This window comes from Nocardioides pymetrozini, assembly GCF_046058985.1.
Classification (GTDB): Bacteria; Actinomycetota; Actinomycetes; order Propionibacteriales; family Nocardioidaceae; genus Nocardioides.
The window spans coordinates 669,860-723,455 of sequence record NZ_CP175556.1 but is presented as its reverse complement, the minus strand read 5'-3'; the positions used below and the strand labels follow the sequence as shown (position 1 = coordinate 723,455).

The following is a 53,596-nucleotide window of genomic DNA, read 5'->3' as shown; positions in this document are numbered from 1 at the left end:
GATGGCCGGGACGATCGTGGTCGGAGTCGACGGCAACGAGCGCGCCGAGCGCGCCGCGGAGACGGCAGCGCGCCTGGCTGCCGCGACCGGCGCGGCGCTGCACGTGGTGTGCGCCTACAGTCGCGAGCAGTCGGCCGAGGTGGAGGCCGGCGGCGAGCGCCTGACCGTGTCCGTCTCCGAGGAGAGCGCCGACATCGCCGCGCGCACCGCCGCGAGGCTCGCCGGCCTCGTCGGCGGCACCGTCACCTCCGCCGCCGTGCACGCGCGCCCTGCCGATGCTCTCCTCGCCGAGGCCGAGCGGCTCGACGCCACCCTCGTCGTCGTGGGCAACAAGCGCATGCAGGGCATCGCCCGGGTCCTCGGCAGCGTCCCGGCAGCCGTCGCCCACCACGCCTCCTGCGACGTCTACATCGTCAACACCGGCTGACGCGGGGCGCCCGACCCGCTTGGATGGGCCCGTGCTCCTCGACCTGCAGCTCGACGTCCGTCCCGACCGCGCGCTCGACCGGGCGCGCGCCCTGCGGGAGACCGGGGCGGCCGGGCTCTTCACCTTCGAGGGCCCCCACGACGTGTTCCTCCCGCTCGCGGCCGTGGCCGGCCAGGTCGACGCGGACCTGATGACCAACGTGGCGATCGCCATGCCGCGCTCCCCGATGCATCTCGCGCACACGGCATGGGACCTACAGCTGATGTCCGGCGGCCGGTTCCGGCTGGGGCTGGGCTCGCAGATCCGGCCGCACATCGAGAAGAGGTACGGCGCGCGGTGGTCGCCGCCCGCGGCCCGGATGCGGGAGATCGTGGGCGCGGTGAAGGCGATCCTGCGCTCGTGGCAGGACGGCTCCCGCCTCGACTTCCGCGGTGAGCACACCACGCACACGCTGATGCCACCGACCTTCGTCCCGGGACCCAATCCGTTCGGGGCACCCCCGGTCCTCCTGGGCGCGCTGGGGCCCGTGATGACCCGCACGGCTGCCGAGGTCGCCGACGGTCTCCTGGTCATGCCCTTCCACAGCCACCGGCACTTCCACGAGCGCACGCTGCCCGCTGTCGCGGAGGGCCTGGCCCGTGCCGAGCGCGGGCCCGCCGGCTTCGCGCTCCACCCGCAGGCCATCGTGGCCATGGGCAACACCGACGCCGAGCTCGCCGCCGCCCGGGCTGGCGTGCGCACGCTGCTCGCGTTCTACGGCTCCACGCCGGCCTACCTCCCCGTGCTCGAGGTCGAGGGCCGGGACGCTCTGCAGCCCGAGCTCAACCGGCTCTCGAAGAGCGGTGACGTCGCGGCCATGGCCGCGCTCGTCGACGACGACCTGCTCGACACCATCGCGGTGGCCGGCACGCCCGAGCAGTGCGCGGCCGAGATCGCGCGCCGCTTCGGTCGCGTCCCGGCGGGGCTTCCGGCGGTCGAGCGGGTCTGCTGCTACTTCCCCGGCTACGATCCGCCGCTGGAGCAGGTGGCGGCGCTCGCGGCCGGCCTTCGGGCCCTGTGACCAGCCTGCGTCCCGCGTCCGCTCAGCCTCCGAACGCCGGCTTCTCCTTGGCCAGGAAGGCGCGCACGCCCTCGGCGAAGTCGGGGCCGCCGTAGACCTCGCGCAGCAGCGCCTCCTCGCCCGCGATCGACGCCTCGGCGGGTCGAGCGCGGGTGAGCAGCTGGTGCTTGGTGGTCTCGATCGTCACCCGGGAGGCCTGGGCGATCCCCTCGGCGAGCGCGGCGACCTCGGCGTCCAGCCCCGCCCCGTCCGGTACGACGGCCGTGAGGGCGCCCGCGCCGTAGGCGCGCTCGGCGGTCACCAGCCGCGAGGCCAGCAGCATCTCGCGGGTCAGCGACTCACCGAAGATCGACTGGCACCGGAACAGGACAGTGCCGGACAGGGCGTTGCCGAGGGTGCGAGCGATCGGGTAGCCGAACCGCGACGACGCCGTCGCGACGCGCAGGTCGCAGTGCGTGGCGACAGCGAGCCCGCCGCCCACGCAGACGCCGTCCACGGCCGCGATGGTCACCTGCGGAAGCTCCCAGAGCCGGTCGAACATCTCCCGGATCCAGTTCTCGTAGTCGACCGCGTCGGCCTCGAGGAAGTCGCTGATCTCGTTCCCGGCCGCGAACGCCTTCCCGCCGGCCCCGCGCAGCACGACGACCCGCACGGAACGGTCCTGCGCCGTGCGCTCCCAGAGATCGCGCAGGGCTGCGTACATGTCCCTCGTGAAGGCGTTGCGCCGTTGGGGACGGTTGAAGGTCACCTCGAGGACACCGGGCCCGAGCCGGTCGTTCTCGATCAGCAGGTCGTCAGCGCTCACGCCCGCGAGGGTACGGCGTCCACCAGCAGGTCCCGTGCGCGCGTCCGACTGCTGAGGAGGCCCAGCGCGACGCCAGCGGCGTTGGCGACGGCGTCGCGCCAGTCCATCATCCGGTTCTCGGTGAGCGTGCCCTGGGCGACCTCCAACCCGACGCCGAGCAGCACCAGCGCGAGGGCCGCCGTCGTCAGCGCGCGGCCCGGGCGGAACAGCTGGACCGCGCCCAACGCGAGCACGCCGTACGCCGTGAGGTGCTGCCACTTGTCGCTGGCCGGGACGTCCGGACCGCTCGGCGGCGAGCCGAGGGAGAGCACGACGACCGCGGCGACCAGCAGCAGCCAGAGCCCGGTCCAGAGCCAGGGCAGGCGCAGCGGCTTCATACCGCCCGCTCGCGCACGGCGACGGCGGCGACGACGCCGGCGATCGCGCCGAAGAGGTGTCCCTGCCAGGAGATCCCGTCCTGCCCGGGCAGGACGCCCCAGAGGACGCCGCCGTAGACCAGGAGCACCACCAGGCCGACCGCGATCTCGCCGGGCTTGCGGTCCACGAGGCCCTGCGCGACGAGGTAGGTGAGCCAGCCGAAGATCAGTCCGGAGGCGCCGAGGTGCACCGACCCGCTGCCCGCGAGCAGCCACACCGCGAGCCCGCCGGCCAGCCAGATGACGGCCGTCGCGACGAGGCCGCGGAGCAGGCCCGTCGCGAGGGTGAGGAAGCCGAGCACCAGCGCGGGCACGGTGTTCGCGCCCAGGTGGTCCCAGCCGCCGTGCAGGAGCGGCGCGGCGAGGACACCCAGCAGCCCCTCGGTGGTGCGGGGCCGGATTCCCCATCCGTCGAGGCGGTGGGACGCCGCGACGTCGACGATCTCGACCGCCCACAGCAGCACCACGAAGCCCGCGGTGGCGAGCGCGGCGAGCTGCCAGCCCGGCCGGTTGCGTACGTCCATGTGCACAGTGTGTCCGACGCAGCGCGCGGTCACGGCCAGACCGCGACCCAGTACTGCACGCCGAAGGGCGCGGCGTCGTAGGTGACCTCCGCCGCCGACAGCGGGCGCAGGTCCGCCAGGCAGGCCGTGTCGGCCCACAGCTCGGCCGCGAGCGCCGGGTCGATGTCCGCGAAGGAGCGGCGCAGCGCGGCATCGAACTCCTCGGCCCGCGGGTCGAAGTGCCCGGGCGCCCTCTCGGTCCGCATCGCCGAGCCGTTGCCGACCACCAGCAGGCCCGTCTCCGCGGCCTCGACGACCTGCGCACCGGCCGCCGTCACGAGCGCCGCGCCGACGCGCGCTCCCGAGGGCCCCGACGCCCGCACCCGCACCCGCGGTCCGAGTGCCCCGACCGCCGTCGCGCAGGCCGCGCGCAGGTCCGCGACCGGGTCCTCCAAGGACGCGTACGCCGGCAGCAGCGCCGGGACCCCCGGGACGAGCGCGGTCCTCACTGCAGCCCTCGGATCGCGCGCAGCGGAGGACGTCGCCCGGCGATCGACCAGACCATGTCGACGGTCTGCCGCGTCTCGACGACCTGGTGGACGCGGTAGATGCGCGCGCCGGCCAGGGCGCACACCGACGTGGCCGCGAGGGTGCCGACCAGCCGCTCGCCGACCTCGAGCCCGAGCGTCTCCCCGACGAAGTCCTTGTTCGACAGCGACACCAGCACCGGCCAGCCCGTCGCCACCATCTCCCCCAGGCGACGGGTGATCTCGAGGGAGTGGAAGGTGTTCTTGCCGAAGTCGTGGGCGGGGTCGATCACGATCGACTCGCGCGCGACGCCGGCCGCGAGCGCGCGCTCGGCGTAGGCCACGGTGTCGGCGATCGCCGCGGCGACGACGCCGCCCGGGCCGTCGTACTCGATCCGGTACGGGCGGGTCCGCGGCGTCACGCCTCCGGTGTGGGTGCAGACGAGGGCGGCGTCGTACTCCGCGGCCACGTCGACGAGCTCGGGGTCGGCGCCGCCCCAGGCGTCGTTGAGGACGTCGGCCCCGGCCGCGCACACCGCGGCTCCGACCTCGGCACGCCAGGTGTCCACCGAGATGACCAGGCCGGGGTACGCCGCGCGCACCCGCGCCACGAAGTCGACCACCCGCGCCTTCTCCTCGGCGGGCGAGATCTCCACGCCGGGCGCGGCCTTGATGCCTCCGATGTCCACGATCTCCGCACCCTGCGCGACCACCTCCGCGACGCGCGCGAACGCGGCGTCCTCGGCCCAGGTGGCGCCCTTGTCGAAGAACGAGTCCGGCGTGCGGTTGACGATCGCCATCATCAGCGGCTGGTCGTCCCCGAACGCGTGCCGCCCCAGCCGGAGCCCGGCCTCCATCACAGCCATCCCTTCGCCGCCGGCCGCTCGTAGATCGGTACGACGCGCTCCACCGGCTCGAGCCCGCGCAGGTACTGTCGCAGCACCACCGCCTCCCCGGTGTCGTCGCCGATGGTCGAGCTGCGAGGAGCGCCAGCGACGAGCCCCCCGGTCGTTGAGGTGCGAGGAGCGCCAGCGACGAGCCCCCCGGTCGTTGAGGTGCGAGGAGCGCCAGCGACGAGCCCCCCAGTGGTTGAGGTGCGAGGAGCGCCAGCGACGAGCCTCGAAACCTCCGGGGACGTCCGCGCCAACGCCGCGGCGATGATCTGGGTGGCCATGCCCCCGAGATCGCGGAGCGCCTGGTGCCGGTGGGCGCGCACGCCGAGGTCGACCTGCGCGAGCGCCGCGGGCCCGGCCGCACGCACGGTGTCGACGAGAGCGGCCAGCTCCACGGCGTACCCGGTCGGGACGCAGAGCCCGGCGAACCACGACCGGCGCACCGCCCACTCCCCGGCGAGAGGCTGGACCAGTCCGTCGAGCTCCGGGAAGAGCAGCGCGATGAGGGGGCGCGCGACGAGCTCGGTCACGCGCCCGCCCTCCAACGGGCCGTCGGCACCGGGACGGTCGTAGAAGCCCTTGACCAGCTGGATCTCGGAGTGGTGCAGCAGGGGGCCGAGCAGGCCGGGCACGAAGTGGGTGTCCCAGTCGTGCAGGTCCGCGTCCATGAACACGACCAGCTCGCCAGAGGTGACGAAGAGGGACTTCCACATCGCCTCGCCCTTGCCGGGGTGGCTGCCGAGGTCGGGCCGGATGTCCGCGGCACGGTGCACCCGGGCGCCGGCCGACTCCGCGACGGCATAGGTGTCGTCGACCGAGTCGCTGTCGATCACGACCACCTCGTCGACCAGCGTCACCGTGTCCATCAGCGCCTCGCGGACGCGGGTGACGACGGCACCGACGGTCGCGGCCTCGTTGCGGGCCGGGACGACGAGACTGACCCGCTGGCCGGTGGCCGCCTTCTGCCTCAGCAGTCCCTCGAGGGGCCAGTCGTCCCAGTGGCCCACTCGGATCCCCATACCGGCCAACCTACCCGGCCGCGAACGACCGCGATCACCTCCCCAAGCCCGGCCACCGATGTTAGTGTCGAACCCTCTCGGGAACCGTGGGTGCTCCCTCACCTTGGAGTTCGACATGTCGTTCCGCCGTTTCCGCCGCAAGGTGCGGTGCATGCTCAAGCACGGCCCGCGCGGCTGCCCGCACATCGAGCGCCACAGCCGCCGGCCGAAGCGACGACCATCGGCGGAGAGGGCACCGGAGCCGGCGCGGATGCCGGCACTGCCCTTGGCCGCGCCCCCGGTGGGCCGGCACGCCCGGAGCTGACCACTCCCGCCGCGCCGGCCGCGTGCGGCCTCAGCGCAGGAAGGTCCGGACCGCCGCCGCGAGCGCGCGGGCGTACCGCTGGCGGCCGGCGACGCTCGTCATCGCGGCCGCGTCCGCCGGGGCGCGCATGTTCCCGAGCTCGGCCATCACCGCCGGTATGTCGGAGTGGTTGAGCGTGCCCAGGTCGGAGCGGACGTCGATCCCGTCCTCGCCGCGGTACGTCGACGGCGCGAAGCCGGCGCGCACCAGGGCGTCGCGCACGGCGAGCGCGAGCCGCTCCGAGGGGCCCACGATGTCGTCGGTCCAGCCCTCGTGCCGTCCCGGACGGATCACGTGGAAGCCGTGCGCGGACGGCGAGAGAGCGCCGTCGCCGTGGATGCTCAGCCGCACGTCGGCCGCCGGCCCGGGCTGGCCGGGGTTGCCGATCCGGCCGCGCTCGTCGATGCACGGTCCCCAGTGCTCATGGGAGTTGTCCTCCCGCGTCATCAGCACGCGGGCACCGGCCCGTCGCAGCAGCCGCCGGACCTCGACGGCGACCTCCCAGGCGAAGGTCGCCTCGGGATAGCCGTCGTCGCTCGCCGTCCCCGTCGTGTTGCACGCCTTGACGAGGCCGCCGGCGTCGACCGCGCGGTCCACCCGGGAGCGGAAGCGGGCGTTGCCGAGCTGGTGGCCCGGGTCGAGGACGACCACCCGGCCGGCAAGAGGTCTGCGCGGCACGGTCGCGGACGCGGTGGGCGACGGATCCGCGGAGGCGGCGGGCGGGCGCGGGCCGGCCGAGCCGTCGCCCGGGCCGTCGGCGACCTCGCCGGACGAGCAACCCGCCAGGGTCACGGCGACCGACGCCAGGACCAGCCCGGTCCGGACCACCCGTCAGGAGGCGCTCTCGGTGACGCCGGCGTTGTGGTCGTCCACGAGCTTGCCGGCGATGTCGGCCAGGCGGAGGTTGAGGCGGTTGGACGAAGCGCGCAGGAGCTCGAAGGCGTCGTCGTCGCTGACGTCGTACGTCGCCATCAGCACGCCCAGCGCCTTGCCGATCTCGCGGTTGCTGGCCAGCCCGGTGCGGAGGTTCGCCGCGACGTCGTGCTCGTCCTTGGCCGTCAGCGCGACGGAGGCGAACGCGGCGAGGACCGCCCCGACGTTCGCGGACGTCTCGTCGAACCCGCCCGGGGTGTCGGAGAACAGGTTGAGCGCACCGGCCTTCCGCTCACCCACGAGGACGCGGTAGCCGATCATGCCGCGCACGGGGGTGCTGCGCAGTACCGCTGCCGCGAGCCGCGGCCAGCTGGCCCGGACCGTCAGGTCGGGGTCCCACTCGAAGCGCTGGGACACGATCGCGTCCACGCACGGCCCCTCACCCGTCTCCCACTCGAGCCCGTCGACCTGGCGGGCGATGTCGTCGGTGGCCGCCTCGAGCTGCGGTTGGCCACCGCCCTGCACCGTCGCGATGCAGGCGTGGTCGCAGCCGGGCACGACCCGGACCGCTGCCTGGCAGATCGCGTCGTACACGTCGTCGTAGCTGTCGCGCGCGTACACCAGCTCGGCCAGCTCCAGGAAGGCACCAGCCACCCCGTCGAGAGGCAAGGAGGTCGTCACGAACGCATTCTCTCACGGCGAGCGGGGCGCGGCCGGCGAAGGCCGAGACCGTCCGCCGCGGTTGGGATCAGCGGTGCGGGCCCGGGATGTGCGATGATGCCCGTGGCTCAAGAAGTGCGGGCCGCCCCCGGCCGTCCGCACCATCACCGGCACCCACCCTCGTGCATCGGTGACGCTCCGACGGTCTGCACAGAACGGTCGCAGATGAGCCTGGACACCGTGGGCCCCGGCGCCCTCATCCACGTCACCGAGCGCGACGACGTCGCCCGCAGCCGCCGCGCCGCGCACGAGCTGGCCATCGCCGACGGCGTCGACGGCCGCCGCATGAGTGAGCTCGCCCTCGTCGTCACCGTCGTGGCGACGAACCTCGTGCTGCACGGTGGAGGGCTGCTGAGCCTGCGCCGGCTCGGCACGCTCGGCGGGCCCGGCCTGGAGGTCCTGGCCTATCTCGACGCCGGCTCCCGTCCCTGGCTCCACCCCGGCCGTCGTCCCGGCGAGTCGTTCGGCGCCGGGCTGAGCGCCCTCCGCCGGCTGAGCGACGAGTACGCCGTCGCCGAGCAGGGCTCCCTGCTGTGGGCGCGTCTCGGGCGGTCCGCACGGCGGACGCGGCTCGGCCACGCGGCAGGGACGGACCCGGCGGCGGTCCCGCGCCAGGCGCCCTATGTGACGGGCGTCGTCGCCCCGACGCCGTCCGGGACCGACGTCGTCACCCAGTGGAGGGCGGTGCACCGTCCCGGCCGGGTCACGCTGGTCGCCTGTCACGCCGGCGGACCGCCCGCCGAGGAGGTGGCGCGCAGGCTGATGGCCCTCGCCTCCCGGTCGGGTCGCGCCACGTCCCTGGCGGGCTACCGGGAGATCCTCGGGGCCGCTCCCCGCGCGGGGGCGTCGTTCATCGAGCTCGACCTGCAGCGCCGCACGGTGACCGCGGGGTCGAACGGCTCGCTCGCCGTCCGGATCACGGCCGACGGCCAGCCGACGCGGCTGACCCCGAGCGACGTCCCGGCCCCAGAGGTCCGGGTCCGCTGGGCGCACACGGTCGAGACGCTCATCCACCCGGAATCCCTCCGCGGGCGGCTCGCCGGGGGTGCCGAGCCGGCTGGCCAGGGAGGGCAGCCGCACCATCCGGCCCTCCGTGCCGCCGCCCTGCTGCGCGGGCGCGAGGGCGAGGCGGAGCCGAGCGGTCTCGTCGTCGTCGCGCGGGTCGACGAGGACGCGCTGGCGAGTACCGCTGCTCAGGGGTAGCCGAGCACCTGCTCGCGCTTCTCGCCCCACGCGAGCGCCGACGCGATCGCCTCGTCGAGCGTCAGCTCGGTGCGCCAGCCGAGCAGCTCGGCGGCCTTGTCGGCGTTCGCGTAGGCGCCGGCGGCGTCGCCCGGCCGGGCCGGCGCCTCGACGACCGGCACCGGCTTGCCGACGACCCGCTCGACGGCGGCCAACAGCTCGCGGACGGTGACGCCGTCGCCCGCACCGAGGTTGATGTAGGTGTACGGCGCGTCCACCTTCGCCAGCACGGCGTCGAACTCCTCCACCGCGCGGACGTGGGCCCGGGCCAGGTCCCACACGTGGATGTAGTCGCGGATGCCCGTGCCGTCACGGGTGGGATGGTCGGTGCCCGTGAGCGTGAAGTGGTCGCGGTAGCCGAGCGCCGTCTGCGCCATGAGCGGCACGACGTGCGTCGCGTCGCGCAGGTGGTAGCCGGTGGTGAGGTCGGGGTCGGCGCCGATCGGGTTGAAGTAGCGCAGGATGATCGCCCGCAGGTCGGTGGCGGTGGCCAGGTCCTCGAGGACCTGCTCCATCATCCGCTTGGTCCGGGCGTAGGGCGAGGTGGGGTCGACCGGGTCGGCCTCGGTCACCTCGAAGTCCGGGGTCAGCGCGTAGAGCGATGCCGTGGAGGAGAAGAGGATCCGCGGCTTGCCGAGGGCAGTGAGCTCGTCGAACATCTCCAGCGACTTGGTGACATTGTCGCGGTAGTACTCGTAGGGCAGTCGCACCGACTCGGGGACGACGATGCGAGCGGCCATGTGCACGGTGGCGTCGAGGTCGGGGTGCTCGGCCACGATCCGGCCCAGCAGCGCGCGGTCGGCGATGTCGCCCTCGTAGAAGATCCGGTCGCCGACGTAGGCGCGCGGCCCGCTCAACAGCGAGTCGAGGATCACGGGCACGTGCCCGGCCTGCTCCAGCGCCTTGGCCGTGATCGATCCGAGGTAGCCGGCGCCGCCGGTCACGAGAACCTTCATGGCTCGACCCTACTGACGACCCGCGCACCGCCGCGGCACCACCGAGAGGTGCCGTCCGGACCCGAGCCGGCCGGGGCGCCAGTAAAGTCCTGGTGTCCGCCGCTCCCCCAGGAGGTCTTCTTGCTCGCCCTCGAGTGCGCCACCCAGTCCTACGACTGGGGCTCGGCCGACGCCATCCCGGGCTTCCAGCGCCGCCGTCCCGACGGCGCCCCCGTGGCCGAGGTCTGGCTCGGCACCCACCCGCTGGGCACCGCCCGCTACCGCGACGACCACGGCCACCACCACCCCCTCGACGAGACCGCCGGACAGCTCGGCTTCATGCTCAAGCTCCTCGCCGCCGAGCGTCCCCTGTCCATCCAGGTCCACCCCAACGCCACCCGCGCCCGCGCCGGTTACGACGCCGAACAGGCCGCCGGGATCCCCGTCGACGCCCCCGACCGCGTCTACAAGGACCCCCACCCCAAGCCCGAGATGGTCTACGCGCTGTCCACCTTCGACACCCTCGTCGGGTTCCGCCCCACCGCCGAGATCCTGCGCGTCCTGATGCCCCTGCAGCACCCCACCACCAGCGCCCTGGCCAAGCAGCTGCGCACCGACCCCGGCTTCGCCGGCATCGTCCGCCTCGTCGAGACCCTCCTCGCCCAGCCCCCCACCCCCGACTCCGTCGCCGCGATCGTCGAGGAGTGCCGCCGCGCCCTCGCCGAGGGCATCGACATCAAGCGCGCCTACGCCACCGCCGTCGAGATCGAGAAGCACCACCCCGGCGACGTCGGCATCCTCATCTCGCTGCTCCTCAACCGCCTCACCCTCCAGCCCGGCGAAGCCGCCTACCTCGACACCGGCATCATCCACGCGCACCTCAGCGGCATGTGCCTCGAGGTCATGGTCTCCTCCGACAACGTCCTGCGCGCCGGACTCACCACCAAGCACGTCGACCCCCACGGACTCGTGCTCTGCCTCGAGGAGGGCATGTCCCGCGTCGCCCGCGTCACCCCCCAGCTCCACGGCACCTCCACCGACATCTTCAGCCCCACCCGCGAGTTCGCCCTCTCCGTCACCCAGAGCTCCCAGGCCGACCCCGCCGGAGCCCCCCTGCCCGCCACCGGCCCACGACTCCTCGTCTGCACCGGCGGCGAGGTCGCCCTGCTCAACGAGCGCGACGAGCTCCTCCACCTACGCCGCGGCGACGCCGCCTACGCCGACGAGGGCGACGGCGAGCTGCGCATCATCGGCACCGGCGAGATCGCCCAGGCCTACGCCCCCGACGGAGCCGCCGGCCGCCTCGACGACCTCCTCTGACGTCTGACGCCGGCCCCCGGAGCCCGCTCAGCGCCGCCGCAGGCCCGCCAGGGCCGGGCGGACGTCGGCGAGGTACACCAGTGCGGCGACCAGCATCGCGAGGTTGATGATCGAGAGGTTGATCGGCACCACCTGGAGCAGGACGCCGACGCCGAGGATGGCGGTCCAGGTCGGCTTCGTCAGCTTGTCGGCGGCGACATAGGACTCGCCGGAGTACAGCAGCGCGCTGACGAACGCGAAGATCTTGATCACGAGCAGCACGAAGGCGATCGCGACGTTGATCCACATCTCGACGTCGCTCACCGCGCCCACGAAGCCACCGCTCATGGGCCCCAGCGTAGTTGGCCGCCGGAAGACGCAGAACGGCCCCGAGGCGCGGGGCCTCGGAGCCGTTCGGGTGCGGCGGCGATCAGCTGGTGGCCGCGGCCTTCTTGGCCGGCGCCTTCTTCGCGGGCGCCTTCTTGGCCGGGGCCTTCTTCGCGGCGGGCGCCTTCTTGGCCGGCGCCTTCTTCGCGGCCGGAGCCGGCGCGGCTGCGGGGGCCTTCTTCGCGGGGGCCTTCTTCGCGGGAGCCTTCGGCGCCTCGCCGGTGCGCAGCTTCACGACGACGCCCTCGCCACGCTTGGCGAGGTCGGCGTAGAGCGCGGTCGCGGTGGCGACGTTCTCGTCGTACGCGCCCTTGACGGTGCTCTGCACCTTGGCCGGGAGGGCCTTGGCGTCGGCCTGGAGACCGGCGATGCGGGCCTCGGCCTGGGTGCGGCGCTCGGCGAAGGTGGCGACGGCCTTGTCCTGCAGCGACTTCGGCTCGGGGAGCTCGAAGCCCTTGACGGTGCCGCGGACGGTGCTCTGGACCTCGGCGACGCGGGCGGTCACGTCCTTCTGCACGTCGGCAACGTAGGCGACGGCCTTCGCCTGCACGTCGGCGACATAGCTGCGGACCTCCTCGACGGCGAGGTCGATCACGCCGACGCCGGCGTAGATCGGCTTCGCGGCAGCCTCGGGGATCTCGGGGAGGTCGACCTTCGACAGGTCGATGGTCGGGATCTCGATCTTGGGGAGCTCGAGCTTCGGCATTGCTGGTTTCACCCTTCGTTGGCGACGGCGTCAGAGTCCGTCTCGGTGTTGGTTGGCGCGTCCTCCTGCGCTGCCGCGGCGACCTGCGCGTCGCCGGAGTCGGCCGCGTTGAGCGCGAGGAACGATGCGTACACATCGAGGAGCGACTGCTTCTGTCGCTCGGTGAGACCGGTGTCGCTCACGATGGCGAGCTCGACCGATCCCCCCACGCCGTCATCAGGGCTGAGGATCCCGGCCCTGATGTAGAGCTGCTCGGCGGAGATCCGCAGGGCCTTGGCGATCTGTTGGAGCACCTCGGCCGACGGCTTGCGCAGTCCCCGCTCGATCTGGCTGAGGTAGGGGTTCGAGACGCCCGCCTGGTCGGCGAGCTGCCGCAGGGAGAGGCGGGCCGAGACCCGCTGCTCCTTGAGATAGTCGCCGAGCGACCCGACGGTCTTCCCGACCTTGCCCTTAGCCATGGCCCCCATGGTGCTAGCAATAGTTAGCAAAGGGCAAGCACCGCGAGCGTGAACTCGTTCACAAGCGCACGCAGCACCCGGTCTCGCCGACCACTGTTCAAAGCGGATCAACTCACTCGACTCTGTACGATCGCCGATGTGTCCCCCCTCCCCCAGCACTGCCCGACGCAGCGCGAGCTCGACGACCTCGAGCTGCTGACGTCCGGAGCGGCCGCCCCGATCCGCGGGTTCAACGAGCCGGGCAGCCCCATCACCCTGTCCCTGCCCGGCGAGCTGGCGACGCATCTGGACGAGGGCAAGGAGCTCGAGCTGGTGGACCCGGAGGGCCTGCCGCTCGCCCGCGTCTCCAGCGCGCTGCGCGGCCTCGCCGTCACGCCGCTCAGCCCGGCGCAGTTCGGGCCGTTCCGTCGGCTGCACCTCGCGCCCTCGGTCGTGCGCGAGCGGTACGCCGGACGCACCTTCGTCCCCGTCACCGACCTGATGTCCGACGTCCAGGTCGAGCAGCTGCGCGGCCTCGGCCCGGTCGTCCTCCTCGCCCTCGTCGGCAGCGGCACGCCGGCGGTCAGCCCCGTCGGTCTGCTCCGCGCCACGCTGAGGGTCGCCGAGACGCTCGACGCCGCCGTCGTGGCGGTGCCGCTCGCCGACCACGGATCCCTGGCCGACCCGGCGCTGCGCATCTCGGTGCTGACGTCGTACGCCGACGCCGACCCGGTCGTCGAGCTGGCCTACGGCGGGCACCTGCTCCCGAGCCTCGCCGACATCGCCGCGTCCGAGCGCCCTCGCCGCGACGAGCAGGGCCTGGTGCTGTTCTTCACCGGCCTGTCCGGCAGCGGCAAGTCCACCCTGGCCCAGGCCCTGATGGACCGGCTGCTGGAGCGCGGCGGCCGCTCCCTCACCAGCCTCGACGGCGACGTGGTGCGCCGCAACCTCTCCGCCGGCCTGACCTTCTCCAAGGAGGACCGCGAGACCAACATCCGCCGCATCGGCTGGGTCGCCGCAGAGATCTCCCGCCACGGTGGCGTGGCGGTCTGCAGCCCGATCGCGCCCTTCGACGCGACCCGCAAGCAGGTGCGCGCGATGGTCGAGCAGGCCGGCGGCGCCTTCTTCCTGGTCCACGTCGCCACCCCGCTCGAGGAGTGCGAGCGCCGCGACCGCAAGGGTCTCTACGCCAAGGCCCGCAGGGGGGAGATCCCCGAGTTCACGGGCATCTCCTCGCCCTACGAGGAGCCCGCGGACGCCGACGTCCGCGTCGACACGACCGGGCGCTCCATCGAGGAGGCGCTCGCCGACGTCACCGCCGCGCTGCGCGACGCGGGCTATCTCGACCTGACCGGCGAGTCCGCCGTGGCGGACGGACGGGTCGCGGCGCATGCCCGGACCGCGGACGGCCCCGGCGCCGAGGAGGCCGACTCCCGGGGGACGCCACGGCTCGTGGCCGACGCAGCCCGACCGGCGGCGGCGACCGTCGAGGACGAGCCGACCGGTGCCCGGACCGCGGCAGCAGACGCCCGGCCCCTGCGCGTGCTCTTCATCTGCACCGCGAACATCTGCCGCTCGCCGTACATGGAGCTGCGCTCGCGGGCCCTCGCCGGCAGCGCCAGCACCATCGAGTTCGCCAGCGCCGGCACCCACGGCTTCAACGCGCGTCCCGTCGACCGGACGATGGCCGCGGTGCTGACCGAGCGGGGGGTGAGCAGCGACCTCGTGGAGCGCTTCGCCAGCCGACCGCTCACCGCCGACCTGATCGAGACCGCGGACCTGGTGCTCACGGCCGAGGCAGCGCACCGGCAGTTCGTCCTCGAGGAGGTGCCGGGCGCGTTCCGGAAGGCGTTCACCCTCGGCCAGTTCGCGGAGTCGGTCTCGCGGGTGGAGCCGGGCCTGCAGGGGGCCGCCCTCGTCGCGGCGGTCGGCCATCGGCGGGCCGGGACGGCGGAGCACCACGACATCCGCGACCCCTACCGGCGGGGCAAGGCGGCCGCCGAGGTCTCGGCGGACCAGATCGACGCCCTCCTCCAGGCGGTGCTCGGGCGCCTCGAGCACTCACCCACCGCTCCCACCGCTCCCGCCGCCCCCACCGCCCCCACCGCACAGACAGGCGCCCCGTAGTGGACCTCCTCACCCTCACGGCGATGTCCATCGCGGCCGCCGGCTTCCTCGTCGGCATCGTCGTCGGCCTCACCGGCATGGGCGGTGGCGCCCTCATGACCCCGGCCCTGATCTTCCTGGGCGTCGGGCACACGTCGGCGATCGTCACCGCCGACCTGACCGCCGCGGCGGTGTACAAGACCGGTGGGGCGCTGACCCACGCGAAGGAGGGCTCGCCCAACCTGCGCCTGGCGGGCTGGCTGATCCTCGGCTCGGTGCCGATGGCCTTCGTCGGCCCCTACCTGGTCAAGGCGCTGACCGACGACCCGGCGCAGCTGGAGGACACCCTCAAGCTCTGCATCGGCATCGCGCTGCTCTTCGCCGCGTCGACGTACGCCCTGCGCCTCTACATCAACCTCAAGCGGGTACGACGCGGCGGCGCGCTCCCCGACGACGACCCCCGGATCCGTCCGGTCCCGACGCTCCTGGTCGGCATGCTCGGCGGCCTGCTCGTCGGCGTGACCAGCGTCGGCTCGGGCTCGGTCATCATGATCGCCCTGCTCATGCTCTACCCGGGCCTGTCGGCGGTCCGCCTGGTCGGCACCGACCTGGTGCAGGCGGTGCCGCTCGTGCTCAGCGCGGCGCTGGCCAACATCGCGATCCACGGCCTGGAGTGGGAGCTGCTGATCCCGCTCGTCGTCGGCTCGGTGCCGGGCACCCTCCTCGGGTCGCGTCTCGCACCCCGCGTGCCGCAGTCGTTCATCCGGCGGGGCATCGTCATCGTGCTGACCATGTCGGGCGTCGCCCTGCTCTTCAAGGCGGGCCTGCACCCGTTCGGCGAGGGGCACGAGACCCTGGAGGCGATGGTCGTCGCCGCGATCGGCGTCGCGATGCTCGTCCTGGTGCCGTTCGTCTGGGGCCTGCTGCGCAAGCGGGTCGGCCTGCCGATGTTCGGGGCCCCGACGGTCGCGGAGATCGAGTCCCTCGGTCGCGAGGAGCTCGGCCGCGCGCGTCTCTGACGGCGGCGCCCCGTCCCCGGACCTCGGCCGTCAGGAGACCAGCTCGCGCCGGCTCTCCGCGTGGTAGGGCCGCTCGGCATGGGCGACGCGCGCCAGCCCGAACGTGAACACGGCGGCGGCAGCGACCCAGACGGCGCCCGCGGCTCCGATCAGCATCTCCATGGCAGTCCCCTTCGAACTGCCTTTCACGGTACCCCCGCGGGCCGCGTCAAACCGTCCACTGATCGGCCGGCACGGTGATAGTCATTTCGGGCCACCCGGCGCGGCCTCAGTCCCTGCCGTACAGGTCGCGCGTGTAGACCTTCTCGGCGACGTCGTCGAGCACGTCGGCGCGCCGGTTGGCGATGATGACGTCCGCCTTGGCCTTGAACACGTCGAGGTCCTTGACGACCTTGGAGTTGAAGAACCGCTTCTGGTCGAGCTCGGGCTCGAAGACGACGACCTTCACGCCCCTGGCCTTGATCCGCTTCATCACGCCCTGCACCGCCGAGTCGCGGAAGTTGTCGGAGCCGGCCTTCATCGTGAGCCGGTAGATCCCGACGATCTTCGGGTTGCGGCGCAGCACGTCGTCGGCGATGAAGTCCTTGCGGGTGGTGTTCGCCTCGACGATCGCGCTGATCAGGTTCTGCGGGACGTCGCGGTAGTTGGCCTGGAGCTGCCGGGTGTCCTTCGGCAGGCAGTAGCCGCCGTACCCGAAGGACGGGTTGTTGTAGTGCGAGCCGATCCGCGGGTCGAGGCCGACGCCCTCGATGATCTGCCGGGTCGCAAGGCCGTGGGTGGCGGCGTAGGTGTCGAGCTCGTTGAAGTAGGCCACCCGGAGGGCGAGATAGGTGTTGGCGAACAGCTTGATCGCCTCGGCCTCGGTCGAGCCGGTGAACAGGACGGGGACGTCGTCGTCGAGTGCCCCCTGCACCAGGAGCTTGGCGAAGAGCCGCCCCTGCTCGGTGTCGGATCCGACGACGATCCGGGACGGGTGGAGGTTGTCGTACAGCGCCCGCCCCTCGCGCAGGAACTCGGGGCTGAACAGGATCGACGCGCCGGGGTGGCGCTCGCGCAGGGTGCTGGTGTAGCCGACCGGCACGGTGGACTTGACGACCACCGTGGCCGCAGGGCTCACCGCGAGCGCCGCCTTCGTGACGCGCTCGACGGTCGAGGTGTCGAAGCGGTCGGTCTCGGGGTCGTAGTTCGTCGGCGTCGCGACCACCACGTACGACGCGTCGGCGTAGGCCGCCTTCGCGTCGCGGGTCGCGCGCAGCGACAGCTCCGGTCGCCGCAGGTGCTCCTCCAGCTCGGGGTCGACGAGGGGCGAGCGCCGCTCGTTGACCGCCGCGACGCGGGCCGCGTCGACGTCGAGCACCCATACGTCGTTGTGCTGGGCGAGCAGCACGGCGTTGGACAGGCCGACATAGCCGGCCCCGACCACGGTGATCTTCATGGCTCGAGGCTGCGACCGCTCCCTGAACGGGGTCAGGAGGCCCGGTGGCCGGCCGGTGACGGGAAGACGGCGCTTTCCTGGTCCCAGATCGCAGCGATCGGCAGGCTCCACAGGCGCGGGCCGTGGACATGACCGCGGGTGGCGGTGTTGAGCACCACGCCGCCGCGGAACCGCCCGCCCGCGCGCCGCGCGAGGGCGTGCAGGGCGGCGAACTGGTGCGGACGCACGCTGGCGGCGGTGCGCACCTCGATCCCGAACACGGTGTCGTCGGGGAGCTCCACGACCAGGTCGACCTCGAGCCCGTTGCGCTCGCGCAGGTGGCTCACCCGGTGCTCGACGATGCTCGTCCCCTGCTGCCGGAGGAGCTCGACGGCGACCAGGGTGCGCAGCAGCGGAGCCAGGCGGGCGCGCCCGGCGAGCTCGGTCAGCAGCTCGCTCGGGACGGCGGCGAGGTGGCGGGCGAGCGCGGGATCGGTGAACAGCGCGCGTGGGCGGCCGATCGCCCGCTTGGCGACGCTCGCGCGGCAGCCCGGCAGCAGCACCACCACGCCGAGCCGGACCAGGACGTCGACGTACGGGCCCAGGGTGGTGACGGGAAGGTCGGCGGCCGACGCGATCCGGGCCTTGTTCAGCTCGGCCGCGGGCGGGTCGGCGAGGGCGCGCAGCACGGCGCGCATCCGGTCGGGGTCGAGCCGGCGCAGTGCCCGGGCGCGGCGCACGACCTGCTCGACCTCGGCCGCGAGAGGGTTCTCCGCCACGGTGGACTCGCCCTCGCGGGTCATCAGCGCCACGTAGTCGGGGACCTCCCAGGTGGTCCGGACCTCCCCGGGCACGAGGGCGCGCGAGCCCAGTCGGGCGACGAGGTCGGCGGCCACGGTGCTCAGCGTAGGGGGCGCGAGGGCGCCGGCCGCGACGAAACTCGCCGATTTGTCTACGGCGCCCGTGCCGATGCCCCGCTGGAAGGCGATGCGTGGCACGATGAACGGGCCCGCAGGCAGAACACCGAAAGGACGGGTCGCCCAGGCATGACTCAGACGCACAGCGACTACCGCCTCAGCCAGCTGGACCAGCTGGAGGCAGAGTCGATCCACATCTTCCGCGAGGTCGCGGCCGAGTTCGAGAAGCCGGTCCTGATGTTCTCCGGCGGCAAGGACTCCATCGTGATGATGCGCCTCGCCGAGAAGGCGTTCTACCCGGCGAAGATCCCCTTCCCCGTGCTCCAGGTGGACACCGGCTACGACTTCCCCGAGGTCCTCGCCACGCGCGACAACTGGGTCAACCGGCTCGGCGTGCGGCTGATCGTCGCCAGCGTCGAGCAGGCCATCGCCGACGGCGTCGTCGTCGACGACGGCAAGACCTCCCGCAACCGGCTGCAGATCGGCACGCTGCTCAACGCGATCGAGGAGAACGGCTTCACCGCGGCCTTCGGCGGCGGGCGCCGCGACGAGGAGAAGGCCCGCGCCAAGGAGCGCGTGTACTCCCACCGCGACGAGTTCGGCCAGTGGGACCCCAAGAACCAGCGCCCCGAGCTCTGGAGCCTCTACAACGGTCGCCTGCACGAGGGCGAGCACATGCGGATCTTCCCGATCTCCAACTGGACCGAGCTCGACATCTGGGACTACATCGGCCGCGAGGGCATCGAGATCCCGTCGATCTACTTCAGCCACCAGCGGCGGGTGTTCCTGCGCGACGGGATGCTGCTGAGCGAGAGCGAGCACAACCCCCTGCGCGACGGCGAGGTCGTCGAGGAGCGCACCGTCCGGTTCCGCACCGTCGGCGACCTGACCCTGACCGGCTGCGTGGAGTCCACCGCCAGCACCATCCCCGAGATCATCGAGGAGGTCGCCGTCGCCCGGGTCACCGAGCGGGGCGCCACCCGCGGTGACGACCGGTTCTCCGAGGCCGCCATGGAGGACCGCAAGAAGGAGGGCTACTTCTGATGTCCGCGACCACCTCTGGCTATGGCATGGACCTCCTGCGCTTCGCCACCGCCGGCTCCGTCGACGACGGCAAGTCGACGCTGATCGGCCGCCTGCTGCTGGACTCGAAGTCGATCTTCGAGGACCAGCTCGAGGCGGTCGAGGCCACCAGCGAGGCGAAGGGCTACGACTACACCGACCTCGCGCTGCTGACCGACGGCCTGCGCTCCGAGCGCGAGCAGGGCATCACCATCGACGTGGCCTACCGCTACTTCGCGACGCCCAACCGCAAGTTCATCATCGCCGACACCCCCGGCCACGTGCAGTACACGCGGAACATGGTCACCGGCGCCTCCACCGCCGACCTCGGCCTGGTGCTCGTCGACGCCCGCCAGGGCCTCACCGAGCAGTCGCGCCGGCACGCCGTGATCCTCTCGCTGCTCCGCGTCCCGCACCTGGTGCTCGCGGTCAACAAGATGGACCTCGTCGACTTCGACCAGACGGTCTACGAGCGGATCTACGCCGAGTTCACGCAGTTCGCGACCAAGCTCAACGTGCCCGACCTCGAGGTCATCCCGATCTCGGCACTGCAGGGCGACAACGTCGTGACCCGCTCCGAGAACATGCCGTGGTACTCCGGTCCCACGCTCATGCACCACCTCGAGCACGTGCACGTCGCCTCCGACCGCGACCTCATCGACGCGCGCTTCCCCGTGCAGTACGTCGTACGGCCGAAGTCGGACGAGTTCCACGACTACCGCGGCTACGCCGGCCAGGTCGCGGGCGGCATCCTCAAGCCGGGCGACGAGGTCGTCGTCCTCCCGTCGGGCATGACCTCGAAGATCGCGAAGATCGACCTGTTCGACCGGGAGATCACCGAGGCCTTCCCGCCGATGAGCGTGACGGTGCACCTCGAGGACGACGTCGACGTGTCGCGCGGCGACATGATCGCGCGGGTCAAGAACGCCCCGACCCCCAGCCAGGACATCGACGCGATGATCTGCTGGATGACCACGAGCCCGCTGCAGCCGCGGCAGAAGCTGGCGATCAAGCACACGACCCGCACCGGTCGCGCGCTCGTCAAGGACATCCAGTACCGACTCGACGTCAACAGCCTGCACCGCGACCAGTCGACCAACGAGCTCGGCGTCAACGAGATCGGCCGCGTCACGCTGCGCACCACGGTCCCGCTGCTGTGCGACCCGTACTCGAAGAACCGCACCACGGGCTCGTTCATCCTGATCGACGAGGCGACCGGCGTGACCGTCGGCGCCGGCATGATCAACGGCTGAGCGCCGACCCGGCACGAACGGGCGCCTGTTCTCCGCCGACCCGGCAGGAACCGGCCTGAGAGTCACGTCGACCCGGCAGAGGCTTCTGCCGGGTCGGCGTCATTTCTGAGCCGGCTTCTGCCGGGTCGGCGCCAATCCTGTGCCAGTTCCTGCCGGGTCAGCGCTGGGGACGGAAGTGCAGCCCGACCTCGGGGTCGACGACGACCTCCTGGGCGGCGGGCAGGCCGTCGACGACCAGCGGTGCGGTCACGTCGGTGTTGCGCTTGAGCAGCGCGAGCGCGATGGGGCCGAGCTCGTGATGGCGGGCCGAGGAGCCGACGACGCCGACCGCCCGGCCACCGGCCTCGGGGAGCACCTCGGTGCCCGCCGCGGGAAGCCGGTTCTCGGAGCCGTCGAGGTGGAGCAGGGTCAGCCGCCGGGGCGGCCGGCCCAGGTTGTGGACCCGGGCCACCGTCTCCTGGCCGCGGTAGCAGCCCTTGTCCATGTGCACCGCGGCCCAGCGGTGCTCACCGGCGAGCCAGCCGACCTCGTTGGGGATGGTCCGCTCGTCGGTGTCGATGCCGAGGCGCGGCTCCCCGCGCTCGATCCGCAGCGCCTCGAAGGCCCAGAGGCCGGCGGCCGGCCCCGCGGCCTCGGCGTACGACGCCAGCTGGTCGCGCGGCACGAGGTCGTACCGGCCGCCACCGGAGGGACGCCAGGCCACGGCGAGCTCGCTGGTGACGTCGGCGACCTCGACGCGCATCATGAACCTCATCCGCTCGAGGAACGCGATGAGCGCAGCGGCGCGGCCCGGCTCGGTGTGCGCGGTGAACGCCTCGCCGTCGTCCACGCCGGCGAACGCGTGCTCGACGTGCCCCTGCGGGCTGAGCACCAGGGCGGAGACCCACCGACCGGGCTCGAGGCCCTCGAAGTACTGGGTCGTGATCGAGTGCAGCCAGCCCAGCCGGTCCGGTCCCGACACCCGCAGCACGTCGCGGTGGGACAGGTCGACGAAGCCCTCGCCGGCCGCGAGCGCGCGCTGCTCGCCGAAGAGGCTGCCGTAGTGGGCGGCGACGCCCGCGTCGATGCCGTCGCCGGCAACGGCGCCGGGCAGGGCGAGGAGGGGGCTGGTCATGTGAGGTCCCTGTAGTGCTCGAGGAGTCGGGTGAGGGTGCCGAGGGCTGCCTGCATCTCCTCGATGTGTGCCGGGTCGAGCGTGCGGAGCATCTCCTTGATCTCGGTGCTCGACACACCCGAGGTGCGCGGCAGGTACCTCACCTCGCAAACGTCGCGGAGGTCGTCGAACTTCCCGGTCCAGTCGTCGCCCATCACGAAGAGGTCCACGCCGTGCGCGACGATGTCGGCGCGCTTCTGGTCCCAGGACCGCTCGGGGATGACCAGGTCGACGCCCTTGATGGCGTTGACGATGGCCGCGCGGTCGTCGTAGGACACGACCGACTTCTTGCCCTTGCCGGCGTTGAACTCGTCGGTCGAGACGCCGACGACGAGGCGGTCGCCGAGGCCGGCGAGCCGCTCGATCAGGCGCAGGTGGCCGATGTGGAACAGGTCGAAGGTCCCGTAGGTCAAGACGGTGGTCACGCGTGCTCTCCTTCGCAGCGGGCGCAGCGGCCGAAGACGGTGAGGTGGCCGAGGTCCGGGACGAAGCCCCGGGTCGCGAGGGCGGCGACGAACGGCGCCGCCTCCTCCTCGTCGACGGAGATCACCTCGCCACAGCCCCGGCAGACCAGGTGGAAGTGAACGTGGCCGCGCGTCGAGTGGTAGGTCGGGGCGCGGTCCGAGAGGTGCGCGTGCCGCACCAGGCCGAGCTCCTCGAGCACCTCCAGCGTGCGGTAGACGGTCGAGGCGTTGATGGTGCTGACGGTCTGCTGCACGTGGGCCAGCACCTCGTCGGGGGTGGCGTGGCCGAGCTCGTCCACCGCGCCGAGGATCAGCTCGCGCTGGGGGGTCAGCCGGTAGCCCCGCTCCCGGAGGGCCGCGCGCCAGTCCGCCTCGTCAGGCACGCTTCAGCCTCGCCCACAGGTGCGGCTGCAGCGCCTGGCCCATCGCGGCCATGTCGAAGGCGTAGAGCAGGTCACCCTCGACATTGCCGTAGAGGCGCTTGCCCGCGACGTACTCCTTGGCTGTCTCGGTGCGTGCCACAGCGTCGGTGGTCCACTCGAACTTCCCGTTGTCGGCCTGGCCCTCCCAGATCTCGGCGATGCCGGTGTTGTGGGTCAGCAGGATCTCGAAGCGACCGTCACCGACGGCCCGGATGAACCCCGTCTCGATCGCCGCGTCGCGCACCTTCTGGTTGTTCTCGTCGACGATCCAGGCACGCGCCATGTAGTGGAAGAACGGGCGTCCGTCGTGGGTGAAGATGAGCTCCTGGCCGAACTGGAACGGCTCGATCGTCGGGTAGTCGCCGTGGCCGTTGCCGCGCCAGGTGCCGAGCATCCACGCGATCGGGCCGCAGTCGGGGTGCAGGTTGTCGGGGAGTTCGAAGGCCACGATCGACCAGTCTAGGGACTGCGTAGGCTCTGACCCATGTCGCGCAGCCTCGTCGTGAAGGTCACCTGCGGAACGGACGAGCCCGAACGCTGCAACCAGGGGTTCACCGTCGCGGCAGCGGCGGCCGTCTCCGGGGCACCGGTGTCCCTCTGGCTGACCGGTGAGGCCGCGTGGCTCGCCGTGCCCGGACGCGCCGCCGAGCTCACCTTGCCGCTGGCGACGCCGCTGACCGACCTCCTGGACACCGTCCTGGCCACGGGCCGGGTGACCGTCTGCGCCCAGTGCGCCGCCCGGCGCTCGCTGGACGAGGAGGACCTGCTCGACGGCGTACGGATCGCAGGCGCGGCGGTCTTCGTCGAGGAAGCACTGGCCGAGGGCGCCCAGGCCCTCGTCTACTGAGAGGGTTCTCCCATGCGCCGCGCCACCGCCCTGCTCCTGGCGGCCGCCCTGGCCGCCACGCTGAGCGCCTGCCAGGACTCCGGCAGCCGACGGTCGTACGTCGCCCTCGGCGACTCCTACACCGCCGGCCCGCTGATCGGCCCCGCCGACGGTCGCAACGGCTGCGTGCGCTCGAAGAACAACTACCCGCACCTGCTGGCCGAGCGCGAGAAGCTCGACCTGACCGACGTGAGCTGCTCGGGAGCGCCGACCGACGCCGTCGAGGGCGAGCAGAAGATCCGCGGCCGCGGGGTCGCGCCGCAGATCGAGGCCGTCGACGAGAAGACCGACCTGGTGACGATCGGCCTGGGCTTCAACGACCTCGGCCTGTCGGTGCGCGTGTTCATCACCTGCGTGAAGCTGGGGATGGCGGACCCGTCCGGGGCTCCGTGCACCGAGGCCGACCAGGCCGCCGGCGCCCAGGGCATCCAGGCCGCCCTCGACCAGGTCGAGGAGCGCATCGACGGGGTGGTCGACGCCGTGACCGAGCGGGCCCCCGACGCGCAGGTGGTCCTGGTCGGCTACCCGTCGATCTTCCCCGACGAGGGCACCTGCACCGAGCTCGGCATCGCCGCCGGCGACCTCCCCCTCGTGCGTCACGTGGTCGACAGCATCAACGCCGCGGCCGCGGCGGTCGCCCAGCGGCGCGGCGTGACCTATCTCGACACCGCGACGCCCAGCCGCGGCCACGACATCTGCGCCGACGACCCGTGGATCGCGGGCACGGCTCCGGCGAAGGGCCGCAAGGGTCTGGCCTGGCACCCGTACGCCGAGGAGCAGGAGATGGTCGCCGACCTGCTGGCGGACGTGGTCGAGTGACCGGGACGGCGTCCTGATGCGGGCGGTCCTACAGCGGGTGTCCTCCGCGTCGGTCGCCGTCGGCGGACGGGTCGTCGGGGCGCTCGACTCCCCCGGCCTACTCGTCTACCTCGGCATCACCCACGCGGACGGCGAGGCCGAGGTCGCGTGGATGGCCCGCAAGATCCGCGACCTGCGCATCCTCGACGGCGAGCGGTCGATCGGGGAGACCGGAGCCCCGGCCCTGGTCGTCTCCCAGTTCACCCTGTACGGCGACGCGCGCAAGGGGCGCCGTCCCACCTGGGTCGCCGCCGCCCCCGGCGCGGTCAGCGAGCCGCTCTACGAGGCGGTCTGCGCCGCCCTCGAGGCCGCCGGCACGCAGGTCGAGCGCGGGGTCTTCGGCGCGGACATGAAGGTGAGCTCGGTCAACGACGGGCCGTTCACGGTGCTGCTCGAGTCGCCCTGAGGTGGGACGGGGCGCGCGGCGGGTCCTGGTCCGGCGGGGGCGGATTCACCACGGGATGTAGGTCAGTCCGACCTCCCCCGGTGGAACTCCGCTACAGATGCTCGGGTTCGGCTACATCCCGTGGTGAATCCGCCCGCGGCCACGCACCGCGCGCAGCCCGACCAGGTACATCTCGCAACCCAGGCAGAACGCGAAGACCGCGTTGAGGAAGGCGGCGACGAAGGCGAAGGCGGCGAAGACCTGGCCGAGCAGGATCGCCCCGGTCGCGAAGCCGACCGTCGCCACCACGGCGAAGACGAGGCCGACGGCCTGGGCGAAGCGCGGCGGGGCGGGATCCTCGAGGTGGTCCGGCGGAGCGAGCCGCGGACGGACCAGGGAGCGGAAGAGCAGCCCGGTCGGCGTCCGCTGCACGCCCAGGACGGCGCCGATCGCGAAGAGCGTCGCCTGCACCCCGGTCAGGACCGCCGCGGCGACCGGCGCCGCGTCGGAGAGGAGCAGGGCGACCGCGAACACCACGAGCGTGACGGCGGCGGTGAAGCGCGGTCCGCGCGGGTCGATGCCGGGGCGGGCGGCGGTGGCGGTCATCGGGACTCCTGGAGGGCCGGGAGGGCGGACAGCACCTGGTCGCGCCGGGGAGCGCCGGCGGCACGGGTGACCTCGTTGCCGTCGCGATCGAGGACGAGGGTGGTGGGCGTACGGCGTACGTCGAGTGCGCGGACCAGCTCGAGATGCTGCTCGGCGTCGACCTCCACGTGGACGACGCCGTCCACGGTGCGGGCGACGTCGGCCAGGACGACCCGGGTGGTCCGACAGGGCGCACAGAAGGCGCTCGAGAACTGCAGCAGGGTGGCGCGCTCCCCCAGCACCGCGCCGGGGACGGCAGCGGCGACGGTGGACCACGGGGTGGTCTCGAGGCTCGTCGCTGGCACTCCTCGCACCTCGACCACCGGCTCGACCACCGGCTCGGCCACCGGCTGGCTCGTCCCACCCGCGGGCCGACGCGCCGGGGCGGCGAAGCGGCCGTCGGTACGACGGCGGTAGAGCCCGAAGCCGACCGCCACGGCGAGGGCCAGCCCGAGGAGCGCGAGTCCGGTCACGGTCTTCTCCAACCAGGTGGGGATCACCCCTATTCCACCGCTCCTCGCATCCGGTCCGACCAGGACGTCCGCTCCGCGGGCGAGTTTCGCAGGCGTGGGCATCCGTCATCTGACGGATGCCCACGGCCCCGGCAGGCCGATTTCCGGGCACGGGAGCCGATACCGGGCGTGACCCAGCGCACATAGTTTCGGGCCATCTCGGTCAGACCGAACCCTGGAGGACCCATGACAAGCGCCATCCGTGCGATGTCGTCACGGACCAAGATGACGATCTTCTGGCTGCTCTTCGGAGCCAGCATCCTGCTCGCCGTGTTCCCGCCCCTCTACCTGGCGGGAAGCGGCGTCGACACCCCCATCCTCGGCGTGCCGTTCAGCGTCGCCTACTGGATCTTCGACGCCCTCCTCGCCACCGGTGCGGTGTGGCTGCTGTGGGTCTTCGAGAACATCCGCGGCGAGGTGGGCGAGGAGCCCGAGGAGGTGGCGCTCTGATGGCGGAGTCCATGACCGGCTCGATGGCCGTCACCCTCGGGTTGCTCGCCGCGTTCTTCGCGCTCATCGTGTTCGTCCTCTACGCGACGAACCGCAACGCCAAGTCGTTCTCCGACTACGCCGTCGGCGGCCGGTCGTTCAGCAGCTGGTACATCGCGATGTCCTACACCAACTCCTGGTGGCCCGGCGCGACGTACACCGCCTTCTTCGGCCTCAGCGTGGGCGCCGGTGTGCTCGGGTTCTACGCGCTGGCCTACTCGCTGCTCGGCGTCACCGCCATGTACCTGATGGCGGAGCGAGCCTGGCTCTGGGGTAAGCGCTATGACCTCAAGACGCAGCCCGACATGCTCGGTCTGCGGTTCCAGTCCCCGGCGGTGCGCGTCATCGCCAGCGCGATCGGCGTCGTGTGCCTGTTCCCGTGGATCGTCCTCGGGATGCAGGCGATGGGTCTGATCTTCCGCTTCGCCAGCTTCGGCCAGTGGTCGGTGACCACCTGCCTGGTCGTGGGCGTGGTGGTGATCGCCGTCCGGCAGATCTGGACTGTGCAGATGGGCATGCGCGGCCTCGTCATCACGGACCTCGTGCAGGGCATCGTGGCCTACGGGCTGGCGGCCCTGGTCTGTCTCGGGATCCTGTTCGGGCCAGCCGACACCGGCGGCTTCGGCGCGATCGGCGATCTCCCCGACGCCCTGCTGCGGGTGCCGGGCGACGGCGGGAGCTACGGGCCCTGGTACCTCTTCTCCCTCATCGTCACCGGTGTCATCGGCTCGCTGTGCTGGCCGACGAGCTATCAACGGATCTACACGGCCAAGGGCGTGCGCAGCGTCAAGAAGGGCACGCTGCAGACGATGGTGGTGGCCGGCGGCTTCTACCTCATGCTCACCCTCGTCGCCCTCGCCGCCGCGTCGATGACCGACATCGCCGGAGCGCCGCAGGACGGCTGGTTCACGCTGCTCTACGACCGCGGCGGGCAGTGGCTGCTCGGCATGGCACTGGTCATCGTCCTGGCTGCCAGCATGGGCTGGATCGACGGCTGCGTGCAGGTGTGCGGGGCGCAGATCGCCAACGACATCGTGCACGTGATCTCCCCGCGGACCGACTTCCAGCTCAAGGTCGTGGCCAAGGGCTCGATGGTCGTCTACATGCTCGCCTCGGCGGTGATGGCGTACGTCGCCTTCGACTACCCGCGTCTCCAGCTGCTGGCCCAGATGTCGTACCAGGGCATCGTCCAGCTCGCGGTGCCGATGTTCCTCGGCATGTTCTGGAGGCGCGGCACCAAGGTCGCGGCCCTCGCCTCGATGTGCACCGGCTTCGTCGTCGCCGCCGTCCTGACCTGGCAGTACCCGGACGACATGCCCGGTCTCGGCAGCCTCACCAGCGGAGTCGTCGCCCTCGCGATCAACCTCGTGGTGTACGTCGTGCTGGCCTACCTGCTTCCGCACTCCGACCAGGAGCGGCGCCGGGTCGACGAGCTGTTCGAGGCCGGGAGGTCGCAGCCCCGGCCCTCCCTGTCCCCCACCCACTGACACCTCCCGATCCGAAGGAGCTCAGCCATGGCATCCCAGGAGACCCACGACCGTGTGCTCGCGGCGGTCGACGCCCTCAAGGACGACCTCGTCACGACACTCTCCGAGGTCATCTCCATCCCGAGCGTGAACCCGAAGTACCCCGGTCAGGTGTACGACGAGGTGGTCGGCCTCGAGGGTCGCGTGTCGCGTCTCGTCGGCGAGATCTACGAGGACGCCGGCGCCGACGTCGAGTACTGGGCGGTGGAGAAGGGGCGCGACAACGCGGTCGGCACCCTGAAGGGCACCGGCGGCGGCCGGTCGCTGATCCTCAACGGCCACGTCGACGTCGTGCCGCCCGGCAACCCGGACCGATGGACCTCGGGCGACCCGTTCTCGGGCAAGGTCGACGGCGACCGGGTCTGGGGGCGCGGCGCCAGCGACATGAAGGCGGGCCTGGTGGCCCAGGCGTTCGCGGTCAAGGCGCTGCAGCGGGCCGGCGTCACGCTCGACGGAGACCTGATCGTCCAGGCCGTGGTCGGCGAGGAGGTGATGGACCACGAGTGCGGCGTCACCTCGACGATCGAGCACGGCTACCGCGCCGACGCGGCCGTCGTCGCCGAGCCGAGCGGCCCGACCACCCTCGGCGTCATCCCGGTGACGCCTGGGCTGCTCTGGTTCTCGGTGACGGTGCAGGGCAAGGCGACGCACTCCTCGATGCGCGGGCAGACCATCCGCGCCGGTGGTGGTGGCAGCGCCGTCGGCGTCAACGCGATCGACAAGGGGATGCTCGTCTTCCAGGCGATGCAGCGACTGGAGGAGGAGTGGGCCTTCACGAAGACCCACCCGCTCTTCGCGCCCGGTCACTTCACGATCCACCCCGGCGTCGTCCAGGGCGGTCCGCACGGCGTGCTCGTGCCGTTCATCCTGTCGGAGTACATGACCATCGAGTACTGCATCTGGTACCCGCCACAGGACGACCCGGAGGACGTCAAGGCCGAGGTCGAGGCGCAGGTCCGCGCGATCGCGCAGACCGACGGCTGGCTGCGCGAGCACCCGCCGGTCGTGGAGTGGAAGCTCAACTGGCCGGCCAACGACCCGGGCGACGCGGCGGCAGCCATCACGGGGGCGGTGGCGGCCGCACACGAGCGCGTGTCCGGTCAGACGGCGTACCAGGGACCGCCTCCCGTCGCCGGCTTCTGTGCCGTCGAGGACTGCTCGTTCCTCACGGCGGCCGGCATTCCCGCGATCAGCTACGGACCCGGCGACCTCAGGGTCGCGCATGCCGACGACGAGTACTGCCTCGTCGACGAGGTCCACCTCGCCGCTCGGACCTACGCGTCGCTCGCGCTCGACTGGTGCGGCGCGAAGTGAACCCCTCCCTCCATCGAAAGGACTCGACCATGATCGACCTGACCGGCAAGAACGCCGTCGTCACCGGAGGCTCGTCCGGCATCGGCCGCGCCATCGCCACCACGCTCGCGAAGGTCGGCGCGCACGTCGTCGTCGCCGACCTCACCGAGGAGGCCCGGGAGGGCGGCGAGCCGACTGCCGCGGTGATCGTCGCCGCGGGCGGCTCCGCGGAGTTCGTGAAGCTCGACGTCACCGCCAGTGCGCACGTGGCCTCGGTCTTCGCCGACCTCGACGAGCGTCTCGACGGTCTCGACATCCTCGTCAACAACGCCGGAGTCCTGCGGGAGGGCAGTGTCCACGAGACCGACGACGAGACCTGGCGGACCCAGTTCCTCGTCAACGTCGACGGCACCTTCCACTGCACGCGCGAGATGGTCCGCGGGCTGCTCGGGCGCAGGAGGCCAGGGAAGATCGTCAACATCAGCTCGATCAGCGGCTTCCGCGGCAACCCCGGCTTCGCGGCGTACTGCGCGACGAAGGGCGCGATCGTGAACTTCACCCGCCAGGTCGCCCTCGACTACGCCGGCCACGGCATCAACGTCAACGCCGTCGCGCCCGGCTTCGTGACAACGCACATGACGGCGCTGTACGACCAGGCCACGCATGACGCGCTCGCCGCGCAGACCCCCCGCGGCCGCTGGGCGAGCCCGCAGGACGTGGCCAACGCCGTCCTGTTCCTGGCGAGCCCGCTCGCCGACCACGTGGTCGGGGACAACCTGCTGGTCGACGGCGGCTGGACGATCGGCACGCCGGTCGAGCTGGGCGTCTGACCCGGACCCGGGCCCCGAGGAGCCTCAGGTGCGGGCGAGCAAGGGCGTGGCGGGCGGCAGCGGGACGATCTCCTCCGCCACCGCCTTGCTCGCTGCGGCGACCCGCGTGGCACAGCCGAGCTTGGCGAGGATGTGCTCCACGTGGGTCGCGACCGTGCGCGGGCTGAGGGACAGCGCGAGCCCGATGTCGGGGTTGCCGAGCCCGGCCGCGACCAGGGTGAGGACCTGCACCTCACGCGGCGAGAGCCGGTACGGCGCCGCCGCCTCGCGCAGCGTCACCAGCACGCCGGCCGCCAGCGGCGTCCGGCGGACCTCGTGGCAGCGGCCGGCCGGGGACACCCAGGTGAACCCGTGCGCCGCGCCCTCCGCGCCGGCCAGCAGCTCGGCCGCCAGCGGGGAGTCGTCGGCCAGCCACCTGTCCCGGCGCAGGCCGGGGAGCGTGACCAGCCGTCGGTCGGCGGTGAGCAGGGCAGCCTCGCCCGCCTCCTCGAGGAGCTCGGTCCAGGTCTGGCCCGCCGGTGGCCGCATCGCGTCCATGACCGGAGCGATCACCCGCTGCAGGGCGATCAGGGTCTCGACGGCGGAGTCGCTGATCGGCAGCGGCGAGTCGGAGCTCAGGTGAAGCGCCCCCGTGTAGCGCCCGTCGCGCGTGAACAGGCAGGTCGTCGAGCCCTCGGCGAACCCGCCGGGGATGAAGACCTCGTGAGCGCTGAACATGTTGCGGTAGTTGGGGATGTCGCACCAGCGCAGCGGTCGCGGGTTGCGGAAGCGCATGGTGAGGAACGCCGGGTCCTCGTTGACGAATCCGTCGTTGAGATAGCTGAGCACGGGATCGCTGTAGCCGATCTCCGCCACGGTGAAGTGGCGCCCCTCGACCGGGTCGAAGGTCGACAGGGCCGCGGCCTCGAGCGGGATGGCCTCGCCGATCCGCTGCAGGACGGCGGCTGCCCGGTCGGCCGCGGGCGTGGGCTCGACGCAGATGGCGGCCACGTCGGCCACCAGGTCGAGCGGCGAAGGACGACTGCTCATCGGGACCCCCAGCTGGCGATCCCTGAAGCGTACGCCCTCCGCCGCTCCCCCGGCGGGGTCCGCGTGAACGTCTCAGTCCTCACGTTCCTGGGTGTCCTCGAGGACGACGCGGCCGATGGTCTCGTAGCGCTCGGGGGCGAACCTCTTGGCCCACAGCGCGAAGCCGAGGCCGGAGAGCCCGACCAGTGCGACGATCCAGGGCGAGAGCTTGAAGATGACGTCGCTCGCGGCGGCGCCGGCGGCGAAGCCGGCGTTCTCGGTCAGCAGCCAGATGACGTAGACCATGCCGATGCCGCCGACGAGCGGCGCGAGGAAGGTCCGGAACAGGTTGGCCGTCTCGGGGTGCTTGCCCTGCACGTGGAAGTAGGCGATGCAGGCGAAGGCGGCCAGCGCCTGCACGATGAGGATCGCCGTCGTCCCGAGGATGGCCATGAGGGCGTAGAGCTGGCCGTAGGGGTCGCGGTCGGTCACGTAGAACCCGAGGACGATCAGCGTGGCGACGGTGGTCTGCGCGAAGCCGGCGATGTACGGCGAGCCGTGGACCGGGTGCGCGGCCCCGAGCGTCCTCCCGAAGCCGGGGACGAGGTCCTCACGGCCGATCGCGTAGATGTAGCGGGACGCGCAGTTGTGGAACGCCATGCCGCAGGCGAACGAACCGCTCATCAGCAGGAACTCGAAGACGACGACCGCCCAGTGGCCGAGATGCTCCTCGACGGGACCGAAGAAGATCTGCCCGGCGGTCGCACTGTCCTGGGCGAGGGCGACGGCGTTGTCCGGGCCGGTGCCGACGATCGCGGACCACGAGACGATGACGTAGAAGATGCCGATGCCGAGCACCGAGAGCATGGTCGCGCGGGGGATGATCCGCTTCGGGTTGCGCGACTCCTCCCCGTACATCGCAGTGGACTCGAAGCCGACCCACGACCAGAACGCGAAGAACAGGCCGATGCCAGCGGTGCCGGCCACCGCGAGCGTGGCGCCGGTGTCCGGGTGGACGACGGAGCCGTCGAGCCCGGAGAACGCGTTGAGCGGGTTGAGCGAGCCCAGGGACCAGCCCTGGGGACCGCCGCCGGAGACGACGACCGAGGCGGTCATGGCGGCGAGCATCACGATCTCGGTGACGAGGAAGCCGCCGAGCACGACGGCCGTCAGGTTGATGTCGTAGTAGGTCAGCACCGCGTTGACGGCGAGCATCAGCAGCGCGTAGAAGACCCACGAGATGTCGAGCGAGGTGTGCGCGGAGAAGAAGCTCGCGGCGAAGAACGAGAGGATGCCGACCAGCGAGGCCTCGAAGACGACGTACGCCAGCGTGGTCAGCGCCCCGGCCCCCATGCCCACCACCCGGCCCAGGCCGTGGGAGATGAACCCGTAGAAGGCCCCGGTCGAGACGATGTGCTTGGCCATCGCCGAGTACCCGAGCGCGAAGAGCCCCAGCACGATCGTCGCGACCAGGTAGCCGGCGGGCGCGTTCGCGCCGCTGCCGAAGCCGATCGCGATCGGGACGTTGCCGACCATCGCGGTGATCGGCGCGGCGGTGGCCACCGCCATGAACATCACCCCGAACAGGCCCACGGCGTTCGGCTTCAGCCGCTGGACCCCCGCCTCGGCCTCGGACGCCGTACGCGTCTCCTCTGCAGACATGCGGACTCTCTCTCCCGTGCCTCGCAGCACGTCCCGTTGTGTCCTGGCTCACACCAGATCCCGGGCATGCTGGCACTACCGAACAGACCAAATCAAGGTTTTGGGTCCGACAATTTTATTGATCTTGAACCATTGACTTTTTCGGTCTGACCAAACAGGCTTCTCGGCACACGGGCTTCCGGCGGCCGCGGAGACGGCGCCGACACCAAGGGATGGCGATGCACGACTACGACGCGTTCAGCTTCGACTCGAAGGCAGCGATGCTCGAGAAGTCGGCGCACTACTGGAACCCGGACAAGACGAGGTTCTGGTCCGACAGCGGGATCGACCTGGTGATCGACCGCCGCGAGGGCTATCTGCTCTGGGACATGGACGGACGACGGCTGATCGACGTCCACCTCAACGGCGGCACCTACAACCTCGGCCACCGCAACCCCGAGGTGGTCGCCGCCGTGAAGACGGCGATGGACCGCTTCGACGTCGGCAACCACCACTTCCCCTCACTGGGACGGACGGCCCTCGCCGAGGCCCTCGTCGAGTCGGCACCGCCGAGCCTCACCAAGGTCGCCTACGCCTCGGGCGGCGGCGAGGCGATCGACATCGCTCTCAAGAGCGCGCGGCACGCCATGCAGAAGCGCAAGATCGTCTCGATCGTGAAGGCCTACCACGGCCACACCGGGCTCGCCGTCGCCACCGGCGACGACCGCTTCTCCAAGCTCTTCCTCGCCGACCGGCCCGAGGAGTTCCCGCAGGTCCCGTTCAACGACCTGGAGGCGATGGAGCAGGCACTCAGGGGGCGCGACGTCGCTGCGGTGATCATGGAGACGATCCCCGCGACGTACGGCTTCCCGCTCCCGCAGCCCGGCTACCTCGAGTCCGTCAAGAGGCTCTGCGAGAAGTACGACGCGCTCTACATCGCCGACGAGGTGCAGACCGGGCTGATGCGTACCGGGGAGCTCTGGGGCATCACCAAGCACGGCATCGAACCGGACATCCTGGTCACCGGCAAGGGGCTCTCCGGGGGGATCTACCCGATCGCCGCTGTGCTCCTCAGCGAGCGGGCCGGCGCCTGGCTGCGCGAGGACGGCTTCGGCCACATCTCGACCTTCGGCGGCGCCGAGCTCGGCTGTGTCGCGGCGCTGAAGACGCTCGAGATCAGCCGCCGTCCCGAAGTCCGCTCGATGGTGCACTACATCGCCGACCTGGTCGGCTCCGGGCTGCACCAGGTGCAGGCGCTGTATCCCGACTGGTTCGTCGGGATCCGCCAGAACGGCGTCGTCCTGGGCCTCGAGTTCGCCCATCCGGAGGGCGCCAAGTACGTCATGCGCGAGCTCTACGCACTGGGCGTGTGGGCGATCTTCTCCACGCTCGACCCGCGCGTCCTTCAGTACAAGCCGGGCATCTTGATGACTCCGGAGCTCGTCGAGGAGCTGCTCGACCGCACCGCGCTGGCCATCGGCCGCGCGGCCGCCGACCCCGCTGTCTCCCGCCGGAGGGCAAGCTGATGGCCGACCAGCCGAACGGACCCGTCACCGCGCCCGCACAGGCGGGGCACATGCTCGAACGCGCCCGCTGGGCGGCACGCTCCTTCGCGACCTACCCGTCCGGGGATGTGGACCGGATCGTGCGCGCCGTCGCCGACGTCGCCCACGCCAACGCCCAGAAGTACGCCGAATGGGCGGTCCGCGAGACCGGCTTCGGCGTCGTCGAGCACAAGGTCCGCAAGAACCAGGCGTGCTCGCGCGGTCTGCTCGACACCTACGCCGGCCACGACTACGTCAGCCCCCGCGTCCGGGTCGACGACAAGATCGTCGAGGTGCCCCGGCCGGCCGGCGTCGTGCTCGCGCTCACCCCGTCCACGAACCCGGTCGCCACCGTGTTCTTCAAGGTGATCCTCGCCCTGATGACCCGCAACGCGGTCGTCGTCAGCCCGCACCCGATGGCCAAGGAGTGCTGCCACGATGCAGCACAGCTGCTCGCCCGGACGGCGGTCGAGGCCGGCGCGCCGGACGGCATCGTGCAGTGCGTCGCCGAGCCCACGATCCCCCTCGTCGAGGCGTTGATGGGCGACGCCCGCACCAACGTCATCCTCGCCACCGGCGGCACCGGCGTGGTCCGGGCGGCGTACGGGTCCGGCAACCCGGCCATCGGCGTCGGCCCGGGCAACGTGCCCGTCCTCGTCGACGCGTCCGCCGACGTCCGTGCCGCCGCGCAGCGGCTGGTCGAGAGCAAGGCGTTCGACAACTCGGTGCTCTGCACCAACGAGTCGGTGCTCATCGCCGAGGAGGCGGTCGCCGACAAGCTGGTCCGCGAGCTCGAGCGTGCCGGGGCCGCGGTGCTCGGCGCGGACGACGCCCAACGGCTGCGGGACTTCATGTTCCCCTACCGCCGGCTCAACGTGGACGTCGTCGGCAAGGACGCCTCGTGGATCGCACAGCAGGCCGGCATCCGCGTCGGCCCGCGCACCAAGGTCCTCGTCGCGCCGTTCGACGTCGCGGTGCCCGAGGAGCCGCTCACCCACGAGAAGCTGTCGCCGGTGCTCGGGATGATCCGCGTGCCCGACGCGGCCACCGGCATCGCCACGGCCCGCGCCATCGTGCGCATCGCAGGGGCCGGACACAGCGCGGCGATCCACTCGACCGACCCGGCCACCGTCATGAGGTACGCCGCCGACGTCCCCGTGCTGCGCGTGTCGGTCAACGTCGGCAACAGCACCGGGAGCTCCGGCCTCGACACGAACCTGGCGCCGACGATGACCATCGGCACCGGCTTCGTCGGCCGCAGTGCCCTGGGGGAGAACCTCCAGCCGAAGCACCTCGTCAACTGGACCCGGATCGCCTACAACAGCGATCCGGCCGAGGCGATGCCGGCGTACGCCGGGCTGAGCCCCTGGCGCGACCACCGCGGTCCGGTGCCGGCGTACCCGCTGGCGTCGAACGACGAGCGGGGTCTCGACGGGCTCGACCAGCGGCGGGCCCATGTCGACGCGCTGGTCGACCGGATCGGCGCGCGGGCCGCGGGCGCCACCAACGACATCGCCGGCGACGACGCCGCCTTCCGCGAGCAGGTGCGTCGCCTCGTCGTCGAAGAACTCTCCCACCTCATCAAGGGCTGACCCATGGCTGAACTGCGTTCCTTCATCTTCATCGACCGGCTGCAGCCGCAGACGCTGTGCTATCTCGGCACCTGGATCAAGGGCACCCTGCCCCGCGCCCACATGGCCGCGCAGATCATCGAGGTGGCTCCCGGCATCGACATCGAGCCGATCACCGACGTCGCGCTGAAGCACGCCGACGTGGCTGCCGGCGTGCTCGTCGTCGAGCGTCAGTTCGGCTACCTCGAGTTCCACGGCGAGACCGGGTCGGTGAAGGCCGCCGCGGACGGCGTGCTCGACGCGCTGGGAGCGGAGGCCGCCAGCGCAGTGCGGCCCCAGATCCTGGCCAGCAAGATCATCAGCTCGATCGACCACCAGCACGCCTTCCTCATCAACCGCAACAAGATCGGCTCGATGGTGCTGCCCGGCGAGTCGCTGTACGTGCTCGAGGTGCAGCCCGCGTCGTACGCGATCGTGGCGACCAACGAGGCGGAGAAGGCGGCCGACGTCAAGGTCGTCGACTACCGCATGATCGGGGCGACCGGCCGGGTCTACCTCTCCGGCAAGGAGGCCGACGTGCGGCAGGCCGCGGAGGCCGCCGAGGAAGCGCTCCGGGGCCTGACGTGAGCGCCTCCCTCGACCTGCGTGCCGTGATCGCGGAGGTGGTCCGCGAGGTCGTCGCGGACCTCGCCGGCCCGGCCGCACCGGCGACGCCGGCCACGCCCCTGCCGGCGACACCCGCGGCGCCGGCCCCTCCCGCCGGCGTCGCGGGCGCCGAGCACGTCACCCCGCCAGCGCCGCGGGAGCGGGTCGAGGCCGTGCGGATCGCGGACGACGCCGACCTGGACCGGTTCGCCCGCCACCTGCTGGCGCTGTTCGACAACCCGAAGAACCGGCAGGACCTCCGGACCGGGCGCCTGCGCTTCCGGCTCGAGGGCGGCGGCGCGACCGTCGTACCGACGGACCGTCCGGCCCAGCGGATCGACACCGGCGCGGTCACCGAGCGCCAGGTGAAGGAGGCCGCCGAGGCCGGCCGCCGGCTGGTCCTCGGTCGCCGTGCCGTGCTGACTCCCCTGGCGCGCGAGAGGGCTCGCGCGCTGGGGGTCCCCATCGAGAAGGAGCGCTGATGCTGAGAGCAGTCGTGACCGGCAATGTCTGGTCCACCAAGAGGATCGACGGCCTGCCCAACGGCGCCTTCCTGGAGGTCGAGGTCGAGGGCGGCGGAAGCCGCCTGGTGGCCTTCGACGTCCTGGGCAGTGGTGTCGGCGAGACCGTCCTGGTCGCCCAGGGCTCGGTCGCCGCGGCCTGGTTCCCCGGGACGCCGCCCCCCGTCGACGCCCTGGTCATCGGCTCGGTCGACCACCCGCCGTCCCCGTCCTGACCCCCGCTGTCGCCACCACCGTCGGGGAGCCGCCGGCCCCCGCGCACCACCCACCGCACAACCCACCGCACAACCCACCGCACAACCAAGGAGCACCACATGTCCAGCACCGCCATCGGCATGATCGAGACCAAGGGCTTCGTCGCCGCGCTCGCCGCCGCCGACGCCATGGTCAAGGCCGCCAACGTCACCATCACCGACCGCCAGGAGGTGGGCGACGGCCTGGTCGCCGTCGTCATCGCCGGCGAGGTCGGCGCGGTCAAGGCAGCGACCGAGGCCGGCGCCGAGACCGCCTCGCAGGTGGGCGAGCTCGTCAGCGTGCACGTCATCCCGCGCCCCCACGCCGAGCTCGGCAACCACTTCGACGTCAGCGCGAAGTAGCTCTCCCCCGACGCACCCCGCACAGCAAGCTCACGAGAAGAGGAGGTCCGATGGCCGCCACCGACGCCCGCGCGGAGCTGCGGGTCTACCTGATGGTCGAGGACCTGCAGCCGCAGTTCGCCGCCTACCTGGGCACGCCCACCCGCGCCCGGGGCTACCCGCCGTACGCCGGCGACCACGCTCTCATCATCGAGGTCGCGCCCGCGCTCGCCATCGAGCGCGTGATCGACCTCGCCCTCCGGGCCGCTCCGTCCGTCGAGCCGGGCATCCTCTTCGTCGAGCGGCAGTTCGGGGTGCTCGAGCTGCACGCCGCGTCGCTGGAGGACGTGGTGGCGGCCGGTCAGGCCGTCCTCGACGGCACCGGCAGCTCGGCCAGTGACCAGCTGCGTCCGCGCGTGCTGTACCACGACATCATCGACAGCATCACCGACCAGCATGCGGTGATCCTCAACCGCAACCGTTCGGGGTCGATGATCATGCCGGGACAGTCCCTGCTCGTCTACGAGATGGCTCCTGCCCTGTTCGCCGCGGTCGCGGCCAATGAGGCCGAGCGCGCCGCACCCGGCATCACCATGGTGGACGTGCAGTTCATCGGGGCCGCGGGACGGCTCTATCTCAGCGGCAGCACCGACGAGGTCGAGCTGGCGCGGGACCGGATCACGAAGGTCCTGGAGTCGATCGAGGGACGGGAGCACTGATGGGCACCACGACCGCGGCCGCCGACACCCGGGTCGCCGAGCTGGTGCTGCCGCGGTACGGCTTCGGGCCGGACTGCACGCTGCGGATGATCAACCTGTCGGAGAACGCGACCTTCCTGGTCGAGGAGGGCGAGCGCAGCGCGATCCTCCGCGTGCACCGGGTCGGCTACCACGCGCGCGCGGACATCGAGAGCGAGCTGTCCTGGCTGGCGGCCCTACGGGAGGAGTCCGGGGTCCCGACGTCCGAGGTGGTCCCCAGCAGCGAGGGCGAGCGGGTCGCGACGGTGGTGGTCGACGGCGAGGAGCGCCACGCGGTGCTGTTCCGGGTCGTGCCCGGCATCGAGCCGGACGACGTGTCGCTCGGCACGGCCGACTTCGAGACGCTCGGGGCGATCACCGCGCGGATGCACCTGCACGCCCGGTCCTGGCAGCCGCCCGACGGCTTCCGGCGGTTCAGCTGGGACTGGGAGCACACGCTGGGCGACCGGCCGCGCTGGGGACGCTGGCAGGACGGCATCGGGGTCGGACCGGCCGAGGAGGCGGCCCTCGGCGCCGCGGTGGAGGTCGTGCGGGAGCGGCTCTCGGCGTACGGGAGCGGCGCCGACCGGTTCGGCCTCGTCCACGCCGACCTGCGTCTGGCGAACCTGCTGGTCGAGGGTGAGCTCGTCACCGTGATCGACTTCGATGACTGCGGCTACTCGTGGTTCCTGTACGACTTCGGCACCGCGGTGTCGTTCATCGAGCACGACCCGCGCCTGCCCGACTGGCAGGCCGCGTGGCTGCGCGGCTACCGCTCGGTCACCGAGCTCCCGGCGGAGCACGAGGCGATGCTCGCGACCTTCGTGATGCTGCGTCGCCTGCTGCTCGTCGCCTGGATGGGCTCGCACGCACACTCCCGCGAGTGCCAGGACCTCGGGCCCGGCTACACCGCCGGCACGGTCGAGCTGGCGCGACGCTACGTCGCGTCGGACGGCGCCTCCCTCAGCTGACCTCTCCCACGGATCGGAAGACCTCATGTTCACCTCACTCGACGGATGCTCCGTCCTCGTCACCGGCGGCAGCAAGGGCATCGGGCGCGGCATCGCCGCCGTCTTCGCACGGGCCGGGGCCCGCGTCGTCATCACCGGCCGCGACGAGTCGTCGCTGCGGACCGCCTGCCGCGAGATCGGCGGCGAGACGTCGTACGTGATCGCAGACGTGAGTGTCCGCGAGGACTGCGACCGGATGGCCGCCACCACCGTCGAGCGGCACGGCGGCATCGACGTGCTGTGCGCCAATGCGGGCATCTTCCCCGCCGCGCGCCTTGAGGCGATGACCGCGGCGGACCTCGACGGCGTCATCGGGACCAACCTCAACGGCACCGTGTTCGCCGTTCAGGCCTGCTTGGACGCGCTGACCGCCAGCGGGCGTGGGCGGGTCGTGGTGACGTCGTCGATCACCGGCCCCTACACCGGCTATCCGGGCTGGTCGCACTACGGTGCCAGCAAGGCCGCCCAGCTGGGCTTCGTGCGCACGGCGGCCCTGGAGCTGGCGCCGCGGGCCATCACCATCAACGCCGTGCTGCCCGGCAACATCGCCACCGAGGGCCTCGACGGGCTCGGCGAGGACTATCTCGCCGCGATGGCCGCGAGCGTGCCCCAGAAGCGGCTCGGCCGGGTCGCGGACATCGGTCACGCGGCGCTCTTCTTCGCGACCGAGGAGGCGTCCTACATCACGGGGCAGACCCTCGTCGTCGACGGTGGCCAGGTGCTGCCGGAGTCACTGCAGGCGCTGGAGGAGATCTGACCGGGCTCGCCACCACGCTGGGGTAGGTTGCAGCTGTCTGGTCAGACCATTCGGCGGATCGGGCCGACCGATGGCGACGGACAGGAAGGAGGCGCACCATGGCCACCGAGCATGCCGTCGCGGAGACCCTTCGGAGGCGGATGCTGACCGACATCGGCGCCGGCACCCTCCCTCCCGGCGCTCGACTGGGCAGCGAGCGCGAGCTCGCGGAGCACTACGGCGTGAGCCGGGCGACGCTGCGCCAGGTGCTGGCCGCCCTCGAGGAGGCGGGCCTCGTCCGCCGGGTCGCCGGGCGCGGGGGCGGGACGTTCATCAGCCACGCGAAGGTCGAGCACGACCTGACCAAGGTCGTCGGCGTGCCCGCGTATCTCGCGCGCCAGGGCTACTCCGCCGGTACCCGCGTCGTGGCCACCCGGATGGGCGTCGCCGACGCCCCCACCCGTCGCGCACTGCAGCTCGCCGAGGGCGACCTGGTCGTCGACGTACGCCGTCTGCGGCTCGCCGACGGCACACCCTTCTCGCTCGACCACGCCCGGCTTCCCGCCGACCGCTTCCCCGGTCTCCTCGAGCAACCGCTCGGGGGCTCGATCTACGAGCTCATCGAGCAGGACTACGGCGTCACCATCGCCGACGCCGAGGAGGTGGTCGAGGTGGTCCACGCGACCGACGAGGAGGCGGCCCTGCTCGGGGTCGCCGTCGGCGATCCCCTGGTCTCCATCACCCGCACGACCTACGACACGGCCGGCACCCCGTTCGAGTTCTCCCACGACCTGTTCCGCTCCGACCGCGTCCGGATCACGATGCGCACACCGGGACGCGGGTTGCGCGGCGCTCCGGGTGGGGACGGGCCGCACTACGCGACGATCTCCTCGGTGCCGACCCACGGCTGAACCGTCCCGAGAGTGACGAACGGCTCGGACGACAGGAGTCGTCCGAGCCGTTCGTGGCTGGGCTGCTCGGGCCGCTCGGGCCGCTCAGGCTGCTCAGAGGGTGATGAGGACCTCGGCGACCGAGCCGGTCTGCGCCTGGACGACGCGGTCGACCGGGTCGGCCTTGGGGGCCAGGGTCCGCAGGGTCCACTGGCCGTCGCCGGCGAAGAACCGGAAGTGGCCGGTCGCGGAGGTGGGCACCTCCGCGGTGAACTCGCCGGACTGGTCGAGGAGGCGGACGTAGGCGCTCGCCACGGGGGCGGCGTCCTCGCCGGTGCCGCGCACGACCTGGCCCTGGATCACGGCCTCCTTGGCGACGTTGACGCCGTCAAGCGACAGGCCGCCGACCTTCGCGCCGCACATCAGGCGTCACCGGGCTCGTCGCCGAGCGCGATCGGAACGCCGACGAGGGAGCCGTACTCGGTCCACGAGCCGTCGTAGTTCTTGACGTTCTTCTTGCCGAGCAGCTCCTGGAGCACGAACCAGGTCAGCGAGGAGCGCTCGCCGATGCGGCACAGCGCGATGGTGTCCTTGTTCTCGTCGAAGCCGACCTCGTCGTACAGCGCCTGCAGCTCCTCGTCGGACTTGAAGGTGCCGTCGTCGTTGGCGTTCTTGCTCCACGGGACGTTGACCGAGGTCGGGATGTGACCGGCGCGCTGGGACTGCTCCTGCGGCAGGTGGGCCGGCGCGAGGAGGCGGCCGGCGTACTCGTCGGGGCTGCGCACGTCGACCAGGTTCTGGCTGCCGATCGCGGCGACGACGTCGTCACGGAAGGCGCGGATGGAGCGGTCCTGCTCCTGCGCGACGTAGGTGGTCGCGGCGCGCTGGGGCAGCTCGTCGGTCAGCTCGCGGCTGTCGAGCTCCCACTTCTTGCGGCCGCCGTCCATCAGCTTGACGTCCTGGTGGCCGTAGAGCTTGAAGTACCAGTAGGCGTAGGCCGCGAACCAGTTGTTGTTGCCGCCGTAGAGGATGACGGTGTCGTCGTTGGCGACGCCGCGCGAGGACAGGAGGGCCTCGAACTGCTCCTTGTTGACGAAGTCGCGGCGGACCTGGTCCTGGAGGTCGGTGGTCCAGTCGAGCTTGATGGCGCCGGGGATGTGGCCCTTGTCGTAGGCCGTGGTGTCCTCGTCGACCTCGATGACGACGACCTTCTCGGCGCCGAGGTTGTCCTCGACCCACTGGGTGGAGACGAGCGAATTCTCGCGGCTCATGGCAGTTTCCTTCTCGGTGGTTGCGTTGATGCAGTACGACGGTGCTGGATCAGCGCCACGGCAGGGCAGGACGCAGCGTCCTGGCGCGGCAGCGGCGCCGTGGAAGCGACGGGACGGCGAGAGGCCGATCAGAGACCCGTCAGCAGGGTCGACACAGCGCCGAGCTGACGCGGCAGTTGTCCACCGCGCGCCGCTTGGTCAGCAGCAGGGTCGTCGACATGGGGAAGAGCCTAGGCGGCTTTGCCGCATCCACGAACTCGGCGTACCGGATTGTGAGACGGCTATCCATATGGCGAGACGCCGAGCTGTAACTACCTGTTCGCGTCGCTCCCTTACCCGTCTACGGGTCAGGTAGCAGCACGAACAGGTAGTTACAGCTCCGCCGTACGACGGGCCCAGGACGGCCCCGCCGTACGGCGGAGGAGCGAGCGGGAGGTCAGCGCTTGCGGAAGCGCACCACCGCCTTGTCGGCGGCGTGCGCCGAGCTGCCGGCGTACTTCGCCTTGACCTTCCAGGCTCCGGGCCTCAGGCGCACCGCGCACCGGGCGACGCCGTCCTCGACCGTGGCCACGCACAGCGTGCGGCCGCGGCTGCGGAAGGTCACCTGGCCGCTGACGCCCGGCGCGACCTTCGCCTTCAAGACGACCTTGGCGCCTCGAGCGAGGGAGGCCTTCGCGACCTTCGCCTTGAGCCGCGGGTCGGCCTTGGCCGCGTCCGCCACCTTCAGCACGAAGGAGCGTTGCGCCTCCTTGTGGCCGGCGTCGCCGACGTAGGACGCGACGACCACGTAGTCACCCGGCGGCGGGAGCGTCGCGACGGTGCACGAGGCGGTGCCGTTGGCCGCCATCGCCTCGCAGAGCACCTCCTCGCCCTCGAGGAAGCGGACCAGCCCGGTGGCGGACGCGGGCGACACTCGGGCGGTCAGGGTGGGCTGCTCGCCGAAGGTCACCGCGACATTGCCGACCGACACCGCCGTGGCGGCCCGGTCGTCGACGGCCGCGACCACCCGCACGACCCGCGACGCGAGGGCCTGGTTGCCGTTCGCGTCGGACACCGCGTAGGTCAGCGCGTAGCTGCCCGGCTTCTCGGTGTCCACGGTCCCGATCGGGGTGACGGCGGCGCTGAGGTCACCGTCCACGTCGTCGGTCGCGCTCACGCCCTCGAGCGGGTCGAAGACGTCGCCCACCGTGAGCGTGGTCTCGGCCGGTACGACGATCGTCGGCGCGGTCACGTCGGTGCCCGCCGCCGTCGCGCGGAACACTGTGCCGAACTGGCGCAGCGAGCCGATCCGGTCCCCGTCCGTGGTGCGGCTCTCCGCCGTCCAGGCGTAGACCTCGCCCTCCTCGAGACCCTTCCACTCCACGCTCGCGGGCCAACCCGACGCGGCGGTGTCGGTGCCGATGACGGTGTCGGTCGGGGTGACCACGGTCAGCCCGTCCGTCGCGAAGGTCGTGGTCCGGCTCGACAGGTCCACCGGCAGCACCAGGTTGTCCTCGGCGCCGTTGTAGCGCTTGCGGTCGTCGTACTCGGTGGCGCCGAAGTTGTCGAAGTGGGGCGAGTAGGTGTCGATGCTGACCTCCGAGCGCTCCACGTCGAACTGCAGCAGGCGCAGCCAGCTGGCGCCGAACTGCAGCAGGTCGGTCGCCTTGTGGTCGGTGGCGCCGTCGCCGTCGAGGTCGATGTTGCCGGCGGCGTCGACCTTGTCGGGCCACAGCTCGCGCGCGGACACCTTGTAGAACTGGTAGTCCGCGAGCAGCTCGACCACGTCGTGCTGCACGGTCGCGCCGACGCCCGTCTTCAGGTTGGTCCCGACACCGTGCTCGTGACCGGCGAGGATCAGGAAGACGTTGGGGTTGGCGGCGACCACCTCGTCGTACAGCTTCGAGCCGTCGCCCGAGAAGCTCGCCCCGCGGCCGTCCTTGGCCGTGGAGGGGGCGATGTAGGCGTGGGTCAGCAGGATGCCGTTGCGGTCGGGGTAGCGCTCGAACACCGAGCTCGCCCAGTCCGCCTCGGCCTGGGTGACGCCGTACGACAGGCCGACGGCGACGAAGTCGAGGCCGCCCGCGGAGAACAGGACGTAGTTGTTCTGGTTGTCCTGACCCGGGGTGCTGACGTTGCCCTGAGCGTCGCTCACCTCGTCCCAGGCGTGGTACGACGCGCCGGCCGGCCACGACGTCGCCACGTCGTAGTAGCGGTCCGGGCCGTAGTACTCGTTGAACCGCGACGTCGGACCCGTCTCGTTGCCGAGCTGGTTGTCGTGGTTGCCCGCGATCACCTGGTTGGGGATGCCCGAGGCGTCCAGCGACCTCTGCGCGTCGGAGGTGAAGGCGAACTCGCGGGTCACCTGCTCGTCCAGGCCCGGATAGAGCAGCTGGCCGGTGCTGTTCGTGGCGAGCGGGTTGTAGTAGTCGTTCTCGATGATGTCGCCGGTGTGCCCGGCCCACTTGATCTTGCGCGGACCGGCCTGCTGGGCGATCCACTCGGTCGTGGCGCGGTAGGCCCGGTCCCAGATCGCGCGCTCCTCCTCCTTCATCTGGTCCGACGCCTCGGCGTTGCCGTCCCAGTCGTCGTAGGTGCCGCCCGCGGCGCCCTCGGCGAGGTACTGGGTGTCGGTGAAGTGGGCGAGCGAGAAGTCGTAGTCGTCCGGGCTCTCGAAGCTGTCCTTGGACTCCGCCGCAGTCTCGTCGCGCGGGGCGAGGTCGTCGGCGAACGGGTCGGTGCCCAGCACCAGCAGGTGCACCGTGCCGTCGTCGACCATCGCCGAGCGGACCACCCCGTTGAGGACCGTCTCGCCGTCCCGTACGCCGCGTGCGGTCGCCAGCACGACCCACTGCGACGTCTCGGTGCTCCACGCGCGCAGCGTGACCGAGCGCTCCGGGTCGACGACGCCCTTCCAGACGACCTGCTGGCCCACGACGGCGGAGCCCACCGGCACGTCGAAGCGCTGGAACGGGATGTCGCCGCTGGTGGCGCTCGCTGCCGACTGCTCGTCGTCCGGGGTCATCCGGCCGGAGACCGGCCGCGCGTCCTCGGAGGCGAAGTCGAGGGTGGTGGGGACCTTCGTGACGACGCCCTGGACCCCGTCCTGAGCGACGGTGGCGGTCGCCTCACGGAACGTGGTGGTGACCTCCCCGCCGTCGGGGCTGGTCGCGATGGCCGAGAGCTGGACGACGCCCTTGCCCTCGCCCGATCCGGTGCCGCCGCCGGTCGGGATGGTGTCGGACTCGAAGGGGATGGTGAAGCCGATCTGCTTGCCGAACACGTCGACGGCGGTGACCGTCAGGGTGTGCGCGCCGGCATGCAGACCGGGACCGACGAGGTCGCCCTCGGCGATCGGCTCGCCGTCGAGGAGGTAGGTCCAGCCGGTGGCGTTGTCCTGGTGGGCGATGTCGAGGTCGAGCTCGACCGGCGCGGTCAGGCGCTGGCCGGCGGCGGGCACCGATCCGGTCAGGCTGACGCCCGCGTCGGGGTGCTCTCCGAAGGCGGCGATGTCGAGCGCCTTGATCTCGGTCTCGTTCAGCGCGCGCCCGTAGATCCGGGCGTTCGCGAGCTTGCCCTTGGTGTAGAACTGCGCGCCCGCGTTGGGCGAGGAGTCCGCACCGACGGTCCAGGCGCGCGCGGTGGCGTTGGGCAGGGTGAGGGCCCCGGTGGCGGGCGTCGTCGCGGCGAGCGCGCCGTCGACGTACAGCCGGATCTCGGTGCCGGTCCACACACCGACGACGTGGTACCAGCGGTTGGCGGTGATGGTCGCGCGGGCCGTCTTGTAGCCGCCGCCGATGTGGGCCATCAGGCCCACCTTGTCCTCGTTGACGTAGATCGAGTAGCCACCGGCCTCCTTGCCCGAGCAGACCGAGGCCTCGGTGCCGGTCGGGAGCGAGCCCATGTAGCGGAAGGTGCACTCGATGCTGACGGCGGTGCTCATCTCGCCCCAGTGCGGAGTGAGCGCGTAGCCGTAGGCGTCGTCTCCGTCGAGCGTGACGACGTCGCGGCCGAGCGCCTCGTCGTGCCCGACCGTCGGGCTGCCGAAGGTCTTCACGGCCAGGTCACGGACCCGCTCCGTGGGGGTGCCGTCGGCGAAGTCGACGTCGAGGACGTCGGCGTCGGGCGTGGGGACGGCCGTGTCCCACGCGGCGGCGAGCGCCTTCACCTCGTCGGCGGTCACCGCTCGGGAGAAGACGCCGGCGGCGGCGAAGGTGCTCGGCGGCGCCGGCTGGCCGATCCCGGTCGGGCTGGCGTCGGCGCCCACGATGAAGCGCTGCGCGGTGGCCACCGGGGCGGTGAGGGCGCCACTGGCCGCCGTGGTCTGGGCCAGCTGCCCGTTGACGTAGAGCCTGATCTGGCTGCCGTCCCAGGTGGCGACGGCGTGGTACCAGCGGTTGCCCTCGATCGGCGTCAGCGCGCTCTTGTAGCCACCGCCGATGTGGCCCATGAAGCCCAGGTTGCCGCCGGTGACGTAGAGCGACAGGCCGCCCGCCTCCTTGTCGGAGCACAGGTCCATCTCCTTCGACACCGGCATCGCCGTGTTCACCTTGAACACGCACTCGATGCTGGCGCCGGTCGCGAGCTTGGGCCACTGCTCCTCGAACGGGAAGCCGACCGCGTCGTCCACGCCGTCCACCGTCATGACCGGCCCCTGGACCGGGTCGGCGCCGTACGTCGGGGTGCCGTAGGTGATCGGCGCCAGCGACTGCGCCGCGTCGGTCGGCACGCCGCCCGGGAACGCGACGTCGAGGACGTCGGGGACCGGCGCATCCGCCGCGGTGGTCGAGGTGCGAGGAGCGTCAGCGACGAGCCCCCCGGTGGTCGAGGTGCGAGGAGCGCCAGCGACGAGCCTCGAGACCTCCGGGGCAGGGGCCGGCGCGGCCTGGCTCGGGGTGACCAGCAGGCCACCTGAGGCGACGGCCACGACGCTCGCCGTGGTGGCGAGCAGCCGGAGCCTGCGCATCGGTCGTGCGTGCACGACATGTCTCCTTAGGGGTGGGGGTGGGTGGTGACGGTCCGCCGGCGCCGGGCCACGAGGGCACCGGCGGCGGCGAGGAGGAGCGCGGCGCCGAGGACGCCGCCGATCTGGAGGGCCGCGCTGGCGCCGGTGCCGAGAGACTGCTCGGAGGGCGCGGCCGTCCCGGTGGCCGGGCCGAGAGCCCACGCATGGCTGGAGGTGTCGGAGGCGTAGACCTGGTGCTGGCCGTCGGGGCCGGTGGCGAGGGTGCGGTAGGCCGGGTGCAGGTCGGTCAGCGTGGTCACCTCGACGCTCGCCTCCTCGACCGTCGCCGCACAGGTGAAGGCCAGCTGGGCACCCTGGGCGACCAGGTCGCCGGTCGCCGCGACCTCCCCCGTGCACTCTCTGCCCGCGGCGCTGACGGTGACGTGGTCGAGGAGATAGGCCTGCACGGCGGGGGCCTCCCGCACGAGCGCGGCGTCGCCGGCGTCGTAGGCGATGGCGCCGTCGAGCATCACCCGGTCCTCGGGGAGCACGCCGAGGTGGATGCCGAGGAGGGTGAGGTCGTCGGCGGCGCCCACCTTCCAGGTGACCTGGACGACGGCCGGGTCGTCGGCGTCCCGTGCGATCTCGACGGTCTGGGGGTCGCCGAACGGGTGCGCCGCGATCATGCGGCACCCGCCAGCTGACCGATCGCCGTCGTGGTGACGACGCAGCCGACCACCGTGATGCTCGCCGCGGCGAGGACGGGGGCCAGCCGCGTCGCCGCGCTCACCAGGGCCCGGGACCGGGCGGCGCGCACGACGACGTCGCGGCCGGCCAGGGCCAGCAGCCCGACGCCGAACAGCACGCTCGCCAGGCCCAGACCGAAGACGACCACCAGCAGCAGCGCGAAGCCGGCGCGGCCGGTGAAGATCCCGGTGACCAGCACCAGGAAGGCGGCGGGCGACGGCGTCAGACCGCCGGACATGCCGAGGAGGACCAGGCCTGGCCTGCTGGGCCCGTGCCCATGACCGTGCCCGTGCCCATGACCGTGCCCGTGCCCATGACCGTGCCCATGACCGTGCCCGTGCCCGTGCCCATGACCGTGCCCATGACCGTGCCCGTGGCCGTGCCCATGACCGTGCCCGCGGAGGTGCCGGCGGAACAGCCAGAGGCCGACCGCGACCACCATCAGCCCGGCGAGCAGCTGCAGCCCGCTGGTCAGCCGCTCGAGGGAGAGCAGGTCCGAGAGCGACAGGAAGGTCCAGGCGAGGGCGACGACCAGGACGGAGAGGGTGTGCATGAGTGCCACCGACGCGCCGAGCCAGGCCGCGTCGCGCACCTTGCCGTCCGAGCCGACGAGATAGGCGGCGGCCAGGCTCTTGCCGTGGCCCGGGCCGACGGCGTGGGCGGCGCCGGCCGCGAAGGCCAGCGCGAACGCGGCCGGGACGAAGCCGGGCGAGGAGACGAGGTCGACGAGACGGTCGTCGAGGGCGGCGGGGGTCGGGACGACAAGGGCATCAGCCAGTCGCGCCACCTGGGCGGTGAGGGGCACGGGCAGCCATGCTCACCACACCAGGTGACGCCGATGGCGTCGATCCGTGGCGCCCGGGTGACTCGAAGGTAAAGAGCAGGGGCCACGCGGCGTGTCGCCCGGCGGCCGCCCGGCCCGCCGAGGCTCAGCGAACGCCGCAGGCGGAGCGGACGGTGGCGTTCGAGCTCCCCGGCGCGGCCCCGGGCGACATCTCCAGACGCGGGTCCTCGCTGTCGCCCTCCGCCGTGCGCAGCAGTACGTCGACCGTCTGGGACTGGCCGGGATCGAGCAGCACGCCGACGGTGGCGACGTCGCGGCCGGCGTAGGTCGCCACGGTGGGGTCGCCGCCGGACTGCCCGTCGATGGCCACCGACTCGACCGTCCCGCCGTACGGCGCGCCGACGTAGACCACGAGCAGCTGCTGGCCGGGATCGGTGCGGTTGCCGGGGAAGAACTCACCGGTGATCGCGTCCGGCAGCTCGTCGGCGCGCGCCGGCGTCGCATTCGTGAAGGTGATCGACGCGCCGATCTGCTGGCGTCCGCCCTCGCAGCGGCGGGAGAAGATCTGCGCCTTCTGGCGCAGGTAGTACTGCATCTTCGTCGGGCCGGCGTCGTTGACGTAGACGCCCACGACGGGCGGTCCGTCGGTGCGCTCGACGAACTCGCCCGCGATCCGGGTGCCGGCGATCTCGCGCTGGGCCCGGTCGGAGAAGAAGTGCGTCCGCACCCTGCCCTCCTGGACTCCGGAGACCAGTGCCCGGATCACCTCGGCGGAGTTGCCGTAGCCGTCGGAGAAGGCGTCGAAGACCGCCTTCGCGACGGCCTCCTGGTAGTCGCTCTGCGCCTGGGTGCCAGGCGTGAGGGCGTAGATCTCGTTCTCCACACGGGCGACGACGTTGCCGGCCGTCACCGGGGCATAGCCCGGCACCGGGACCTCGCCGGTCGCCCGGAGGAGATAGGACACCACGACCGGGTCGACGAACAGCACGCCGTCGAGCCGCTGACCCCGGACCGCCTCCCAGCGGGCAGCGATCAGCTCGGCCGCGCGGGGGAAGTCCGGAGTGAGGGTCGCATCGACTCCCACGGTGCCGAGGATCCGGCCGAACAGCCGCTCCTCCTCGGACGTCAGCGGCAGGATCGGCTCCGGCGTCGCGCCGAGCTCGGCCATGTCGACCTGCTCGACGATCTCGACGTCGCCGTCCTCGGCGTGCACCAGCGACAGCGAGCCGGGAAGTCCGCCGCTGCTGCGCGACTCCGCGTTGTTCTGGAACACCAGGAGATAGCGACGCGGCTCGTCCTGGCCGAGCAGGAGCGGCATCAGCCGTGAGGCGCGATAGGTGGACTGCAGGGTGCTGCGGGCGTCCACGACCAGCGTCTCCAGGGTCTCGAACGCCGAGCCGATCGGACCGAGGAAGCCGGACGAGTCCACCTCGGCCAGCCGGGCGCTCGCGGAGTCGAAGGCCGCCTCGCTCCGCTCCGCCGGCTCCTCGAGGGCCGCGATCCGCTCCAACGGGAAGGTGTGGTCGACGGGCTGGAAGCTGTCGGCCGTCACCTGGTCAGCGGCGTCCGCCACCGGGGTGAGCCCGTCCCGGCCGAGGTCGGCGAGCACCGCCGCCACGGTCGCCACGCCCTCGGCGTCGTCGCCGAGCAGCGGAGCCGCGGCGAAGACCGACCAGGTGGGTCCGTGGGTGGTCTCGTTTGCGGCATCGGCAGCGCGTTGGTAGGCCTCCAGCGCCGTCCGGGCGCCGGCGGCGTCGCCGCGGACCAGGGCGGCGCGCATCACACGGGCCTGGCGCTCGACCTCCCGGAGATCCCGGCTCGCGTCGAGGACGACCCACAGGGACCACGCCACGCCGAGCAGGACCACGGCGCCGACGACGACCGCGATGCTCCCGCGAGGGTGGTCCTCCCGGAACCGGCGCGCCCGCCGCAGCAGCCGCCGGAGGCCGCGAGACCGGCGCCGACGCCGGATCTCGGGCGACATGCCCGGGAGACTAGCAGCGCAGGATCCGCGGACGTGGGACAGTGACCAACCACCGCGCGGAGCGTTGGGTACAGGAGCGTGGCCTAGGATCGGCAGTCGGTCGGGTCGGGACGCATGTCACAAGCAAGGGATGGGACTTGGACTTCAAGCAATTTCTGACGGTGCTGCGGCGCCGTTGGACGAGCATCGTGACGATCATCTTGCTCGCGCTCGGGGTCAGCGCTGCGATCACGTTCACGCGCACTCCCATGTACGAGTCGAAGACGCAGATCTTCCTCACCGTCGACGTGCGGGACACGACCGACGCCTACGCGGCGCTGCTGTTCGCGTCCAACCGCGCCGCCTCCTACGCGACGGTCGTGAAGAGCACCGAGCTCGCCGAGCGCGTGATCGACCAGCTCGACCTCGACATGACGCCGGAGCAGCTGGCCTCGCGGATCGACGCGGAGGTCGTGGAGAGCACGTCCCTGATCCAGATCACGGTGAAGGACGAGAACCCCCGCGACGCGCAGACCATCGCCGACGTCACGACGGAGGAGTTCACGACCTACGTCGCCGGCCTCGAGACGCCCGGTGGGGCGACCGAGGACTCGCAGATCCAGGCGCAGATCACCGACAAGGCGTCGTACAGCGCCGCCCAGGTGAGCCCCGACGTCGTCCTCAACCTCGTCGTCGCCGCCCTGATCGGCATCCTCCTCGGCATCGGCCTCGCGGTGGCGCGGGAGATCCTGGACCGCACGATCCGCACCGCCGACCACGTCGCGGAGCTCACCGACTCCCCCGTGCTCGCCAGCATCGGCTTCGACGGCGACATCCGCTCCGCGCCGCTGCTCACCGACCTCGGCGGCTTCGCCGCGCGGACCGAGGCGTTCCGGCTGCTGCGCACCAACCTGCAGTTCATCGACCTCGACCACCAGCCCCGCTGCCTGGTGATCAGCAGCGCCGTCCCGGGCGAGGGCAAGACGATGACCTCGACCAACCTCGCGGTCGCCCTCGCCCAGACCGGGCGCAACACCCTGATCATCGACGCCGACCTGCGCCGCCCCCGCGTGGCCAGCACGCTCGGTCTCGACCCGGCGATCGGCCTCACCACGGCCCTGGTGGGCAAGACCGAGATCCACGACGCGATCCAGGTCCACGAGGCCAGCGGGCTGCACGTGCTCGCCAGCGGTGCGAAGCCGCCGAACCCGACGGAGATCCTGCAGTCGAAGATCACCCACGACCTGATCCGCCGGCTGCGGTCGTCGTACGACATGGTGATCATCGACGCGCCGCCGCTGCTGCCGGTCGCCGACGCGTCGGTGCTGGCGAAGCTCGCCGACGGCGTGATCATCGTGGTGCGCCATGCCAAGACCACGAAGGACCAGGTCAACGAGGCCATCAACCGCCTCAACCAGGTCGGCGCCCGCCTCTACGGCGTCGTGGTCAACATGGTCGCCAAGCGCGCGATCGGCTCGTATTACTACTACTACTACGAGGAGACGAGCCCCGCGGGCCGCTCCGGCAAGGACAAGGACGCGAAGTCCTCCGGGCGCCGCCGCGCCTGAGCCCGACCCCCGCCGGTGGTTGAGGTGCGAGGCCGTCCACGGCCGAGCCTCGAAACCCCCGGCCCAGCGGCATCGGCCCGGAGGTTTCGAGGCTCGTCGCTAGCGCTCCTCGCACCTCAACCACCGGAGCTGGCTCGTCGCTGGCGCTCCTCGCACCTCAACCACCGGAACTGGCTCGTGGCTGGCGTTCCTCGCACCTCAAGCACCGGGGCCGGCTCGTCCACCGGGACCGGCTCGTCCCGGGCCGGGGTCAGCCCTTGCGGACGAACACCATCAGCGTCGGCGCGAGCGCCGGCGGCGTGAGCCGGTCGACGAGCTGGGCGACGCGCCAGGCGGGCGCGTTGGCTCCGAAGTACGTCGGCTCGGAGGCGTGGCCGTAGACGACGAGTTCGTTCGGCGGCGGGAACAGCGCGGAGAGCGCGCGCCGGGTGTTCATGCTGTAGCGCACGGGGAAGACGTCCTCGGCCTTGCGATCGGGCTGGAGCCGCTTGAGGACCTTGGTGTGCAGGTCGTTGGGGACCGCGCGGGCGCCGATGCCGATCATCCCCCACTTGTTGGGGGTGCGGGCCGCGAGCCAGCCGCCGGGCTTGAGGACGCGGAGCAGCTCGGCCGCGACCGTCGGGGCGTCCTCCTCGGCGATGTGCTCGAGGACGTGGTCGGCGACGACCAGGTCGAAGGTCGCGTCGCCGAACGGGATGCTCCCGCCCGGCTCGATCACCTGCGCGGTCGCCAGGGTCGGGTTGTCCAGCACCACGGGGTCGACGTCGACCCCGTGCACCGCGGCGACGCGCTCGTGGAAGCCGCGCAGCCTGCGGTGCAGCTCGGGGAAGGGCTCGATCGCCCACAGCCCGCGGCCGGCGCCGAAGTCGAGGACGGTGCTGTCGGCGTCGAGGAGCGCGTTGACGCGGGTGTAGAACTCGATGAACCCGTCGTGGCGGGTGTAGCCCCCGGCCCGCACCTCCGGGTAGAGCCGGGAGAGGGTCTCGCCCGGGCGGAAGGTCGATTCGGAGTCGTTCACGGCCACACCTTATTTCGTCGGGGGGTTGGTGTCTCAGCGATCCGCGAGGAGGGCGTCCACGGACGCCAGCACCCTGGCGGGCGGGATGGTGACGTCCTCCAGGACGCCCTGGTTCGCGCCGTTCGGTCCGGCGGCGGGCTCCGCGACGAGATAGCGGTAGTCGGCGCCGACCGCCTGGCAGATGGCCCACAGACCCAGGTGCACGTACGTCGACGCGAACATCTCGAGGACCCGCACGCCGGGCCGGGAGAAGGTCAGGTTGGTCAGCGCGGCGCCGTGCGGCGACACCACGACCTCGGCGCCGTGGAACAGGTCGATCTGCTCCTGGACGCTGTGCTGCCCGGGGTCGATGCGCGCGAAGCCGCGGCGCTCGAGCTCGGGCCACAGCGCCGCCTCCTCGACGTAGCGCCGGGTGCGGGGCGTGGTGCCGCGGGTGACGTAGAGGCGCTTGGGGGTGTCGGCCGCGACGGAGGGCCGCAGCCGGTCGCGGAGCCAGGCGACGGTCGCCGGCGGCGCCTGGAGCGCCCAGTTCGGGTTGCTGGGGACGAGCAGCCGGTCGGCGCTGACCGTGCGGCCGCGCTCGGGCTGGATCAGCCGCGTGGTGACCCCGGCCAGCT

At 72.0% G+C, this 53,596-nt stretch carries 58 protein-coding genes (1 of these 58 only partly in view); 26 read left to right on the top strand and 32 right to left on the bottom strand.

What is annotated here, in order from left to right; translation table 11 throughout:
* The first annotated feature begins 1 nt into the window (after nucleotide 1).
* Nucleotides 2-427 (top strand): universal stress protein, encoded by a 426-nt coding sequence (locus ACJ5H2_RS03520; RefSeq protein ID WP_408898180.1) that lies wholly within the window; start codon nucleotides 2-4, stop codon nucleotides 425-427.
* Nucleotides 428-458: 31 nt separating this feature from the next.
* A complete protein-coding gene (locus ACJ5H2_RS03515; RefSeq protein WP_408898179.1) occupies nucleotides 459-1,487 on the top strand; it encodes a TIGR03617 family F420-dependent LLM class oxidoreductase in 1,029 nt (342 codons plus the stop codon).
* Nucleotides 1,488-1,509: 22 nt separating this feature from the next.
* Here the strand turns inward: ACJ5H2_RS03515 and ACJ5H2_RS03510 are convergent, their stop codons facing one another.
* The 8 genes from ACJ5H2_RS03510 to ACJ5H2_RS03475 form a co-directional block, all read right to left on the bottom strand.
* The gene (locus tag ACJ5H2_RS03510) at nucleotides 1,510-2,292 is read right to left on the bottom strand and encodes an enoyl-CoA hydratase-related protein (RefSeq protein WP_408898178.1); all 783 of its coding nucleotides are present in this window, start codon (nucleotides 2,290-2,292) and stop codon (nucleotides 1,510-1,512) included.
* On the bottom strand, nucleotides 2,289-2,669 hold the full coding sequence (locus tag ACJ5H2_RS03505) for a hypothetical protein (RefSeq protein ID WP_408898177.1): 381 nt from the start codon (nucleotides 2,667-2,669) through the stop codon (nucleotides 2,289-2,291). Before ACJ5H2_RS03505 ends, ACJ5H2_RS03510 begins: the two co-directional genes overlap by 4 nt.
* Entirely contained in the window at nucleotides 2,666-3,232 is a 567-nt protein-coding gene (locus ACJ5H2_RS03500) for a rhomboid family intramembrane serine protease (RefSeq protein WP_408898176.1), read from the bottom strand. Before ACJ5H2_RS03500 ends, ACJ5H2_RS03505 begins: the two co-directional genes overlap by 4 nt.
* A gap of 29 nt (nucleotides 3,233-3,261) precedes the next feature.
* On the bottom strand, nucleotides 3,262-3,720 hold the full coding sequence (locus tag ACJ5H2_RS03495) for a hypothetical protein (RefSeq protein WP_408898175.1): 459 nt from the start codon (nucleotides 3,718-3,720) through the stop codon (nucleotides 3,262-3,264).
* On the bottom strand, nucleotides 3,717-4,595 hold the full coding sequence (gene folP / locus ACJ5H2_RS03490) for a dihydropteroate synthase (RefSeq protein WP_408898174.1): 879 nt from the start codon (nucleotides 4,593-4,595) through the stop codon (nucleotides 3,717-3,719). The genes ACJ5H2_RS03495 and folP overlap by 4 nt, the downstream gene beginning before the upstream one ends.
* Entirely contained in the window at nucleotides 4,595-5,650 is a 1,056-nt protein-coding gene (locus tag ACJ5H2_RS03485) for a glucosyl-3-phosphoglycerate synthase (protein WP_408898173.1), read from the bottom strand. Before ACJ5H2_RS03485 ends, folP begins: the two co-directional genes overlap by 1 nt.
* Nucleotides 5,651-5,984: 334 nt before the next feature.
* On the bottom strand, nucleotides 5,985-6,821 hold the full coding sequence (locus ACJ5H2_RS03480) for an N-acetylmuramoyl-L-alanine amidase (protein ID WP_408898172.1): 837 nt from the start codon (nucleotides 6,819-6,821) through the stop codon (nucleotides 5,985-5,987).
* Nucleotides 6,822-6,824: 3 nt separating this feature from the next.
* Complete coding sequence (locus tag ACJ5H2_RS03475) at nucleotides 6,825-7,547, bottom strand: GAF and ANTAR domain-containing protein (RefSeq protein WP_408898171.1); 723 nt, start codon at nucleotides 7,545-7,547, stop codon at nucleotides 6,825-6,827.
* 204 nt (nucleotides 7,548-7,751) lie between these two features.
* Here ACJ5H2_RS03475 and ACJ5H2_RS03470 point away from each other — a divergent pair, with 204 nt between their 5' ends.
* Nucleotides 7,752-8,789 (top strand): hypothetical protein, encoded by a 1,038-nt coding sequence (locus ACJ5H2_RS03470; RefSeq protein ID WP_408898170.1) that lies wholly within the window; start codon nucleotides 7,752-7,754, stop codon nucleotides 8,787-8,789.
* Here the strand turns inward: ACJ5H2_RS03470 and galE are convergent.
* On the bottom strand, nucleotides 8,780-9,784 hold the full coding sequence (galE, locus tag ACJ5H2_RS03465; protein ID WP_408898169.1) for a UDP-glucose 4-epimerase GalE: 1,005 nt from the start codon (nucleotides 9,782-9,784) through the stop codon (nucleotides 8,780-8,782). The genes ACJ5H2_RS03470 and galE overlap by 10 nt on opposite strands.
* A gap of 120 nt (nucleotides 9,785-9,904) precedes the next feature.
* On the opposite strand from galE, the gene manA reads away from it, so the two are divergent.
* Entirely contained in the window at nucleotides 9,905-11,083 is a 1,179-nt protein-coding gene (gene manA / locus ACJ5H2_RS03460) for a mannose-6-phosphate isomerase, class I (RefSeq protein ID WP_408898168.1), read from the top strand.
* Between the two features lie 27 nt (nucleotides 11,084-11,110).
* Here the strand turns inward: manA and ACJ5H2_RS03455 are convergent, their stop codons facing one another.
* The 3 genes from ACJ5H2_RS03455 to ACJ5H2_RS03445 form a co-directional block, all read right to left on the bottom strand.
* Nucleotides 11,111-11,410, bottom strand: a complete 300-nt coding sequence (locus ACJ5H2_RS03455; RefSeq protein ID WP_408898167.1) for a DUF2516 family protein — start codon at nucleotides 11,408-11,410, stop codon at nucleotides 11,111-11,113.
* An 82-nt stretch (nucleotides 11,411-11,492) separates the two neighbouring features.
* Nucleotides 11,493-12,155, bottom strand: coding sequence for a hypothetical protein (locus tag ACJ5H2_RS03450; RefSeq protein WP_408898166.1), 663 nt, complete (start codon nucleotides 12,153-12,155; stop codon nucleotides 11,493-11,495).
* Nucleotides 12,156-12,163: 8 nt separating this feature from the next.
* Entirely contained in the window at nucleotides 12,164-12,613 is a 450-nt protein-coding gene (locus ACJ5H2_RS03445) for a helix-turn-helix domain-containing protein (protein ID WP_408898165.1), read from the bottom strand.
* 138 nt (nucleotides 12,614-12,751) lie between these two features.
* Here ACJ5H2_RS03445 and cysC point away from each other — a divergent pair, with 138 nt between their 5' ends.
* Nucleotides 12,752-14,719: an adenylyl-sulfate kinase gene (gene cysC / locus ACJ5H2_RS03440; protein ID WP_408898163.1), complete on the top strand. Its 1,968-nt coding sequence runs from the start codon at nucleotides 12,752-12,754 to the stop codon at nucleotides 14,717-14,719.
* A gap of 23 nt (nucleotides 14,720-14,742) precedes the next feature.
* Entirely contained in the window at nucleotides 14,743-15,717 is a 975-nt protein-coding gene (locus tag ACJ5H2_RS03435; RefSeq protein ID WP_408898162.1) for a sulfite exporter TauE/SafE family protein, read from the top strand.
* 30 nt (nucleotides 15,718-15,747) lie between these two features.
* Here the strand turns inward: ACJ5H2_RS03435 and ACJ5H2_RS03430 are convergent, their stop codons facing one another.
* The 3 genes from ACJ5H2_RS03430 to ACJ5H2_RS03420 all read right to left on the bottom strand — a co-directional run bounded on the left by ACJ5H2_RS03430 (nucleotide 15,748) and on the right by ACJ5H2_RS03420 (nucleotide 18,027).
* Complete coding sequence (locus ACJ5H2_RS03430) at nucleotides 15,748-15,879, bottom strand: hypothetical protein (RefSeq protein ID WP_408898161.1); 132 nt, start codon at nucleotides 15,877-15,879, stop codon at nucleotides 15,748-15,750.
* Nucleotides 15,880-15,985: 106 nt separating this feature from the next.
* A complete protein-coding gene (locus ACJ5H2_RS03425) occupies nucleotides 15,986-17,152 on the bottom strand; it encodes a nucleotide sugar dehydrogenase (RefSeq protein WP_408898160.1) in 1,167 nt (388 codons plus the stop codon).
* Nucleotides 17,153-17,184: 32 nt separating this feature from the next.
* A complete protein-coding gene (locus ACJ5H2_RS03420; RefSeq protein WP_408898159.1) occupies nucleotides 17,185-18,027 on the bottom strand; it encodes a DUF4143 domain-containing protein in 843 nt (280 codons plus the stop codon).
* A 150-nt stretch (nucleotides 18,028-18,177) separates the two neighbouring features.
* Here ACJ5H2_RS03420 and cysD point away from each other — a divergent pair, with 150 nt between their 5' ends.
* Nucleotides 18,178-19,092, top strand: coding sequence for a sulfate adenylyltransferase subunit CysD (cysD, locus tag ACJ5H2_RS03415; protein ID WP_408898158.1), 915 nt, complete (start codon nucleotides 18,178-18,180; stop codon nucleotides 19,090-19,092).
* Entirely contained in the window at nucleotides 19,092-20,363 is a 1,272-nt protein-coding gene (locus ACJ5H2_RS03410; protein ID WP_408898157.1) for a sulfate adenylyltransferase subunit 1, read from the top strand. Before cysD ends, ACJ5H2_RS03410 begins: the two co-directional genes overlap by 1 nt.
* A 157-nt stretch (nucleotides 20,364-20,520) precedes the next feature.
* On the opposite strand, the gene ACJ5H2_RS03405 is transcribed toward ACJ5H2_RS03410, so the two are convergent.
* The 4 genes from ACJ5H2_RS03405 to ACJ5H2_RS03390 are packed head-to-tail and all read right to left on the bottom strand — an operon-like array spanning nucleotide 20,521 to nucleotide 22,850.
* Complete coding sequence (locus ACJ5H2_RS03405; RefSeq protein ID WP_408898156.1) at nucleotides 20,521-21,477, bottom strand: YgfZ/GcvT domain-containing protein; 957 nt, start codon at nucleotides 21,475-21,477, stop codon at nucleotides 20,521-20,523.
* On the bottom strand, nucleotides 21,474-21,941 hold the full coding sequence (locus tag ACJ5H2_RS03400) for an adenylyltransferase/cytidyltransferase family protein (protein WP_408898155.1): 468 nt from the start codon (nucleotides 21,939-21,941) through the stop codon (nucleotides 21,474-21,476). The genes ACJ5H2_RS03405 and ACJ5H2_RS03400 overlap by 4 nt, the downstream gene beginning before the upstream one ends.
* A complete protein-coding gene (locus tag ACJ5H2_RS03395; protein WP_408898154.1) occupies nucleotides 21,938-22,363 on the bottom strand; it encodes a Fur family transcriptional regulator in 426 nt (141 codons plus the stop codon). The genes ACJ5H2_RS03400 and ACJ5H2_RS03395 overlap by 4 nt, the downstream gene beginning before the upstream one ends.
* Nucleotides 22,356-22,850, bottom strand: a complete 495-nt coding sequence (locus tag ACJ5H2_RS03390) for an FABP family protein (RefSeq protein ID WP_408898153.1) — start codon at nucleotides 22,848-22,850, stop codon at nucleotides 22,356-22,358. The genes ACJ5H2_RS03395 and ACJ5H2_RS03390 overlap by 8 nt, the downstream gene beginning before the upstream one ends.
* Nucleotides 22,851-22,886: 36 nt before the next feature.
* Between ACJ5H2_RS03390 and ACJ5H2_RS03385 the strand changes: the two genes are divergently transcribed.
* Genes ACJ5H2_RS03385 through dtd form a run of 3 tightly spaced genes read left to right on the top strand, consistent with a single transcriptional unit; the run spans nucleotide 22,887 to nucleotide 24,552 of the window.
* Entirely contained in the window at nucleotides 22,887-23,249 is a 363-nt protein-coding gene (locus ACJ5H2_RS03385; RefSeq protein WP_408898152.1) for a DsrE family protein, read from the top strand.
* A 12-nt stretch (nucleotides 23,250-23,261) separates the two neighbouring features.
* Nucleotides 23,262-24,107 carry an SGNH/GDSL hydrolase family protein gene (locus ACJ5H2_RS03380; RefSeq protein WP_408898151.1) on the top strand — a complete coding sequence of 282 codons (846 nt, stop codon included), beginning with the start codon at nucleotides 23,262-23,264 and terminating at the stop codon, nucleotides 24,105-24,107.
* A gap of 16 nt (nucleotides 24,108-24,123) precedes the next feature.
* Entirely contained in the window at nucleotides 24,124-24,552 is a 429-nt protein-coding gene (gene dtd, locus ACJ5H2_RS03375) for a D-aminoacyl-tRNA deacylase (RefSeq protein ID WP_408898150.1), read from the top strand.
* A 111-nt stretch (nucleotides 24,553-24,663) separates the two neighbouring features.
* Here dtd and ACJ5H2_RS03370 read toward each other — a convergent pair whose 3' ends face one another.
* The gene (locus ACJ5H2_RS03370; protein ID WP_408898149.1) at nucleotides 24,664-25,137 is read right to left on the bottom strand and encodes a DUF4395 domain-containing protein; all 474 of its coding nucleotides are present in this window, start codon (nucleotides 25,135-25,137) and stop codon (nucleotides 24,664-24,666) included.
* Nucleotides 25,134-25,649, bottom strand: a complete 516-nt coding sequence (locus ACJ5H2_RS03365; RefSeq protein ID WP_408898148.1) for a thioredoxin family protein — start codon at nucleotides 25,647-25,649, stop codon at nucleotides 25,134-25,136. The genes ACJ5H2_RS03370 and ACJ5H2_RS03365 overlap by 4 nt, the downstream gene beginning before the upstream one ends.
* A 225-nt stretch (nucleotides 25,650-25,874) precedes the next feature.
* On the opposite strand from ACJ5H2_RS03365, the gene ACJ5H2_RS03360 reads away from it, so the two are divergent.
* From ACJ5H2_RS03360 to ACJ5H2_RS03345, 4 genes are read left to right on the top strand one after another with little or no spacing between them, the layout of a single operon-like run.
* Nucleotides 25,875-26,138, top strand: coding sequence for a hypothetical protein (locus ACJ5H2_RS03360; protein ID WP_408898147.1), 264 nt, complete (start codon nucleotides 25,875-25,877; stop codon nucleotides 26,136-26,138).
* Nucleotides 26,138-27,664 (top strand): sodium:solute symporter, encoded by a 1,527-nt coding sequence (locus ACJ5H2_RS03355; protein ID WP_408898146.1) that lies wholly within the window; start codon nucleotides 26,138-26,140, stop codon nucleotides 27,662-27,664. The genes ACJ5H2_RS03360 and ACJ5H2_RS03355 overlap by 1 nt, the downstream gene beginning before the upstream one ends.
* A gap of 27 nt (nucleotides 27,665-27,691) precedes the next feature.
* On the top strand, nucleotides 27,692-29,017 hold the full coding sequence (locus ACJ5H2_RS03350; protein ID WP_408898145.1) for a M20 family metallopeptidase: 1,326 nt from the start codon (nucleotides 27,692-27,694) through the stop codon (nucleotides 29,015-29,017).
* 29 nt (nucleotides 29,018-29,046) lie between these two features.
* Nucleotides 29,047-29,826 carry an SDR family NAD(P)-dependent oxidoreductase gene (locus ACJ5H2_RS03345; RefSeq protein WP_408898144.1) on the top strand — a complete coding sequence of 260 codons (780 nt, stop codon included), beginning with the start codon at nucleotides 29,047-29,049 and terminating at the stop codon, nucleotides 29,824-29,826.
* Between the two features lie 24 nt (nucleotides 29,827-29,850).
* On the opposite strand, the gene ACJ5H2_RS03340 is transcribed toward ACJ5H2_RS03345, so the two are convergent.
* Together ACJ5H2_RS03340 and ACJ5H2_RS03335 are read right to left on the bottom strand one after the other, a co-directional pair.
* Nucleotides 29,851-30,855, bottom strand: a complete 1,005-nt coding sequence (locus tag ACJ5H2_RS03340) for a response regulator transcription factor (RefSeq protein ID WP_408898143.1) — start codon at nucleotides 30,853-30,855, stop codon at nucleotides 29,851-29,853.
* Between the two features lie 72 nt (nucleotides 30,856-30,927).
* Complete coding sequence (locus ACJ5H2_RS03335; protein ID WP_408898142.1) at nucleotides 30,928-32,496, bottom strand: APC family permease; 1,569 nt, start codon at nucleotides 32,494-32,496, stop codon at nucleotides 30,928-30,930.
* Between the two features lie 218 nt (nucleotides 32,497-32,714).
* Between ACJ5H2_RS03335 and ACJ5H2_RS03330 the strand changes: the two genes are divergently transcribed.
* From ACJ5H2_RS03330 to ACJ5H2_RS03285, 10 genes are all read left to right on the top strand, one after another.
* Nucleotides 32,715-34,001 (top strand): aspartate aminotransferase family protein, encoded by a 1,287-nt coding sequence (locus ACJ5H2_RS03330; protein WP_408898141.1) that lies wholly within the window; start codon nucleotides 32,715-32,717, stop codon nucleotides 33,999-34,001.
* Nucleotides 34,001-35,611 carry an aldehyde dehydrogenase family protein gene (locus ACJ5H2_RS03325; RefSeq protein ID WP_408898140.1) on the top strand — a complete coding sequence of 537 codons (1,611 nt, stop codon included), beginning with the start codon at nucleotides 34,001-34,003 and terminating at the stop codon, nucleotides 35,609-35,611. The genes ACJ5H2_RS03330 and ACJ5H2_RS03325 overlap by 1 nt, the downstream gene beginning before the upstream one ends.
* Nucleotides 35,612-35,614: 3 nt before the next feature.
* A complete protein-coding gene (locus tag ACJ5H2_RS03320; protein ID WP_408898139.1) occupies nucleotides 35,615-36,217 on the top strand; it encodes a BMC domain-containing protein in 603 nt (200 codons plus the stop codon).
* On the top strand, nucleotides 36,214-36,717 hold the full coding sequence (locus ACJ5H2_RS03315; RefSeq protein WP_408898138.1) for a hypothetical protein: 504 nt from the start codon (nucleotides 36,214-36,216) through the stop codon (nucleotides 36,715-36,717). Before ACJ5H2_RS03320 ends, ACJ5H2_RS03315 begins: the two co-directional genes overlap by 4 nt.
* Nucleotides 36,717-36,971 (top strand): EutN/CcmL family microcompartment protein, encoded by a 255-nt coding sequence (locus tag ACJ5H2_RS03310; protein WP_408898137.1) that lies wholly within the window; start codon nucleotides 36,717-36,719, stop codon nucleotides 36,969-36,971. Before ACJ5H2_RS03315 ends, ACJ5H2_RS03310 begins: the two co-directional genes overlap by 1 nt.
* 99 nt (nucleotides 36,972-37,070) lie before the next feature.
* Nucleotides 37,071-37,352 carry a BMC domain-containing protein gene (locus tag ACJ5H2_RS03305; protein ID WP_141800723.1) on the top strand — a complete coding sequence of 94 codons (282 nt, stop codon included), beginning with the start codon at nucleotides 37,071-37,073 and terminating at the stop codon, nucleotides 37,350-37,352.
* 50 nt (nucleotides 37,353-37,402) lie between these two features.
* Nucleotides 37,403-38,050, top strand: a complete 648-nt coding sequence (locus ACJ5H2_RS03300; protein ID WP_408898136.1) for a microcompartment protein — start codon at nucleotides 37,403-37,405, stop codon at nucleotides 38,048-38,050.
* A complete protein-coding gene (locus tag ACJ5H2_RS03295) occupies nucleotides 38,050-39,039 on the top strand; it encodes a phosphotransferase enzyme family protein (protein ID WP_408898135.1) in 990 nt (329 codons plus the stop codon). Before ACJ5H2_RS03300 ends, ACJ5H2_RS03295 begins: the two co-directional genes overlap by 1 nt.
* 25 nt (nucleotides 39,040-39,064) lie before the next feature.
* Nucleotides 39,065-39,835 carry a 3-oxoacyl-ACP reductase FabG gene (gene fabG, locus ACJ5H2_RS03290; protein WP_408898134.1) on the top strand — a complete coding sequence of 257 codons (771 nt, stop codon included), beginning with the start codon at nucleotides 39,065-39,067 and terminating at the stop codon, nucleotides 39,833-39,835.
* Nucleotides 39,836-39,933: 98 nt separating this feature from the next.
* Complete coding sequence (locus tag ACJ5H2_RS03285) at nucleotides 39,934-40,725, top strand: GntR family transcriptional regulator (protein ID WP_408898133.1); 792 nt, start codon at nucleotides 39,934-39,936, stop codon at nucleotides 40,723-40,725.
* Between the two features lie 93 nt (nucleotides 40,726-40,818).
* On the opposite strand, the gene ACJ5H2_RS03280 is transcribed toward ACJ5H2_RS03285, so the two are convergent.
* The 7 genes from ACJ5H2_RS03280 to ACJ5H2_RS03250 form a co-directional block, all read right to left on the bottom strand.
* Nucleotides 40,819-41,127, bottom strand: a complete 309-nt coding sequence (locus ACJ5H2_RS03280; RefSeq protein ID WP_408898132.1) for a DUF1416 domain-containing protein — start codon at nucleotides 41,125-41,127, stop codon at nucleotides 40,819-40,821.
* Complete coding sequence (locus ACJ5H2_RS03275; RefSeq protein WP_408898131.1) at nucleotides 41,127-41,975, bottom strand: sulfurtransferase; 849 nt, start codon at nucleotides 41,973-41,975, stop codon at nucleotides 41,127-41,129. The genes ACJ5H2_RS03280 and ACJ5H2_RS03275 overlap by 1 nt, the downstream gene beginning before the upstream one ends.
* Nucleotides 41,976-42,114: 139 nt before the next feature.
* Nucleotides 42,115-42,195, bottom strand: a complete 81-nt coding sequence (locus ACJ5H2_RS03270; RefSeq protein WP_372449664.1) for a putative leader peptide — start codon at nucleotides 42,193-42,195, stop codon at nucleotides 42,115-42,117.
* 216 nt (nucleotides 42,196-42,411) lie between these two features.
* A complete protein-coding gene (locus ACJ5H2_RS03265) occupies nucleotides 42,412-46,935 on the bottom strand; it encodes a LamG-like jellyroll fold domain-containing protein (RefSeq protein WP_408898130.1) in 4,524 nt (1,507 codons plus the stop codon).
* 11 nt (nucleotides 46,936-46,946) lie between these two features.
* Entirely contained in the window at nucleotides 46,947-47,585 is a 639-nt protein-coding gene (locus ACJ5H2_RS03260; protein WP_408898129.1) for a hypothetical protein, read from the bottom strand.
* On the bottom strand, nucleotides 47,582-48,451 hold the full coding sequence (locus ACJ5H2_RS03255; RefSeq protein WP_408898128.1) for a cobalt transporter: 870 nt from the start codon (nucleotides 48,449-48,451) through the stop codon (nucleotides 47,582-47,584). Before ACJ5H2_RS03255 ends, ACJ5H2_RS03260 begins: the two co-directional genes overlap by 4 nt.
* Before the next feature lie 124 nt (nucleotides 48,452-48,575).
* The gene (locus tag ACJ5H2_RS03250) at nucleotides 48,576-50,414 is read right to left on the bottom strand and encodes a DUF4012 domain-containing protein (RefSeq protein WP_408898127.1); all 1,839 of its coding nucleotides are present in this window, start codon (nucleotides 50,412-50,414) and stop codon (nucleotides 48,576-48,578) included.
* Between the two features lie 41 nt (nucleotides 50,415-50,455).
* On the opposite strand from ACJ5H2_RS03250, the gene ACJ5H2_RS03245 reads away from it, so the two are divergent.
* On the top strand, nucleotides 50,456-51,961 hold the full coding sequence (locus ACJ5H2_RS03245) for a polysaccharide biosynthesis tyrosine autokinase (RefSeq protein WP_408898126.1): 1,506 nt from the start codon (nucleotides 50,456-50,458) through the stop codon (nucleotides 51,959-51,961).
* 250 nt (nucleotides 51,962-52,211) lie between these two features.
* Here ACJ5H2_RS03245 and ACJ5H2_RS03240 read toward each other — a convergent pair whose 3' ends face one another.
* On the bottom strand, nucleotides 52,212-52,979 hold the full coding sequence (locus tag ACJ5H2_RS03240) for a class I SAM-dependent methyltransferase (RefSeq protein ID WP_408898125.1): 768 nt from the start codon (nucleotides 52,977-52,979) through the stop codon (nucleotides 52,212-52,214).
* A 33-nt stretch (nucleotides 52,980-53,012) separates the two neighbouring features.
* Nucleotides 53,013-53,596 carry the 3' end of a glycosyltransferase family 61 protein gene (locus tag ACJ5H2_RS03235; RefSeq protein ID WP_408898124.1) on the bottom strand. Its footprint extends 652 nt past the window's final position, so the window shows 584 of its 1,236 coding nt (coding positions 653-1,236); the start codon falls outside the window, past its right edge; it ends in the stop codon at nucleotides 53,013-53,015.

Excerpts from the sequence above, each read along its gene's own strand:
- ACJ5H2_RS03520 (WP_408898180.1), top strand. The coding sequence starts at position 2 with ATGGCCGGGACGATCGTGGTCGGAGTCGACGGCAACGAGCGCGCCGAG.
- ACJ5H2_RS03505 (WP_408898177.1), bottom strand. The coding sequence starts at position 2,669 with ATGAAGCCGCTGCGCCTGCCCTGGCTCTGGACCGGGCTCTGGCTGCTG.
- ACJ5H2_RS03500 (WP_408898176.1), bottom strand. The coding sequence starts at position 3,232 with ATGGACGTACGCAACCGGCCGGGCTGGCAGCTCGCCGCGCTCGCCACC.
- folP (WP_408898174.1), bottom strand. The coding sequence starts at position 4,595 with ATGGAGGCCGGGCTCCGGCTGGGGCGGCACGCGTTCGGGGACGACCAG.
- ACJ5H2_RS03485 (WP_408898173.1), bottom strand. The coding sequence starts at position 5,650 with ATGGGGATCCGAGTGGGCCACTGGGACGACTGGCCCCTCGAGGGACTG.
- ACJ5H2_RS03470 (WP_408898170.1), top strand. The coding sequence starts at position 7,752 with ATGAGCCTGGACACCGTGGGCCCCGGCGCCCTCATCCACGTCACCGAG.
- galE (WP_408898169.1), bottom strand. The coding sequence starts at position 9,784 with ATGAAGGTTCTCGTGACCGGCGGCGCCGGCTACCTCGGATCGATCACG.
- ACJ5H2_RS03455 (WP_408898167.1), bottom strand. The coding sequence starts at position 11,410 with ATGAGCGGTGGCTTCGTGGGCGCGGTGAGCGACGTCGAGATGTGGATC.
- ACJ5H2_RS03450 (WP_408898166.1), bottom strand. The coding sequence starts at position 12,155 with ATGCCGAAGCTCGAGCTCCCCAAGATCGAGATCCCGACCATCGACCTG.
- ACJ5H2_RS03445 (WP_408898165.1), bottom strand. The coding sequence starts at position 12,613 with ATGGCTAAGGGCAAGGTCGGGAAGACCGTCGGGTCGCTCGGCGACTAT.
- ACJ5H2_RS03435 (WP_408898162.1), top strand. The coding sequence starts at position 14,743 with ATGTCCATCGCGGCCGCCGGCTTCCTCGTCGGCATCGTCGTCGGCCTC.
- ACJ5H2_RS03430 (WP_408898161.1), bottom strand. The coding sequence starts at position 15,879 with ATGGAGATGCTGATCGGAGCCGCGGGCGCCGTCTGGGTCGCTGCCGCC.
- ACJ5H2_RS03425 (WP_408898160.1), bottom strand. The coding sequence starts at position 17,152 with ATGAAGATCACCGTGGTCGGGGCCGGCTATGTCGGCCTGTCCAACGCC.
- cysD (WP_408898158.1), top strand. The coding sequence starts at position 18,178 with ATGACTCAGACGCACAGCGACTACCGCCTCAGCCAGCTGGACCAGCTG.
- ACJ5H2_RS03410 (WP_408898157.1), top strand. The coding sequence starts at position 19,092 with ATGTCCGCGACCACCTCTGGCTATGGCATGGACCTCCTGCGCTTCGCC.
- ACJ5H2_RS03405 (WP_408898156.1), bottom strand. The coding sequence starts at position 21,477 with ATGACCAGCCCCCTCCTCGCCCTGCCCGGCGCCGTTGCCGGCGACGGC.
- ACJ5H2_RS03385 (WP_408898152.1), top strand. The coding sequence starts at position 22,887 with ATGTCGCGCAGCCTCGTCGTGAAGGTCACCTGCGGAACGGACGAGCCC.
- ACJ5H2_RS03380 (WP_408898151.1), top strand. The coding sequence starts at position 23,262 with ATGCGCCGCGCCACCGCCCTGCTCCTGGCGGCCGCCCTGGCCGCCACG.
- dtd (WP_408898150.1), top strand. The coding sequence starts at position 24,124 with ATGCGGGCGGTCCTACAGCGGGTGTCCTCCGCGTCGGTCGCCGTCGGC.
- ACJ5H2_RS03370 (WP_408898149.1), bottom strand. The coding sequence starts at position 25,137 with ATGACCGCCACCGCCGCCCGCCCCGGCATCGACCCGCGCGGACCGCGC.
- ACJ5H2_RS03360 (WP_408898147.1), top strand. The coding sequence starts at position 25,875 with ATGACAAGCGCCATCCGTGCGATGTCGTCACGGACCAAGATGACGATC.
- ACJ5H2_RS03355 (WP_408898146.1), top strand. The coding sequence starts at position 26,138 with ATGGCGGAGTCCATGACCGGCTCGATGGCCGTCACCCTCGGGTTGCTC.
- ACJ5H2_RS03350 (WP_408898145.1), top strand. The coding sequence starts at position 27,692 with ATGGCATCCCAGGAGACCCACGACCGTGTGCTCGCGGCGGTCGACGCC.
- ACJ5H2_RS03345 (WP_408898144.1), top strand. The coding sequence starts at position 29,047 with ATGATCGACCTGACCGGCAAGAACGCCGTCGTCACCGGAGGCTCGTCC.
- ACJ5H2_RS03340 (WP_408898143.1), bottom strand. The coding sequence starts at position 30,855 with ATGAGCAGTCGTCCTTCGCCGCTCGACCTGGTGGCCGACGTGGCCGCC.
- ACJ5H2_RS03335 (WP_408898142.1), bottom strand. The coding sequence starts at position 32,496 with ATGTCTGCAGAGGAGACGCGTACGGCGTCCGAGGCCGAGGCGGGGGTC.
- ACJ5H2_RS03330 (WP_408898141.1), top strand. The coding sequence starts at position 32,715 with ATGCACGACTACGACGCGTTCAGCTTCGACTCGAAGGCAGCGATGCTC.
- ACJ5H2_RS03325 (WP_408898140.1), top strand. The coding sequence starts at position 34,001 with ATGGCCGACCAGCCGAACGGACCCGTCACCGCGCCCGCACAGGCGGGG.
- ACJ5H2_RS03320 (WP_408898139.1), top strand. The coding sequence starts at position 35,615 with ATGGCTGAACTGCGTTCCTTCATCTTCATCGACCGGCTGCAGCCGCAG.
- ACJ5H2_RS03310 (WP_408898137.1), top strand. The coding sequence starts at position 36,717 with ATGCTGAGAGCAGTCGTGACCGGCAATGTCTGGTCCACCAAGAGGATC.
- ACJ5H2_RS03305 (WP_141800723.1), top strand. The coding sequence starts at position 37,071 with ATGTCCAGCACCGCCATCGGCATGATCGAGACCAAGGGCTTCGTCGCC.
- ACJ5H2_RS03300 (WP_408898136.1), top strand. The coding sequence starts at position 37,403 with ATGGCCGCCACCGACGCCCGCGCGGAGCTGCGGGTCTACCTGATGGTC.
- ACJ5H2_RS03295 (WP_408898135.1), top strand. The coding sequence starts at position 38,050 with ATGGGCACCACGACCGCGGCCGCCGACACCCGGGTCGCCGAGCTGGTG.
- fabG (WP_408898134.1), top strand. The coding sequence starts at position 39,065 with ATGTTCACCTCACTCGACGGATGCTCCGTCCTCGTCACCGGCGGCAGC.
- ACJ5H2_RS03285 (WP_408898133.1), top strand. The coding sequence starts at position 39,934 with ATGGCCACCGAGCATGCCGTCGCGGAGACCCTTCGGAGGCGGATGCTG.
- ACJ5H2_RS03280 (WP_408898132.1), bottom strand. The coding sequence starts at position 41,127 with ATGTGCGGCGCGAAGGTCGGCGGCCTGTCGCTTGACGGCGTCAACGTC.
- ACJ5H2_RS03275 (WP_408898131.1), bottom strand. The coding sequence starts at position 41,975 with ATGAGCCGCGAGAATTCGCTCGTCTCCACCCAGTGGGTCGAGGACAAC.
- ACJ5H2_RS03270 (WP_372449664.1), bottom strand. The coding sequence starts at position 42,195 with ATGTCGACGACCCTGCTGCTGACCAAGCGGCGCGCGGTGGACAACTGC.
- ACJ5H2_RS03260 (WP_408898129.1), bottom strand. The coding sequence starts at position 47,585 with ATGATCGCGGCGCACCCGTTCGGCGACCCCCAGACCGTCGAGATCGCA.
- ACJ5H2_RS03250 (WP_408898127.1), bottom strand. The coding sequence starts at position 50,414 with ATGTCGCCCGAGATCCGGCGTCGGCGCCGGTCTCGCGGCCTCCGGCGG.